Raw genomic sequence first — 55,496 nt, forward strand, 5'->3', positions numbered from 1 at the left:
CGCCCCCGAGCATCACGAGCCGGAGCCCCACCAGGCGGTGCCCGGGGCTCCCCCCGATCGTCGGGATGAAGAGGATCTGCATCACGGCGAAGACCGTGAGCGGCGCGAACTGCGACAGCCCCGCCTCCTGCGGGAGGTCGAACTGCCGGAAGCCGAAGAAGGCCATGGCGATGATGGTCGCCGCGGCGTAGTCGATCGCGAGTGCGGCGATCCGCCGCCCGATCCGGCCGACGCTCCCGGTGCCCGATGCGGGGAGACCGAGTCGTTCACCCGGGTAGGTCTGCACAGGATCGGCCATTCCTCCAGCCTAGGCGACGGCGTGTAACACGCCCGAAACATGGCAGACACCCTCGGGAAATTCCGCCGCCGTAGCCTGCTCACAGGCCGCTCGGCCCCACCCGTTCCCTCAGGAGTTGATGCATGTTCACCGATCCGGCAGACGTCCTTGCGTACATCCGCGAGAACGACGTCAAGTTCCTCGACATCCGTTTCACCGACCTGCCCGGCGTGCAGCAGCACTTCAACATCCCGGCTTCGACCGTCGACGAGGACTTCTTCGTCAACGGCCAGCTCTTCGACGGTTCTTCCATCCGCGGGTTCGCGAGCATCCACGAGTCGGATATGCAGCTGATCCCCGACGTCACCACCGCGTACATCGACCCGTTCCGCGAGGCGAGCACCCTCGTCATGGTGTTCGACATCTACAACCCGCGCACCGGCGAGATCTACAGCAAGGACCCGCGCCAGGTCGCCAAGAAGGCCGAGCAGTACCTGGCGTCGACCGGCATCGCCGACACCGCCTACTTCGCGCCCGAGGCGGAGTTCTACATCTTCGACGAGGTGCGGTACTCGGTCACGGCCGGGGAGAGCTTCTACAAGGTCGACTCCGAGGAGGCCGCCTGGAACTCCGGCCGTGAGGAGGAAGGCGGCAACCTCGGCAACAAGACGCCGTTCAAGGGCGGGTACTTCCCCGTCTCCCCCGTCGACAAGACCGCCGACCTGCGCGACGACATCACGCTGCGTCTCATCGACGCCGGATTCGCGCTCGAGCGTTCGCACCACGAGGTCGGCACGGCCGGGCAGCAGGAGATCAACTACCGCTTCGACACGATGGTGCATGCGGCCGACGACATCCTGAAGTTCAAGTACATCGTCAAGAACACCGCGCAGGAGTGGAACAAGACGGTGACCTTCATGCCGAAGCCGCTCTTCGGCGACAACGGCTCGGGCATGCACACGCACCAGTCGCTGTGGCTCGACGGGAAGCCGCTGTTCTTCGACGAGAACGGCTACGGCCAGCTCAGCGACACCGCGCGCTGGTACATCGGCGGCCTCCTCGCGCACGCGCACGCGGTCCTCGCATTCACCAACCCCACGCTGAACAGCTACCACCGTCTCGTGAAGCACTTCGAGGCCCCCGTGAACCTCGCGTACTCGGCGGGCAACCGCTCGGCGGCGATCCGCATCCCGCTGACGGGATCGAACCCCAAGGCCAAGCGCATCGAGTTCCGGGTGCCGGACGCCTCGGGCAACCCCTACCTCGCGTTCGCGGCGCAGCTCATGGCCGGCCTGGACGGAATCCGCAACCGCATCGAACCGCTCGAACCGATCGACAAGGACCTGTACGAGCTCCCGCCGGAGGAGGCCAAGAACATCCCGCAGGTGCCGAACTCGCTGCTGGACTCGCTCGAGGCCCTCCGCAACGACCACGACTTCCTCCTCGAGGGCGGCGTGTTCACGGAGGAGCTCATCCAGACCTGGATCGACTACAAGTACAACAACGAGATCCTGCCGATGGCCCAGCGCCCGCACCCGTACGAGTTCGAGCTCTACTTCGGAGTCTGACGTCTGCTGACGACACTGTGAGCGCTCGGCTCCCGCGAGAAATCAAGGGAGCCGAGCGCTTTGTCGTACCCGACGTGTCGACCTGTCCACCCACCGGCGTCCATCTATGTCCACCTTCTCCGACGTCTGCTGCGTCCCCCTGCACGTGCTGCGCAGGGGAACGCACTCGCACGCATCGAGGCCGCATGGCGCCGCACGCACGGGGAAGATCCCGCTGTACATTCGGCTCGGCCACCGGGTCGGCTACCCCGGAAGGGGCGCTGACGAAAGAGATCGAAACGCGCAGCTCGCCGTCCCCCTCAGCCGCGGCGGGCTCCGGATCGGTGAGTCCGTTGCCTTCCGGTCGGCAGGCGCATCATCGGCGCGCCGGACCGTGCCCCTCGACCGCGAGCCGCCGGCCTCCGTCGGCGACCGACGCGCCGAGTGCGGCTGTGCCGTCGTCCGCACGGACGTCTCGGCGTCGTCTCGGGACCTCCGGTGGCAGGACGAAGCCGGGCTTCGGCGCGGGGCGCCTCACGCCGGGGGCTCCGGAGCGTCGATCGCCCAGCTCTCGGTCGCGATGAGATTCGCCCGTGCGCTCTCGCGGGCCGCCTGCGCGTCGCGGCGCTGGATCGCGGCCAGCACGTCGTCGTGTCCGCGCGGCTCCCTACGGCGGAAGCCCTCCCGGTTCAGCGCGCGGTGCATTGACTCCTCGAGGTGCGGTAGGAGTGCCTGATACACCTCTCCGAGCACGGGGCTGTGCGCGGCGTCGGCGACGGCCGCATGGAACGCCGCATCGGCTCGTGCCCACTCACCGTCATCGGCCGCGTGCTTCGCCTCCAATGCGGCACGGATCCGAGCGATGTCGGCGTCGTCGGCGCGCAGCGCCGCGAGGCCGGCGAGCTCGGGCTCGATGACGGCACGCGCCTCGAGGACCTGTTCCAGCGGCGGCTGTGCGTGAGCCAACGCGGTGCCGATCTCGCTGCGTGACCGGACGTACGTGCCGTCGCCTCGGCGGATCTCGAGCAGGCCCGCGTACTGCAGCGACCGCAGCGCCTCGCGGAGCGTGCCGCGCGACACTCCGAGCTGCGACATCAGTTCCGGTTCGGCCGGGATCCGCATGCCCACGGCCCATCGGCCCGAAAGGATCTCCGCACGGATCATCGAGGCCGCCTCGTCGCCGAGGCTCGTGCGGCGGATTGCGGGGAGTGTCATCCGTCGATAATATCAACGGCGCAAACATTAAACGTCTAACGTCTGATTGGTGAGTCATGTCGTCCCGTCACGGGCCCATCGCCCCGTTCCTCCTCGTGCTCTGCCTGGGGCTCAATCTCCGCCTCGGCATCACCGGTGCCAGCCCGCTTCTCGGGGAGCTGCGCGCGACCGGGGCGCTGTCCGACCTGTCAGCGCCGCTCGTCGCGAGCATGCCCGTCTTCTTGTTCGCTTTTGCCGGTATCGGTGTGGTTCCGCTGCTGCAGCGGCGGGGAGTGCGCGCGACCGTCGGGATCGCGCTCACACTGCTCACCGGAGGTCTGGCCGTGCGAGCGATTCCGCACGGCACGGTCATTCTGATCGGGACTATCTGCGCCGCGGCCGGAATCGCCGCGATCAATATCGTGCTGCCCGCGATCATCCGTGACTGGTTCGCCGACCGCGGGCGTGGCCCGACCACGGGGTACACCAGCGCGATGGCGCTTGGTGCGGCGATCGCTGCGGCCGTGGCGCTGCCCCTGGCCGAGGGACTCGGCGCACCGACGGCGAGCCTCGCTTTCTGGGCGCTGCCGGCGCTCGCCACCGGCGTGCTCTGGGTGCTGCTGGCCCCGCGTCGCGTCGGCGATCCGGCCGTGACCGCCTCGGGAGGAGCTGCCGAGACGACGACGCGCGGCTGGCCCCGCGGCACTGTCCCGCTGCTGGCGTTCTTCGCCCTGCAGACGATGCTCAGCTACATCATCATCAGCTGGCTGCCGCAGATCGCGGCTGCGGGAGGCATCGACGAACGACGAGCCGGGCTGATGCTCGGCCTCGTGATGGCGGTGGGCGTGCCCGCCACCGCGCTCATCGTCCCCGCCGCCGGTCGCCACGCCTCGCGGGTCGTCGGCGTGATCGTCACCACCGCGTGCGCCGTGTCGGGTGCCGCCGGGCTCCTGCTCGCGCCGACCGCCGCGCCTGAGGCATGGGCCGTGCTGATCGGGATCGGGATGAGCGGGTTCCCGTTTGCCCTCGCGCTGCTGTCGTCGATCGGCGACGAGCCCGCGCAGGTCGCCCGGGTCTCCTCGCTTACCCAGGTGGTGGGATATCTGCTCGGCGGAGTCGGTCCGCTCGCCTCGGGCTGGGCGGCGGTCTCCGCGGGCAGCTGGCAGCCCGTGGTCACGTTCATGATCGCGGGCGCCGTGCTGCAGGGCGTGATCGGTATCAGGTTGTCGACCGCGCTGCGCCGGGGTGCCTCCCCGCTGCCGCCCGTCGCCGCCCGCGCCGATGTGTGACGTGCCGAGGGCAGATCACGCGGCCGCTCGGTCATCCACGGGCTCATCACCTTCTGCGTCGACCCGCGTGTCGGGCCTGCCGCGGACGAGGGCGCCGCGCTCGGAGGCTTCTGAGCATCACAGTCGGATACGAGCTGTACTTCGGGGTGTAGCCTCCGTACGGCCTGCTTCGAGAGCCTGACTTCCGTACGGTCGTGCGGAAGTCAGGCCCTCGTGGCGTCTCGGCACATCCGCCGGGATCGGCCTCGCCCGTTTGCTAGATTGAAACCCGTCGCGGCGGGGGCGGACCCCGCTGATACGGAGGGGGCCGCCGACGATGACCACACCTGCAGCGGGCTGGTACTCGGATCCGGGCGGCTCCGGTGGCCTGCGGTGGTGGGACGGACAGCAGTGGACGGATCACCTGCACCCGGCCGCCCCGGCGACGCCCCCTGCGGATGCCGCAACGGCCGCGATGTCGCAGGCCGCAGCCTCGGTCACGCCCGAGCCTGCCGGCGCGGGGTCCGGGCCTTCGCCCGCCGCGCAGGATCCCGCCCGCACAGAAGACGCGCCGTCGGCGCCCCGTCGGAGGCGGAAGAAGGTCGGACTCATCGTCGGGATCGCCTCCGTCGCCGTCGTCGCGCTGGTGGTCGCGGTCGCGGTCGTGATGGTGCGTGGCCTCGGTGCGCCGAGCAGCGCGCTGCCGACGCAGTCGACGAAGGCCGAGGACCGCGCCGTCGCGGTGACCGCTCCCCTGACCGGGCTCAATGGCGACGAGCCGCTCACCTTCCCCGCCTCGTACGACTTCGACGCGGAGACGATGATGAGGGGCTCCGGGCCGACCGACGTCGGCTGGGCGTTCGAAGTGTTCCTCGACCCGACGCTCACCAAGCGCGCTGACCTCATCGTCGGCCAGAGCAGGCCGGGTGATGACCTGCGGATCTGGCCGAGCGAGAGCCGTGAGCTTCGACGCGTGGATGACGAGACGGTGTCGGTCGATGTGATGTCCGACGACGCCGACCACGGGACCTGGGGGCTCGAGCCGGAGTACTACCTCGTGCGACACGTCGACGAGCACGGCGAGCCGCTCGAGACCCCCGTGGTCACGAAGTTCTCCGCCGCGCCGAGCCCGATCGACGCACCTCGCGTGCGGGTCGACTCGGAGGACACCACCGGCGACCTTCAGCTCTCCTGGTCGCCGGTGCCCGGGGCGACGGAGTACATCGTCGTCGGCAGCCACGAGCAGACCTCGAGCGACGATGGCACCGGATTCCGTCAGTACGAGGTGCTCGGCACGACCGACGAGCTCACCTGGTCCAGCGCCGAGCTGAAGCAGCTCGGCCGTGCCAGCAGACAGAACTCCTATCTGGAGCTGTTCGACGGGCAGTCCGCCGACTCGATCCTCGGACTCGGGGATCTGTCCACCCTGTCCTTCGTCCACTCCGGCTATCGCTGGGGCGTGATCGCCTCGAACGGCACCGACCGTTCGAGCATCGGCGACGCGGATGCGAACTCCCTCATGGAGACACTGCCGTACGAGACGGCGACGTTCTCGATGGGTCAGAACATCTTCCGGCCGGAGGAACTGCCGACGCTGACGACCCGCTTCGCGTTCACGAGCCTGGACGGACAGATCCGTGAGACCCAAGCGGTCATCCCCGAAGGCGGAGTCGTGCCCGCCCAGCACGTGCCCGGTGCGATCGACGTCCACATCCAGGGCATGGGCACCAAGCTCGACTGGACGGCGACACTGGTGACCCCTGATCCGTCCTTCGACGCCGAGGCGTTCCGGGCGGACTACAACGCCCGAGCGGCCGCCGCGGCGCCCGCCACGGGCGGCGCCGCACCGATCGTGAAGACGCTGGAGCAGGTCAAGGAGGACGTCAAGCCGAAGACGGAGCCGGCGGTGATCGACTATCCGGTCTACGGATCCGATGAGTTCGTCCGCTTCCTCGCAGGCCACTTGATCAACGGGACCGCAGACATCGACGTGACCGAGTACGCCAACGCCCCGGGGGCGCAGACGGTCGCCGATGCGTTCTTCGAGGCGGAGAGGCAGAACCCGTACGTTCTCGGGGTGCGCACCTACTCGTACGACACCCGCTGGAAGGGCGACAAGAGCGTGGTGCACGTGGAGTACAGCATGAAGAGCGCCGAGCGCGAGCGTCTGCAGCAGCTCACCAAGAACTGGGTCGAGCAGACGGTCGCGGCGGTAGCGCCCGAGGGGATGTCTCCGCGGGACAAGGCCATCGCGCTGAACGACTTCCTCGCGGCGAACACGGAGTACGACCGTGCGGCGCTGGCGGCGAGCGACGATGAGCGCGACATCACCTACTCCTACGCCTGGCGGGTCGACGGCGTCATCGAACACGGCGCGGTCGTCTGCGGCGGATACTCCACCGCCTACAGCGCCCTCATGAACGCCGCGGGGGTGCCCACCGTCTACGTCAGCGGAACCGTGCTCTCGGGCGGGCGGCATGCCTGGAACAAGGTGCAGATCGACGGGGCCTGGTATGCCGTGGACACCACCTGGAACGACTCCGCCGATCCGAATCGCTACCTGCTGATCCCGGACTCGGGCTTCACCGGCGACGCGCAGCGCACCGAGGACGCGTACTGGATCCGCGACGACCTGCAGTCCGTCTACCGGACGCCCTGAGCTCGGACGCTGACCGTCGGACTTCCCCCTCCACGCGACTCGCGGCCGCCGGGGCGTTCTCTGTTACGGCGATTGTTTCGGCGGGGAGGACGACATCGCCGGCGTCGGGATAGCATCTCCCCGTGGCCCTGACCTGTCGTTGTCGTTCCTGAGCGCGTTCCGCGCCTCTTCGACGACCTCAGACCACTTCGCGCAACCCCTGCGCCCCGTCCGTTCAGGAACCCACCGTGCGCTACGCCGCCCACGTCGCCGACCTCGTCGGCGCCACTCCCCTCGTCCGACTGTCCGCCGTGACCGCGGGACTGTCCGCCACCGTCCTCGCCAAGGCGGAGTACTTCAATCCCGGCGGGTCCGCCAAGGACCGCATCGCGCGATCGATCGTGGACGCCGCGGAACGCGAGGGGCTGCTCCGCCCGGGCGGGACGATCGTGGAGGCCACGAGCGGCAACACGGGCGTGGGACTCGCGCTGATCGCCGTCCAACGCGGCTACCGGATGGTGTTCGTCGTCCCGGACAAGTTCGACGGCGCCAAGGTCGCGACGCTGCGCGCCTACGGGGCCGACGTCGTGGTGACGCCCGCCTCGGTGCCGCCGGACCATCCCGAGTCCTACTACTCCGTCGCCGCTCGACTGGCCCGGGAGATCCCCGGGGCGTTCCACCCCAACCAGTTCGCGAACCCGAACGGCCCGCAGGCGCACTACGAGACAACCGGACCGGAGATCTGGTCCGACACCGACGGCCGGATCACGCATTTCGTCGCCGGCATCGGAACCGGGGGGACCATCAGCGGAACCGGCCGATACCTGAAGGAGGTCGGCGCCGGGCGGGTGCAAGTGATCGGCGCCGATCCCCACGGCTCCATCTACGCCGACGGTGGCCCGATCCACCCCTACCTTGTCGAGGGGGTGGGCGAGGACTTCCTCCCGGACACCTTCGACGCCTCGGTCGTCGACCGGTACGAACGGGTCTCCGATGCTGAGGCGTTCGCGATGACACGCCGCCTCGCCCGGGAAGAGGGCCTGCTGGTCGGAGGTTCCAGCGGCATGGCCGTGGTCGCCGCGCTGCGGGCGGCCGAGGGCCTGACCAGCGACGACGTCGTCGTCGTGCTGCTCCCCGATCACGGACGCGGCTACCTGGACAGGGTGTTCGACGACGACTGGATGACCGGGCACGGATTCGCCGTGCATCCCGCGCACACCGAAGGAGACCGCGCATGACGATCGATTCCCGCCACACCGCCACGGCCGCCGTCCACGCGGGCCAGGCCGCCGATCCGCAGACCGGGGCCGTGATCCCGCCCCTGCACCTGTCGACCACATTCGTCCAGGACGGGATCGGCGGGCTCCGCCAGGGATACGAGTACGGGCGCAGCGGCAACCCCACCAGGGACGCCCTCCAGGCCCAGCTCGCCGCGCTGGAGGACGGCACGCACGCCTTCTCCTTCGCGTCGGGGCTGGCCGCGGAGGACACCCTGCTCCGGGCGGTGCTGAAGCCGGGCGACCACGTGCTGCTCGGCGACGACGTGTACGGCGGCACCTTCCGGCTTCTGTCGCGGGTCCTCGGCGCCTGGGGCGTGACCGTGCAGGTCGTCGACATGAGCTCGCTCGACGCCGTGCGCGACGCGGTCGCCGCCCGGCCCCCGCGCGTGCTCTGGGTGGAGACGCCTTCGAACCCGCTGCTGCGGATCTCGGACATCGCGGCCCTCGCGGAGATCGGCCACGCCGCCGGATCGGTGGTCGTGGTCGACAACACGTTCGCGACCCCGGCCCTCCAGCGTCCGCTGACCCTCGGCGCCGACGTGGTCGTCCACTCCACGACCAAGTACCTCGGAGGACACTCCGATGTCGTGGGCGGGGCCGTGGTGCTGCGGGATGACGAACTCGCCGCGGAGATCGGCTTCCTGCAGTATGCCGTGGGCGCCGTGTCCGGCCCGTTCGACGCCTGGCTGACGACGCGCGGGATCAAGACGCTGCTTGTGCGGATGCGTCAGCACGGCGAGAACGCCCGGACCGTGGCCGAGTTCCTGGACGCCCACCCCGGCATCGCACGCGTCTACTACCCGGGCCTGCCGTCCCATCCCGGACACGACCTGGCGGCGCGTCAGATGAGCGGCTTCGGCGGGATCGTCTCCGTGGCGCTGCGGTCCGGAGCGGCAGCCCGGCGCTTCGCGGAGTCCACCCGTGTGTTCCAGCTGGCCGAGTCGCTGGGCGGGGTGGAATCGCTCGTCAACTACCCCGACGCGATGACGCACGCCTCTGTGCGCGGCACCGACGCCGCGGTCCCCGTGGAGGTCGTCCGGCTGTCGGTCGGACTGGAGGACATCGACGACCTTCTGGAGGACCTCGAGCGCGCTTTGCGCTGAGGCAGGCGCTGGATCAGCCGTAGAAGAGCTGCTCGAAGACGCGCCGCGCCCGGCGGGTCACCGCGAGGTACTCCTCCTCCACCAGGCCCGCCGAGCGCTCGGGATAGCCGAGGATACGCCCCACGCCGTCGAGCTCCCGGACGTCGACGGGGAGGACGTCGCGGGTCTGACCGGTCAGGAGCGTCATCGCCGAGCGCAGACGGCTCGACAGCAGCCACGCCTCACGCAGCCGCTCCCCCGCCTCGTGCGGGACGAGGCCCGTGTCCACGGCGGCGTCCAGTGCCTGCATCGTGGACGTGGTGCGCAGGCCCGGCACCTCGTGCGCGTGCTGGAGCTGAACGATCTGCACGAGCCACTCGACATCGCTGAGCGTGCCCGGCCCGAGCTTGAGGTGACGACGCGGGTCCACCCCCTGCGGCAGGCGCTCGCCCTCGACCCGTGCTTTGATCCGCTTGATCTCGCGGAGCGACGCGAGATCGAGCTGCGCGGGGTAGCGGACCGTGTCCGCGAGCTCCTCGAAGCGGCGGATGAGTTTGGCGCTCCCCGCGATCCCGCGCGCCCGCAGCAGCGCCTGCGACTCCCACGAGAGCGACCAGCGCCGGTAGTACTGCGCGTACGCGTCGAACGACCGGGCCACAGGACCGTTTCGTCCTTCGGGGCGGAGGTCCGCGTCGAGGTCGAGAGGCACCCGTTGGTCCGCCAGGTGCTCGCGGAGTCCGGCGACGATCTTCACCGCGTACCGCTGCGCACGCTCGGGGTCGATCCCGTTCGCGTCGTAGACGTACAGCACGTCCGCGTCCGAGCCGAATCCCAGCTCCGCACCGCCGAAACGCCCCATGGCGATCACCGAGAAGTCGAGCGCATCGTCCTCCGGGGAGACGACCTCGCGCCGCACCGCGCGCAGCGCCGCCTGGATCGTCGCCTCCGTGATGGCGGTGAGGGCAGCCGCCACCTCGTCGATGCGAAGGACGTCCAGCACCGCGCCCATAGCCGTGCGCAGCAGTTCCCGGCGCCGAAGCGAGCGGACGGCCCGCAGCGCCGGCGTGATGGACTCATGCCGCGTCTGGATGGCCCGCGCCTCCTCATCCAGCGCCGCCGCGCTGCGCGGCCGCAGGAGCTCGGTGCTGTCAAGCCACGCGACCGACTCGGGGATCCACTCCATCAGCTCGCCGACGTATCGTGAGGACGACAGCAGGCGGGTGAGGCTCTCGGCGGCACCCGAGGAGTCGCGCAGCATGCGCAGGAACCAGGGTGTGTCCCCGAGCCGCTCGCTGATCCGCCGGAACGCGATCAGGCCGTAGTCGGGGTCGCTCCCGTCGGCGAACCAGCGCACCATGACCGGCATGAGGTGGCGCTGGATGGTCGCCTTGCGGCTGATCCCCGTCGTCAGGGCGCCGATGTGCCGCAGGGCCCCCGCGGGGTCCCGGAAGCCGATCGCCGCCAGCCGATCATGGGCCTGCTCCGTCGACAGCGACCGTCCCTCCGCCGGGAGTCCGGCCACGGCGCTCAGCAGCGGCCGGTAGAAGAGCCGGGTGTGCAGGTCGCGCACTTCCCGGCGTACGTCCTCCCAGCGCGCCCATACCCCTTCCGCGGTGTCCGCGATCCCGGTCGCGCGCGCGAGGACGCGGAGCCCCGCCGGCGTGCGCGGCATGAGATGCGTCCGCTGCAGGTCGCACAGCTGCAGCCGGTGCTCCAGGAGCCGCAGCGTGCGGTAGTCCTGGGCGAACGTGACCGCCTCCGCCCGGCCGATGTATCCGCCCGCGACGAGGGCGTCGAGAGATTCGAGGGTGCCGCGGGTGCGCAGCGACGGGTCCGTGAGCCCGTGCACGAGCTGCAGGAGCTGGACCGTGAACTCGATGTCGCGCAGGCCACCGGGGCCGAGCTTGATCTGGTACGGCACATCGTCCGCAGCGATGTGCTCGGTCACGCGCTCGCGCATGCGCTGCACGCTGCCGACGAAGTCCTCACGCGCGGCACTCGACCAGATCTTGGGCTGCACGGCCGCGAGGTACTCCCGACCGAGCTGCGGGTCGCCGGCCGCAGGCCGCGCCTTCAGCAGCGCCTGGAACTCCCAGCTCTTCGCCCAGCGGTCGTAGTACGCGAGGTGGGAGCCGAGGGAGCGCACGAGGGCGCCCTGCTTGCCCTCCGGCCGCAGCGCCGCGTCCAGCTCCCAGAGCGGGGGCTCGGCCCCGATCCCGGAGACCGCGGCCGTCAACTCGCGGGCCAGGCGCGTCGCGACATCGATGGCCCGCGCCTCGGGGACGGCGTCCTCGTCCGCGGTGCCCGCGACGAAGATGACATCCACGTCGCTGATGTAGTTCAGCTCCTGCGCGCCGGTCTTCCCCATCCCGATCACGGCGAGCCTCGTCGCCGCGACCTCCTCGGACGACACGCGCACCCGTGCCGACGCGGACTCGGCGACGACGGCGGCACGGGCGATCGCCAGACCGGCTTCCAGCGCCGCGTCTGCGGCGTCGGCCAACGCCCGCGCCACGACCGGTATGAACGCGACGGGATCCGTCGACGCGAGGTCGACGGAGGCGATCTCCGCGAGCGCGCGCCGGTAGGCCACCCTCAGCGCGATCCGCGCCGCGGCGTCGCCGCTTCGCGCGACCCCGTCCGCGGCGCCGACCGCGGCGAGGAACCGGGAGCGCAGCGCATCCGCCGTCGGCACGGCGACGGGCGGGGACGCGAGGACGTCGAGCTCGGCGGGACGACGCTCGAAGAACCGGGCGAGGCCCGTGGATGCGCCGAAGAGCCGCCAGACCCCGGGCCGCGCGTGCGGGTCCCGCAGCAGGCGCGCGACGCCCTCCGGATCGCGACGCGCCACCCGGAGGATCCCGGCGACGGCCTCGTCGGGATCGGCCGCGGAGAACTCGTCGAGGAGGGTGACCCGGTCCACACCGGTCGTCGCCGACAGATCGCTCAGCGCCGCTGCGGCCGCGGACAGATCGTCGAACCCCAGCCGGGCGAGCGCCGACAGCGAGACGGAGGCATCCGGGCGGGGCATGCGGGGATCAGAGCAGCTCGAGGTTGCTCTTGAGCTCGAACGGCGTCACCTGACCCCGGTACGCCTCCCACTCCTTGCGCTTGTTCAGCAGGACGTAGGTGAACACCTGCTCTCCCAGGGTCTCCGCGACGAGCTCCGAGTCCTCCATGTACTCCAGCGCGTGGTCCAGGCTCGACGGCAGCGGCGCGTAGCCGAGGGCCCGGCGCTCCGCCTCGCTCAGCGACCAGACGTTGTCCTCGGCCTCGGGCGGGAGCTCGTAGCCCTCCTCGATCCCCTTCAGCCCCGCGGCCAGCATGAGCGCATAGGCGAGGTAGGGGTTCGCCGCGGAGTCCAGCGCCCGGTACTCCACGCGCGAGGACTGCCCCTTGTTCGGCTTGTACATCGGGACGCGCACGAGCGCGGAGCGGTTTGCGTGGCCCCACGTGATGAAGCTCGGCGCCTCGTCGCCGCCCCACAGGCGCTTGTACGAGTTGACAAACTGGTTCGTCACCGCCGCGATCTCGTTCGCGTGGCGCAGCAGTCCGGCGATGAACTGACGCCCCGTGCGCGAGAGCTGGTACTTGGCGCCCTCCTCGTAGAAGGCGTTGACGTCCCCCTCGAACAGGGACATGTGGGTGTGCATGCCGCTGCCCGGCTGATCGCTGAGCGGCTTCGGCATGAACGTCGCGTAGACGCCCTGCTCGATCGCCACCTCCTTGATCACGGTGCGGAAGGTCATGATGTTGTCGGCTGTGGTCAACGCGTCGGCATAGCGCAGGTCGATCTCGTTCTGCCCCGGCCCGCCCTCATGATGGCTGAACTCGACCGAGATCCCGAGATCCTCGAGCATCCGCACCGCGCTGCGGCGGAAGTCGTGCGCCGTGCCGCCGGGCACGTTGTCGAAGTAGCCTGCCGAGTCCACTGGGACGGGGCCGTCGGGTCCCGCCTCCTTCGACTTCAGCAGGTAGAACTCGATCTCCGGATGCGTGTAGAACGTGAACCCGGCGTCGGCGGCTTTGGCGAGCGTGCGCTTCAGCACGTGACGAGGATCCGCCACGGCCGGACGCCCGTCCGGCGTCGTGAGGTCGCAGAACATTCGCGCCGTGGGGTCGATCTCACCCCGCCAGGGCAGGATCTGGAAGGTCGTGGGATCGGGCTGCGCGAGCAGGTCGGACTCGAAGCTGCGCGTCAGTCCCTCGATGGCGGATCCATCGAACCCGATGCCCTCCGCGAACGCGCCCTCGACCTCCGCCGGCGCGATCGCCACGGACTTGAGAGTCCCGATCACGTCCGTGAACCACAGGCGGACGAACTTGACGCCGCGCTCCTCGATCGTGCGCAGGACGAAGTCGCGCTGCTTGTCCACGGATCAGGCCTTGGCGTCGTCGGGGCCGGAGCCGCCCCAGGAGTCGTCCGCCGCGTCCTCCTCCGCCCAGACCCGGGCGTTCTCCTCGAGCTTCTCGGGCGCGCGCCGGGCCTCCTCCTCGGTGTCGAACGGGCCGACCCGGTCGACGGCGGGCGAGATCATCCCGAACTCGACGTCACCGGTGCGGATGTTGTACCAGTACTTCTTGTCGGCGTCTTCCACAGGGTTCCCCTTCGTCAGCGGCTGTCACGATCCTACTGTCGTCCGCGCTCATCGCTAGGCTGTGACGCATGGCACAAGCGATCGGCGTGGACATCGGCGGAACCGGGATCAAGGCGGGCATCGTCGATCTCGAACACGGCACCCTCTCTTCGGACCGCGTGCGCGTCCCCACCCCGAAGGGCGCCTCCCCCGATGACGTGCTGACCGCGGTCAAGGAGGTCCTGGACACCCTCGGCGTGGCCGAGTCCACCCTCCCGCTGGGGGTGGCCTTTCCGGCGATCGTGAAGTACGGCAAAACGCTCTCGGCGGCCAACGTGTCGCCGGATTGGATCGGCTTCGAGGCCGAGGCCTTCTTCGAGAAGGGACTCGGCCGCGAGATCCACTTCGTCAACGACGCCGACGCGGCCGGCGTCGCCGAGGCCCGCCACGGCGCCGCCCGTGACGCCCGCGGTCTCACGATCGTCGCCACCCTCGGCACCGGCATCGGCTCCGCGTTCCTCTACAACGGCGTGCTGGTCCCGAACACGGAGCTCGGGCATCTGCTGTACGACGGCACGAGCGTGGAGGACGCCTCGATCGAGAAGTGGACCGCGTACTCCGCGATGGAGCGCGAGCAGCTCTCCTGGGAGGAGTGGTCGGCACGCCTCCAGGTCTTCTTCGCGCACGTGGAGTTCCTCTTCAGCCCCGATCTCTTCGTCGTCGGGGGCGGCGTCTCCAAGCATCCGGAGAAGTTCCTGCCGCTGCTCGATCTGAACACGCCCATCGTGGCGGCCGTCCACCGCAACTCCGCGGGCATCATCGGCGCCGCCTCGCTCGCCGCCGACTGACCTCCCGGGTCTCCCGGGCCCTGCGCGCTACTCCAGGTCCAGCCGCAGTAGCCCGGGATGCCGAGCGGTCTCGACCCGGAGCACTTCGAGCAGCTCCGCGATCCCGGGCGTCATGGTGACGCCCGGGCCGCTGAGCAGGTATGACGCCGTCCTCCCGGCCGCCGGCTCCAGCGCCAATCGGTGTCGACTGTACGACGGCGGCGTGAGCTGGATGCGGGTGAGCTGCGCGTACGGGTAGTCGACGTCGTCGATCCGCAGACCGAGGTGGGTCACGTTCAGCTGCGCCGGCACGGACCGCGCCTTCCTCGCCTGGTGTGCGGATCCGACGAGGACCCCCACGGCGCCGAGAACCGCGAAGGGAACGATCAGGATCAGCGCGGAGTAGTCGTTGAACTCCAGCCCGCCGGTCCCGAAGACGAGGGCGACGGTCGCCAGCGCGAGCAGGAGCAGGCCGACGCCCGCGAGCCCGAACCCACGGGCGGTCCGCCGCACCGGCCCGGCATCGGTGCGAAACTGCGTGGGCAGCGAGGCGCGTCTCCTCGCCGCCTCCACCGGGTCCACCGGCTCCGGCGGCGCCACCGGCGCGAGCAGGGACATCAGCTCGTTGAACTGTGCCCGCGTGTATCCGGGCAGGGAGACGGTCTCCGTCCCGGCGTCCGAGTGCACGGTCAGGGCACGGGTCGTCCCCGATCTCAGCCCGTTCGTGTAGTGCTCGGTCACCTTCGAGGCGAACTCCGTGTCCTCCCGCAGGTAGAGCCGGTTCTTCCCGGGCCGAAGGATCATGACGATGTCGGGACGAACGACGATCCGCACGTTCGCGAACACGAACACGCAGACCCCGATGATGATCGCCCCCGCCACGCAGAGCGCGAGGATGACCATCCCTCGCGTGCCGGTCGACATCTGACGGGGAAGATGACTCGGCACGATGAACAGCAGCGCCGTGGAGAGCAGGGCGGACCCCAGCAGGACGCCGATGATCGCCCGGAGCGGACTGCGTCGGAACACCCGTTCGTCGACCGGCACGGAGTCTTGAATCGTCATTCAATCATTCTGTTCCGGGGGCCATGCGCGCGCAAACGCGCGCCCGCAGGCCCCGGCAGGGTGGTGAACGGGCCGGCCTGTACGCCGGGTTCTGTTCCGGGAGCCCTCTCGGGCGATCCCTTCGACGGTCATCTCTCTCGGCGACACGTTGCCGTGCCGCTCCAGCGGCCTACCCGAGGACTCGGCGAGCCGCGTCAGTATCCTCTGTCTGGCCTTGCTCCGGGCGAGGTTTACCTGGCGGACCGTGTCACCACGATCCCCGGTGGTCTCTTACACCACCCTTTCACCCTTACCTCCACCCGCGCGCGGGAGAGGCGGTCTGCTCTCTGTGGCACTGTCTCGCGGATTGCTCCGGGTGGGTGTTACCCACCGCCCTGCCCTGTGGAGCCCGGACGTTCCTCGGTGCGGTCTCCCGCCACGCGACCGTCCGGCCGACCCGTTCCCGATCAGTCTACCGGCGCGACAGGTGCCGACCCTTTGCCCGCGTCCTCGGAGACGCGCAGGTCCAGCGGGATCTCGACCGGGAAGCCGGGGAACAGCCGCCGCGTCGCCGCGTCCGCCGACGCGCGCACCACGTCGGCCACCGTCTCGGCCTGCTCCTCGGGACAGTGCACGATCACCTCGTCGTGGAGGAAGAACGCCAGGTGCGCCTGCCGGGAGAAGACCGGCCCCGACCTCGGCGCGGGCCGTTCCCCGGGCGGCAGCGAGGCCAGGCGGTGCCGGATCTCGGCCAGCCACAGCAGCGACCATTCCGCCGCGGTCCCCTGCACGACGAAGTTGCGCGTGAAGCGCCCCCGATCCCGCGCACGACTGCGGGCGCGCCGCTCGTCCGCCGCGCCGGCGTCCGGGTCGCTGGCGCGCGACTGCGTCGTGCTCCAGGACGCGTCCGGCCGGGGCGAGCCACGACCGAGCAGCGTCGAGACGACGCCGCCCTCCTCCCCCTCGCGGGCCGCCGCGTCCACGAGCGCCATGGCGCGCGGGAAGACGCTGCGCAGCCGCGGCGCGAGTCGGCCGCTGTCTCCCGTGGTGGCCCCGTACATCGCCCCCAGTACGGCGTACTTCGCCTCCTCGCGGGTGGCGACCACCCCGGAGCGCACGATGCCCGCGTAGAGGTCGGCGCCCTGAGCCGCGTCGGCCATCGCCCGATCGCGGGACAGGGCGGCGAGAACACGCGGCTCCAGCTGGGCGACGTCCGCGCACACGAGCAACCACCCCGGATCCGCGCGCACGGCGGGGCGCAGGCTCCGCGGGATCTGCAGCGCCCCACCCCCGGCGGAGGCCCACCGGCCGGTGACGACGCCGCCGGTGATGTACACCGGACGGAACCTCCCCTCGTGCACCCATTCGGCGAGCCAGCTCCACCCGTTCGCCGTGAACAGACGAGCCATGCGCTTGTACGCGAGCAGAGGAGGGATCACCGGGTGGTCCACCTCGGCGAGCTCCCATCGGGAGGTCGAGTCGACCATGACGCCGGCGCGGCGGAGCGCGCGCAGCAGCCGCGGCGGGCTGTCCGGGTTCAGCTGCGGGTCTTCGAGGAGCTGCCCGATCTCCCGGACCAGCACTGCCATCCGTTCCGGGCGGCTCCCCCGTGGCGGACGGCGACCGAGGGCCTCGGTGAGGATCCGGTCATGGACGACCTCGTCCCACGGCAGTCCCGCCGCCGTCATCTCTTCGGCGACCAGCGCCCCCGCGGACTCCGCGAGGCACAGCAGCTCCAGGCGCGCGTCGGGAGCGGTGCCGAGGGCGGCGCGCTGCCGGCGGAGCTCGGCGAGCACGGACTCGGCCTCCTCCTCGGCGCCGGCCCCGTCGTCGCCCAGGGAGAACAGGGCGGGGCGCCCCTCCGGCGCCGTCGGGTCGCCGCGCCGCCAGGCCGGGGACGCGGCGACCGGGCGGGGCAGCATCGTGGTGTCCCGGAGGATCGCATGGCACAGCAGGAGATCCTGGGCGCGGCGCAGCCGGACTCCGCCGGAGAGCAGGCGGGGATAGACGTCACGGACGCTGCGCACGACCCACCTCGGTGCGCACCGGCGCTCGTGCGCACCGACCCAGGCCACGAGCCCGTCGTCCCCGATCTCCTCCGTGGCGAAGACCTCGCCGTCCGCGTCCAGCAGCAGCGCACGCCACGCACCGCGACCCGGCGCGCGCCCGAGCACGATCGACGTGGGCCCGGATACAGCCGGGGCAGCCGAGGTTGCCACGTTTCGAACCTAGGCCCTGCCGCCGACATCGACCGCCCGCGCCGCTCGCGATTGTTGCGTCCCGTCTCCCTGCACTCCCCTACACGCCTCCGAGCGCGTTAGCGTGGAAGCGACCGATCCGCCGTCGAGAGGACCGTCATGACCGACATCGATCCCTTCACCGCCCACAACGGGTTCCGCCTGCCCGTTCAAGGGCTGGGCACCTACGCGTTCCGCGGCGAGGCCGGCGCCGACGCCGTCCGTGCCGGGATCGAGACCGGCTACCGGCTGATCGACTCGGCGTTCAACTACGAGAACGAGGGCGCGGTCGGCTGGGGCGTCTCGGGCGCGGCCGTGGACCGCGGAGAGCTCATCGTCACCACGAAGCTCGCGGGGCGTCACCACGAGCGGAACAAGGCCCTCGTCTCGATCGAGGAGAGCCGGTTCCGGCTCGGTGTCGACGCCATCGACCTCCTCCTCATCCACTGGCCGAACCCCCGCGTGGACAAGTACGTCGAGGCGTGGGAGTCGCTGATCGAGGCACGGGATCGGGGCCTGGTGCGCCAGATCGGCGTCTCCAACTTCCTGCCGGAGCACCTCGAACGCATCGAGAACGCGACCGGAGTCCGTCCGGTCGTCAACCAGATCGAGCTGCACCCGTACTTCCCGCAGACGGACGCGCTGGCGTACCACCGGGAGCAGGGCATCATCACCGAGGCGTGGAGCCCGCTGGGGCGCGCCGGCGACCTGTTCTCCGAGCCGGTCGTCACGAGGATCGCCGAGGAGCGCGGACTCTCCCCCGCGCAGGTCGTCCTGGCATGGCACGCGACACGAGGGTCGGTCGCGATCCCGAAGGCCGCGGATCCGGCCCACCAGTCCGCGAACCTCGCCGCCGCCGATCTGCGCCTGTCCGCCGACGACGTCGACGCGGTGACGGCACTGGGGCGCGCGGACGGACGCCTCTTCGGCGCCGACCCGCGCACGCACGAGGAGCTCTGAGCGCCGAGCGCGCGATCCGCCCCCGTCGTCAGTCCGCGGCGGGGGTCGCCTGCAGACCCGACTCCTCCGTGCGGACGAGGATGCAGCCGCACTCCGGGCAGGACACGACCTCCTCCGGATCCGCCTGGCGGATCACGTTGAGGTCGGTCCCGGAGAGCACCATGCGGCACCCCTCGCACGTCTGTCGACGCAGCAGCGCGGCTCCGGCCGTGCGCTGCGCGCGGCGCTCGTACTCGCTGAGGAGCGACGGCGGGACCGAATCGGTGAGCGCGGCACGGTCCCGCGCGAGCTGCTCGCCCTCCGTCGTGGCGGCGGCCACCTGCGCCTTGGCCTCGGCCGTCAGGCGCGTCCCCTCCTCGACCGTGGCATCGATGAGGGCCTGCTGCGCGGCTCGCGCCGCCTCCGCCTCCTCCAGGCGCCCCATCACGTCGAGCTGCATGTCCTCCAGGTCGCTCTGGCGGCGCGCGAGGCTCGCGAGCTCCTGCTCCAGCGCGACGGCGTCCTTGGGGTTCGCCGTGGCGGCGAGGCGCTGCGCGTCGCGGTCGCGGCGCTGCTCGACCAGCGCGACGTCCGACTCCACCCGTGTGAGCTCCGCCTGCACGTCGTCGCGCCGCCCCGTCAGGACCGTGAGCTCGCGCAGCTGCTCCTGACGGAGCGCGGCGAGCTCGTTGATCCGCTCCCCCTGCGGCGGATGGGTCCGCGCGTGCTCGGCGCGGGCGATCCGTCGGTCGAGGTCGGCGATGTCCAGGAGCACGATCTGGTGCGCGGGGTTGGCTTTCACGTCTCAAACCTACGCCAGGAACCGTGGCGTGCGGGGTCAGGCCGTCGTGCCGTCAACATAGAGCCATCCACTCGCCTCCCGGACGAAGCGACTCCGCTCGCGCAGTGCGCCACGCCCGTCCGCATCGCGGTACCGCGCGACGAACTGCACGGTCCCCTCGCGGTCGAACGGACCGCCGCTCTCCGTCGCCTCGACGTCCAGGGAGAGCCAGTCCATGTCGGCGTCGAGATCCACGCGGGCGGGTCGGAAGTCCGGATGCCAGGTGCGGAGCAGGTGCTCCTCGTCGCCGACCGCGAAGGCGGTGAACCGCGATCTCATCAGACGCTCCGCGGTCGGGGCGGGGCGTCCGGCGAGGATCGGGCCGCAGCACGATCCATAGGCATCACCCGTCCCGCACGGGCAGCGCTGGTCCTCCCGTTTCCGCCGCATACGCCCTCCTCGTCACCACCATAGCGCCGTCCCTCAACCCCTTTCGGAATACCCCAATGGGGTATAGCGTTGGCCGGGATATGGACGACGAAGCGCACGAGACCCATCGACACGCCGCCCCACGACCCGCCGATCCGGGCGCGCCGCAGCGCACGGAGCACGCGGGCCACGCGCACGCAGCCCACGGAGCCCACCGGAGTCCTTCGGCACCTGCAGCACATGGCGCCCGTGACGGCGCCGCTCACGGAGGCCACGCCGGGCACACCGGCCACGGGGCCCCGAAAGGCCATGGCGGTCACGAGGGCCACGGCGGACATACCGGCCACGCCGATCACGTCGGCCAGTTCCGGCGGCTGTTCTGGATCATGCTCGTCCTCGCCGTCCCGGTGGTCGCGTTCTCCCCCATGTTCGCGATGCTGGTGGGCTATGTCGTCCCCGACGATCCGGTGATCCGCGCGATCCCGCCCGTGCTGGGCACCGTCGTCTTCCTCTGGGGCGGTCGGCCGTTCCTCACCGGCGCCATCGATGAGCTCCGCGCACGCCGACCGGGGATGATGTTGCTGATCGCCCTCGCCATCACGGTCGCCTTCCTCGCCTCCTGGGGAGCGACGCTCGGACTCCTCCACCACGAGCTCGACTTCTGGTGGGAGCTCGCGCTCCTGGTGGTGATCATGCTGCTCGGGCACTGGATCGAGATGCGCTCCCTGGCGCAGACCACCTCCGCGCTGGACTCGCTCGCCGCCCTGCTTCCCGACCAGGCCGAACGCATCGTCGGGGACGAGACCGAGTCCGTCTCCCCCGCACAGCTGCAGGTGGGCGACGTCGTCCTCGTGCGTCCGGGCGGACGGGTCCCGGCCGACGCTGTGATCGAGCAGGGGTCGGCGAGCGTGGACGAGTCGATGATCACCGGGGAGTCCCGCCCCGTGCAGCGCACCGTCGGCGACACGGTGGTGGCCGGAACCATCGCCACCGACTCGGGGATCCGCGCACGGGTGACCGCGGTGGGCGACGACACCGCCCTCGCGGGCATCGCCCGCCTGGTGGCGGACGCACAGAGCTCCAGCTCTCACGCCCAGCGCCTGGCGGATCGCGCCGCCGGGTGGCTGTTCTGGTTCGCACTCATCGCCGGGGTCGTGACCGCCGTCGTCTGGACGGCCGTCGGGCTCCCGGACGCCGCGGTCGTACGCGCCATCACGGTCCTCGTGATCGCCTGCCCGCATGCGCTCGGCCTTGCGATCCCGCTGGTCGTCTCGATCGCGACGGAGCGCGCGGCGCGGGGAGGCATCCTCGTCAAGGACCGCATGGCGCTCGAGCGGATGCGCACCGTCGACGCGGTGCTGTTCGACAAGACCGGAACGCTCACCGAGGGCGCGCCCGCCGTGACGGCGGTCGTCCCGGCGGACGGCTACGACCAGAACGAGGTCCTGGCGCTGGCGGCGGCCGCCGAATCCGACTCCGAGCATCCCCTCGCCCGCGCGATCGTGACCGCCGCGGACAGCCGGGAGCTGTCCCGGGCCACCGCGTCCGAGTTCCGCTCCGAGCCCGCCCTCGGCGTCCGCGCCCGGGTGGGCGACCGAACCGTCGAGGTCGGCGGACCGGCGCTCCTCGAGCAGGCCGGAGCCGACGAACTGCCGGCGTCCGAGGCATGGCGTGCCGACGGCGCGATCATCCTGCACGTCCTCGTCGACGGGCGGGTCGCCGGTGCCCTCCGCCTCGCGGATGCGATCCGCGCCGAGTCCCGTGACGCCGTCCGGGCCCTCACCGCTCGCGGCATCGAGGTGGTGATGATCACGGGCGACGCCGAAGCCGTCGCGGCGTCCGTGGCCCGCGAGCTCGGCATCTCCCGCTACTTCGCGGGGGTGCGCCCCGAGGACAAGTCGGCGCGCGTCGCCGAGCTGCAGTCCGAGGGCCGCGCCGTCGCGATGGTCGGGGACGGCGTCAACGACGCCCCCGCCCTCGCCAAGGCCGACGTCGGCATCGCGATCGGCGCGGGGACCGATGTCGCCATCGGCTCCGCCGGGGTCATCCTCGCCAGCGACGATCCGCGGTCGGTCGTCGCCACGATCGAGCTGTCGCGAGCGGCCTACCGGAAGATGACGCAGAACCTGTGGTGGGCCGCGGGCTACAACCTCGCCGCCGTCCCGCTCGCGGCCGGCGTGCTCGCCCCGATCGGATTCCTCCTGCCGATGTCGGTGGGGGCCGTCCTGATGTCGGTCTCCACCGTGGTCGTCGCTCTCAACGCGCAGCTCCTTCGTCGACTCGACCTGCGCCCGGAGCGGTTCACGCGTTGACCGCCACCGGCGACGGTCGGAGTCAGAGACCGACGCGGTCCAGAGCCGCCGCGAGACGTGCGACCGCCCCATCGACGTCGTCGAGCTTGTCCAGTCCGAACAGGCCGATCCGGAACGTCGAATAGGAGTCGGGTTCGCCGCAGTGCAACGGGACGCCGGCAGCGATCTGCACACCGGCCTCGCGGAAGCGGGCGCCGCTCTGCAGGGCGGGGTCGTCCGTGTGCACGACGACGACGCTGGCGGCCGCGAACTCCGGTGCGGCGACGGAGGGCAGGCCCCGTTCGGCGAGGAGCGCACGGACCCGTCGTCCGAGCTCGCCCTGGGCGCCCCGCAGCGCCGCGAACCCCCGATCCCGGGTCTGCGCCATCAGACGCGCATCATGAGCCAACGTGTCGGTCGGCATCGTGGCGTGGTACGGCGCGCGTCCCTCCCGATACTCCTCGGCGATCCACAGCCATCGGCCGAGATCGATCGCGAAGCTCGACGCCGTCCCCGCGCCGACCGCCGCGTGCCCGACGGGGCTGAGCATCACGTATCCCGCACCCGGGGAGCCGCTCCACCCCTTCTGCGGCGCGCTGAGGAGGACGTCGACGCCCAGGTCGCCCATGTCCACCCAGAGCGCCCCCGATGCGATGCAGTCCAGGACGAACACTCCGCCGACACCATGCACCGCATCCGCCACGGCACGGACGTAGTCGTCGGGGAGCACCATGCCCGATGCGGTCTCCACGTGCGGCGCGAAGACGACCTCGGGGCGCTGCGTCCGGATCGCCTCCACCACCTCCTCCAGCGGCGCGGGCTGCCAGGCCGCCTGAGGCGCACCGTCCACGGGGCGCGCCGTGAGAACGGTGACGTCGTCCGAGATCCGTCCGGTCTCGAGGATCTGCGACCACCGGTACGAGAACAGCCCGTTGCGCAGGACGAGACAGCGGCGGTCTGTCGCGAGCTGACGGGCCACGGCCTCCATCGCATAGGTCCCGCCTCCCGGGACCACCGCCGCGCTGTGGGCGCCGTAGGCGGCACGGAGGATGGCGAGGATCTCCTGCATCACGCCGACGAAGCGCGCGGACATGTGGTTCAGGGAGCGGTCGGTGAAGACCACCGAGTATTCGAGCAGGCCGCCCGGATCGACGTCATCGTGCGGAAGGATCATGGGGCCAGCCTGGCACACCGGCGCGCGCGACGCCGATCCGATGCCATCAGGGGATCGCGTACTGCACGAAGCCGGTGTCGCGCGCGACCCGGTCGTACAGCACCCGGGCCGCGGTGTTGCCGGACTGGGTCAGCCAGTACACCTTCGCGCACCCGTTCTCGCGCGCCCAGGTCGCGACGTGGCCGATGAGCGCGCGACCGGTCCCCGCCCCGCGCGCCGATGGGACGACGAACAGATCCTCGAGGTAGCAGTAGGGACCGCGCGTCCAGGTCGCCGGGTGCGCCAGCCAGTGCACGAGCCCCACCGCGGTGCCGTCGTCGTCCCGCGCGATCGTCGCGTGCATGTCGATTCCCGCCACCAGCCGCTCGAACGTGTGGGCGGTGACGTCGGGCGCGATCGTGGCCTCGTAGAAGTCGAGGTAACCGGTCCACAGCGTGAGCCAGTCGTCGTGGTCGGCCGCGGTCAGCGGGGCGAGGGTGGTCATCCGTCGATCCTAGGCCTCGCGACCGGCGTCGCCGCGTGGGGATCGTCCTTCGAGGCCAGAGGCCACGCCGTCAACGAATCACCTCCGCCGAGGCCCGGAACGCAAGTATGGTGGTATAGCTATGGCTCAACGACGCGACCGTCCCCCGGCTCCGGCATCGGCGGCGGACGAGGCCCAGTGGTGGGCGACTCCGCGGGTCGCGGAGGTCCTCGGCATCAGCCGCCAAGCCATCAACGTACGCGTGCGCAACCGGAAGCTCCTCGCTGCTCCGGGCCACGGCGTCACCCTGTTCCCGGCATGGCAGTTCGACGAGCAGACCGGCGCCGTCCGGCCCGAGGTCGCCGAGCTCCTGGACGCCGTGGACAGCGGGATCCCGGTGGAGGCGATCGCGCGATGGTCCGTCACCCCCGGGCCGGACGCCGCGCCCCCGGGAGACCTCCTCCGCAGCCCGGCGACGAAGGCCGAGGCGCTGCGCCGCGCGCGCTTTCTCGAGCCGGAGGCGCTTCCCGCGCCCGGGGCCGAGGACGCCGACGAGGTTCCCGACGACGTCGCCGGCTGGATGCCCGCCCGCGCCGAGTCCAGCGAGGCCCAGCGGGCGATCCTCCTGGCGGCGGCCGAGCTGTTCGCGCGGAAGGGACCGGCGAAGACCTCGCTCCGCGAGATCGCGACCGCCGCCGACGTGCCCTACGGACTGATCCACCGTCACTACCAGACGAAGGAGAACCTCCTCGTCGCGGTGATGCAGCTCCTCGTGGCCTACGGCGGTGAGCGTCTCTCCGGGGAGCAGGACATCTACGCCGCCATCGACAACTCCTTCGGCGCGGACCTCGACGCGGGGCAGTTCGGCCGGATGCTCACCTGGGCCGTGTTCGAGGGCACCCCGCCGGAACGCCTGCTCGGGGGCGCCCGGTCGCGCGGCTACCGCACGCAGATCGAAGCACTGTGGCAGGACCCCGCCCGGCCGACGACGCCCGGACGCTTCGACGCGGAGGTGCTGGCATCGTTGATCGCGCTCATCGGCTCGGTCTGGAACATGTACGAGCCCTACTTCAGCGCTCTCTCGGACCGCGCCGACGACCCCGCCAGCCGCGAGGGCCTGCGACGTGAGGTGGCTGACATGCTGAAGCTCCTCGTCTACGCGACGCGACCCGCGAACGGATCCTGACGGGATCAGGCGGGCATCCGCAGCACGCCGCGGTCGAGCACCCCCGCGCGAGCATCGTCGAAGAGCATCTCGAAGTCGTCGAGCTCGTAGGTCCGCGTCACCAGCTCGTCGAGCAGGAGGAGCCCACGGCGATAGAGCTCGAGATACATCGGGACATCCGCTCCCGGCCGGGATGAGCCATACCGGCAGCCGAGCACCGAACGATCCATGTACAACGCGCTCGCCGGCACCGACAGCCGCGTCTCCGGGCCGGCCACACCGAGCATGATCAGCTGACCGCCCCAGTCGAGCATCTCCATGGCCTGGCTGGTCACGGCCTCGCCGCCCACGCAGTCGAACGCATGGCCGACGCCTCCGCCGGAGAGCTCGCGGACGCGTGCCGCCGCGTCGCCATCCGTCGCGTCGACGAACGCGGTGGCCCCGAAGCGCTCCGCCTGGGACGCCTTGCCCGGATTGGTGTCGACGACGATGATCCGGGCGGCACCCGCCACCCGGGCCGCCTGGACCACGTTGAGTCCGATCCCGCCCGCGCCGATCACCGCCACCGAGTCGCCCGGTCGCACGCGCGCACGGTTGAAGACGGCTCCCGCGCCGGTGAGGACCGCGCACCCGATCAGGCACGCCGTCTCCAGAGGGACGTCCTTCGGGATCGAGATCGCCTGCTGCGCCTGGACCACGATCCGTTCACTGAAGGTCGACAGCGTCGCGAAGTTGTGGACGGCGGTGTCGCCGCGCCGGAATGGCGTGGCGGTCTTGCCGAACGACTCACGACACATCGTCGGGTGACCCGCCGCGCACGACGGGCATCGCCCGCACGTCGCCAACGTGGCCAGGACCACGTGATCGCCGACCTGCGGCGCCGCGACCCCCGGCCCCACCGCCTCCACGACGCCCGCGCCCTCGTGGCCGAGGATCACCGGCGAGGGGAACGGGATCTTGCCGCGCATCACGCTCAGGTCGCTCTGGCACAGCCCGCTCGCCACGATGCGGACGACCACCTCCCCGTGTCCCGGGTCGCGGAGCTCGACATCGTCGACGAGCGTGTTCTCCGTGCCGTCAAAGACGATCGCTCTCATGGTCTTCCGCCTTTCATGGCATGCGTGCGGTCAGGAGCTCCCGCGGCGACGCTGTCGACGCCGCGGTGAAGTGGTAGTCGGAGACCTGCAGCGCCTCGCACATCTCGAAGAACCGCTCGCCCGTCCAGGGCGCGTTCATCTGCAGCCGCCCGAACTCGTTCACGTAGTAGTTCCGTTTCATCGTGCTGTGCTCGGACAGATAGATGAGCTGCTGCGCCTCCGTGTGCAGATCCTCGTTGTATCTGTCGAAGACGTCCTGGCGCACCGCCATCGAAGCATGACCACCCTCGAGCATCGCGACGATCCCCTGTGCGATGTACCGGCTCCAGATCTCGAACCAGGTGGGCAGCCCCGCCCCTCCGGCGACCGGCTGCGAGTTCGGCCCGTACAGCAGGAACAGGTTCGGGAAGCGCGGGACCGTCATGCCCAGGTAGGCCTGTGCTCCCTGCGGACGCCAGACCTCCTCCAGGCTCACCCCGCCCTCGCCGTAGTACGCGGTCGGCCAGACGTACTTCTCCGTCTGGAAGCCCACCGCCGCGAGGATCACCTCCGTCTCGCGCGCGGTCCCGTCCGCGGTCACGACCGCGGTCTCCTCGATGCGATCGATCGCGGTCGACACGAGCTCGACGTTCGGTCGCGTCAGCGACGCATACCAGTTGTTATCGACCACGGGGCGCCGCGTCATCGGTGCGTAGTCGGGCACGAGCTGATCCACCAGGTCGCGCCGGCCACCGACCTGATGCTCGATGTAACGGGTCAGGAGCGCACGCAGGTCGTCATTGCGCTCGCTGACCGCGCCCCCGCCCTCGATCCATCGCGCGTCGGTCGTGAGGACGTTGCGCAACTCGATCGTGCCCATCGCGGCGACGTACTTGTTCCAGTTCCAGTAGAACGGCAGAGCGCCGATGAGCCACTGGAGCTCGTCCGAGATCGGGACCCCGTAGTTGGCGCGCGGCGAGATCCACTGCGGGGTGCGTTGGTACACCGTCACCGACTCGGCGGTCTCGGCGACCTTCGACAGGAGCTGCACCCCCGTCGATCCGTTGCCGATGACCGCCACCTTCTTGCCGGTGCAGTCCACTCCGTCGTGCCACCGCGCGGTGTGCACCACCTCGCCAGCGAACCCCTCCGCGCCCTCGATCGGCAGATCGCGCGGCGTCGCGAAGATCCCGCTCGCCGCGACGACGACATCGGCACGGACGTCCTGGTCGGGATGCCCCTCCCGGGAGACCGTCAGCGTCCAGTTCTGGCTCCGGTCGTCGAATCGTGCGACGCGGACGTCGCTGCCGAACGAGATCCGATCGAACACCCCGTGTCGCCGCGCCACGTGCTCGATGTACGCCCGGACGTCCGCCTGGCGGGCGAAGTACGCGGGCCAGGGGTACTTCTTCTCGAACCCGTACTCGTACGTGGCGCTGAGCGTGTCCACCCCGGCATCCGGATAGGTGTTGATGCTCCAGACGCCGCCGACCTCGGACCGGCGTTCGTAGACGGTGAACGGGATGCCGAGCTGCGCGAGCTGGACCCCCATCGCGATCCCGGCGATGCCCGCGCCCACGATCGCCACGTGGTACCCGTCCGGGACCGAGGGGTCCGCCGTCCAGTGCGCCTGGAACGGCATGTCGCCGAAGCTCGGGATCTGACGCCGCAGCGTCAGTTCGGGAGGTTCGAGCCGGCGCCCTTCGAGCATCTGGATCAGCTCGTCGATCTCGGAGGCGGTGGGCTCCGGCAGTTCCTCCTCTGCCGGGGCGCCGGTCAGCAGCAGATCGACGGCCTTGCGCCGGATCAGCTCCTCGTCCTCGACCGCGAACGAGACCGTGTCGGCGACGGCGCCGTACACCCGACGCGGCACGATCGAGGCGATCTCGGGGTCCCGGGTGATCTGGTACAGGGAGAGCCGCAAGGCGTTGACGTCGGCGTGCGCGACCGCGCGCTCGACGAAGCTCCGTTCAGGCATGTCTGGTTCCAATGCTCGATGGGCGGCCTGGGCCGCCGGGACTGCGTCAGCCGGCCGTCGGGACCGCGAGGGCCGCGTCCGACACGGACTCGCGGAGGACCTGCTTGCGGATCTTCATGGTCGGGGTCTTGGGCATCTCGTCCACGAGGACGACCTGCTCAGGGAACTTCGCCGGCGAGATGCCCGAGGCCCGACAGTGCTCGCGCACCGCGGCCAGATCCGGCGCCTCGCCTCCTGGTGCCGCGACGAGCACCGCGCAGATCCGCTCCCCGGTCCGTTCGTCCGGCATGCCGAGCACCGCGACGTCGGCGATGCCGGGGTGAGCCGCCAGGACCTCCTCGATCTCCGCCGGGCTGATCGTCTCCCCCTTCCGGATGATGAGGTCCTTCTCGCGCCCGACGAGGACGAGATGCCTGTCCGGGGCGAGACGCCCGATGTCGCCGGTGAACAGCCACCCCTCCGCGTCGAACGGCGCGACCGGCTGACCGTCCACGAGGTAGTGGAGAAAGCGCATCTCCCCGCGCAGCCAGACCCGGCCGGCCTCCCCGGCCGCCAGGGCGTCACCCTCCTCCGACCGGATCTCCACCTCGCACCCCTGCACCGGACGCCCGGAGGTCGTCGCGAGGTGTTCGACGCTGTCGCCCACGCGTGCGGAGGTGATCATCGGGCACTCGGTCATCCCGTATGCGTGCAGCACCGGCACTCCCATCTCGGCGAGCACGTCGCGGAACAGCCTCTCCGGCATCGGCGCGCCTCCGCCCGCCAGGATGCGCAGAGTGGGCACGAGCACAGTGCCGGGCGCCTTGCGCTGCTGTTCGAGCAGCAGCGCGTAGTGCGGCGTCGAGCCGCCCGTCACCGTCACGCCGGCGTCCCGCATCAGCGCGACTGCGGCCGCCGGCTCATAGACCTCCATGAGCACGAGCGACATGCCGCTCACGAGCGACGCCACGAGCATGTCCGGGCCGCCGATGTGCGCGTACGGGAACAGCACCGTCGCGACGTCGCTCGCCGTCGCCTCGATCGCCGCAGCCAGTGCGCTCCCGCCGGCGATCAGCGTGCCGTCCGCGTGGCAGACCCCCTTGGGCGCCGAGGTGGTGCCCGACGTCGTGTAGATCCACCGCACCTCGTCACGTCCTTCCGGCGCGGGCGGCAGCGACGCGGGGTCGCCGTCGGGCAGGGTCTCGCCGAGCACGATCACCTCGACCCGGTCACCGGTGGCGGCGCGGACGCCGTGCGCCATGGCGGCGTGGTCGAAACCGCGGAACTCGGGGATCGTGATCAGCCACTCGGTCCCGCACTGCGCGACCATCGCGGTGACCTCCCGCTCCCGGTACAGCGGGATGATCGGGTTCTGCACGGCGCCGAGCCTCGACAGGGCCAGGCTCAGCACGATCGTGTCGATCCTCGTGGGAAGCTGCCAGCTCACCACGGCTCCTGGCCCGATGCCGAGATCCTTCAGTCCGGCGGCGACCCGCTCGGCGCGGCCGGCCACGTCCGCGAACGTCTCCGTCCGGCCGTGCTCGTCGCGAAGCGCCACCGCGGCTCCGGTGGCGGCGGCCCGGAGACTCAGCAGGTGCCAGAGGGAGACGGCATCGGCCGTCGAGACGTCCCGGGGCGTGTCCGTCGGGCTCACGAGTCCTCCTTGGTGTCCGGCGCGGATCGCAGCGGATCCGGGGTGAGCAGGGGGTATCCGGTGCGCAGCAGCGCGTTGGCGTGTCCGTGCCAGTGGATGTCGAAGGCCGCTTGGATCGCGGCGCGCTGCCCCATCACGTCGAGCCCCTGGTTGATGGCACGTTTGGCCGTGGCCAGCCCCCAGGGGTCCATCTCCGAGATCTCGCGGGCGAGCGACATCGTCTGGGCGTCCAGCTCGTCCAGCGGCACGACGCGGTTGACCATCCCGGCGTCGTACGCCTCGGCCGCGCTGAAGGTGCGCGCCGTGAACAGCATCTCCTTGGCGCGGCGAGCGCCGAGCTCCCAGAGGTGCGCGTGGTACTCCACCCCGCCGACGCCGAACTTGACGACCGGATCGCTGAAGGATGCCGACTCGGCCGCGACGATGAGATCACACGGCCAGATCACGTTCAGCGCACCGGCGATGCAGGCGCCTTGCACCGCGGCGATGGACGGCTTGGGGATGTCGCGCCAGCGCTGGGAGAAGCCGAGATAGTGCTCGCTCTCCCATCCGTAGGCGCTCTCCATCACGGTCTTGCCGTCGCGGAAGTATCCCGGCGCGGGAGTGCGGAGATCGTGCCCGGCCGAGAAGTTGTCGCCGTTGGCCCGGACGACGATCACTTTCACCGCGTCGTCTGCGGCGGCCTGCTGCCATCGTGCGTCGAGATCGCGCAGCATCGACTCGTCCTGGGCGTTGTGCTTGTCCGGTCGGTCGAGGCTGATGACGGCCACGGCCTCATCCACGCGGTAGTCGACGTAGCTCACGCGGCCGACTCCGCCCACCGTCGGTCGAGGGCCGACACGACGTCGGCCTCGTTGCGGGCGTCCGATCCGAAGTCGAACTGCCAGCGCTTCGCGGCATTCGTGAACAGGTGGACGGAGGACTCGACCATGAAGCCGATCCCGGCGTGCACCTCGTGGGCGCCGTGCACCATCACCTGCGCCGTGCGCGCGGCCTGTCGGCGGAGAAGCCCCAGGTGCGGCTGCACGTCCTCCCCGGCATTGAGGGCCCGGGCCGTGGAGCGCACGTGCACCGAGGTCCGATGCACGGCGAGGGCCATGTCCGTGCAGAGGTACTGCACGGCCTGGAACCGTCCGATGGGACCGCCGAACTGATGCCGCTCCCGCGCATAGCGGACGGTGATCTCCAGCAGGCGCTGCCCGGCTCCGACCACCTGCGCCGCACGGAGGACCGCGGCGCGGGCGTCCGCCAGCTCCACGGCGGCATCCGCGCCCGCGCCCCGGGCCAGCACGTCCTCGGACGCGAGCGGCGTGTTCGAGAACGTCACGGCGAACAGCGGACGCTCCCCCAGGTTCGGCATCGCCTCGACCTCGGCGGAGTCCCCGGACGGCACCCGTGCGAGCACGTTCTCCGCACCTCGCGCGTGGACCAGAAAGGCATCCGCCCGGTCCGCGAAGCCGACGGCGAGCGCGGTGCCGCTCAGCGCGCCGTCCTGGACGGAGACGTGCTCTCCCCAGTCGGCGGAGGCGAACACCGGGACGACGATCGTCGCGCCATCGCCGATGCGATCCGCCAGCTCCCTGGCGTCTGCCGTGCCCGCTGCCAGCGAGGCGTCACGCGCCGTCATCAGGTCCAGGAGCGGTCCGTCCACCAGCGCGCGACCCATCTCCGCGAAGATCGCCGCGATCGTGCCCAGAGGGGCACGATCTTCATCCGCGCCCGTCGGGTCCCCCAGCTGCAACCAGCCCAGGTCGGCGAACTGCGCGACCTGCTCCTCGAAGGACAGCGTGCTCGCGCGATCCTCCAACGGCGAGTACCGCGAGAACGCGGCCCTGCCGACATCCGCGAGGACGTCGTAGTCCTCGCCCCATGCCACATCCATCTTGTCCTCCTATCGCGGCAGACCGAGTCCGCGCGTGGCCAGCACCATGCGTTTGAGTTGCGAGGTCCCTCCGGCGTGGTTGGCGAACGACTGCCGGTACCACGCCTCGGGCCTCCCGTCGAGCAGTGCTCCGGGCGCACCGGGACGGAGCTGACTCGCGGGTCCGAGCACGCGATCGTAGATCTGCGCGAACAGCGGTTCGGACTCCTTGGCGATCACCTGCTGCACGCCCCCGCCCCAGGGCGTCTGGCGTCCCGCCGCGTTGTCCCCGATGATCTCGTAGGCCATCAGACGCTGGGTCTGCACGATGTCGGCGAGCTCGGTGAGATCGGCCCGCACGTGGGCGTCGTCGAGCAGGCCCGGGATGGCCCGGCAATGTGCGATGAGCGCGCGGAGCCGTTCCTCCTGCATCGCGTAGATCGGCTCCACCGTTCCCGACGCGTAGAAGGCGCGCATGATGTAGCTCCACCCCATGCCCTCCTCGCCGATCAGCGCGTCGGCCGGCACCCGGACGTGATCGAGGTAGGTCGTGGACTGCACTCCGCCGCCGTAGTTGCGCATGGGGTGCAGCGTGACTCCGGGGCTCTTGAGATCCACGACGAAGATGCTGATCGCGTCGCGCGCCGCCTCATCGGTGGAGGTGCGCGCGGCGACGTAGAGCACGTCCGACATCGGCCCCCAGGAGGTGAACGCCTTCTGGCCGGTGATCACCCACTCCTCGCCGTCACGGACGGCCTTCGTCCGGAGTGACCCGAGGTCGGACCCGGCCTCGGGCTCGGTGAGTCCCTCCGCCCAGAGCACGCGCATGTTCGCGATCTCCGGCAGCAGTCGCTTCTTCTGTTCTTCCGTCCCGCCGACCAGGATGGTGCCCGCGGCCAGGAAGATGCCGACCGAGTTGATCATGGGCGCGTCGGCCGCGTACAGCTCTTCCAACAGGATCTGGTTCGCCACCGGCGGGAGTCCCTTGCCGCCGTACTCGACCGGCCAGGTGAGGCCGATCCATCCCTTCGCGGCGACCTTCCTGCTGAACTCCAGAGCGATGGCCCATTGCTCCGGAGCATCGTCGAACTCCGGATTGAAGGCGTGCTCCTTCGGCAGCTCCGCATCGAGAAAGGCCCGGATCTCGGCGCGCCAGCGTTCGAGGTCCTCCCCCAGTTTCCCGCGCATCAGGCGTTCTCCGCCACGAGCTCGTCGGTTCCCGCGCGCTGCTCCTCGGCGCCGCTGCCCTTGTGACCGGCAGGGTAGAAGCGACGCGCCCACTGGCGGATGTCCCGGAAACCGGCCGCCTCGGCCGTCGCCAGCCCGGGAGGCTCGGTGTACCGCTGGTGCTCCCAGATCGCGAGGTCGGCGCGCAGCTGCCCGATGGCGCTGCGCTGCCGCTTGGCGACGCGCTCCTCGCTCTCTCCGTCCTCCTTGCTGGCCCAGGCGGTGAACCGGAGGATCGAGGTCTCGTCGTCCACGGGGGTGACCGCGGTGATGCTGCAGATCGCACCGACGCCGTAGGCGTACGAGAAGCCGAGACCGAGGCCCAGCAGACCGGCGAACGTCCGGCCTTCGACGGTCTCGACTTCTCCGTCCGCCGTGCGGACGGAGAAGTCGAGCGCCAGCTCGGAACGGAAGTCGTGCTCGCCGAACTCACGGCTCACCACGGTCGGGATCTCCTCGGCGCGGTGCACGTACTTGAAGTGCGCGAAGTCGACGCCGTTCTCCGCGACGTACTGGGGGTGGATCGGCAGAGCCTCGGACTGGAACCGCCCGCCCTCGTCGGGGACGTGGTAGTCGTCCTCGGAGCCGCTGCCCGGGAAGAGATCGAACACGCTCGGCACCTCGTACAGGGGCGCACCGCCGTCATGGTTGTGCCAGAGGTACACGATCCCGTCCCGCTCGGCGGTGTGCCAAGCCCCGACCCGCCGTGCCCGGTTCACCGAGTCCTGATACGGGATCAGGGTGTTCTTGCCCGCGATGCTCCAGCGCCAGCCGTGGAACGGACACTGGATGTCCTCGCCGCACACCGTGCCGCCATACGCCATGTTCGCGCCCAGATGCTCGCAGTATGCGTTGAGCACCGCGAGCCTCCCGCTCTCGGTGCGAAACGCCACCAGCTCGCGATCGAAGTACCGGAGGGGTTTGACGTCACCGACCTCGAAATCGCTCGACCATCCGATCTGGAACCAGCCGGTCGGCTTCATGGAAAGGGCCATCGATGTCACAGTCGTCCTCCTTGAACCCTGGCGGCGGGCACTCGCGGATCGGTGCGACCCGCGATGCGTCCGATGGGGTCCGGTCCTTCGCCAGACCTCCTCCATGAGGCCTCGCGCGGTCACCCGCCGTGGTGACTGCAATCACTGTAGCCAGTGGCTACACTTGCGTCAACCTGAGGCGCCGCCGCCCCGGGTCACGATCGAGGAAGGCCACGATGACGCGCACAGATCCCCCCACGAAGACCTATCCGGAACGACTGCGGCTCGACGGGCGAGCGATCGTCGTCGTCGGCGCCGGCCAGGGCATGGGACGAGAGACCAGCCATGCCCTCGCCCAGAGCGGGGCCCGCGTCGTCTGCGCAGACATCGACGCAGATCGAGCCAGGCAGGTCGCCATGGAGGTCGAGGGGGTCCCCTGGTCCGGGGACGTCACGCAGGACGACGAGGTCGCCCGGCTCGTCCATGACGCCGTCGGACTCCTGGACGGCCCGCTCAGCGGCTTCGTCGACATCGTCGGCATGGCGGAATGGGCCGCGGTACTGGATATGGATCCGCAGACGTGGGACGCGCAGTTCTCGATCTGCCTCCGCCACGCGCATCTGCTCAGTCGGCACATCGGTCGGCACATGATCGAGACGGGAACGGCGGGGACGATGACCTTCATCTCGTCGCTGCACGGCCTGACCGCCTCCGTGCACCATGCCGCCTACGGGGCGGCGAAGGCGGGGCTGGTGTCGCTCGTGAAGACGCTCGCCAGCGAGCTCGGCCCTCGCGGCGTCCGCGCCAACGCGATCGCGCCGGGTTCCATCCTCACCCCGAGGATCCTCGCCGCCGGCACGGACGCCCTGCGCGAGCGCGCCGCCGCGGTCGCGCCCCTGAAGCGCAACGGCTCCCCCTCCGACGTCGCTTCCGCCGCGCTCTTCCTCACGAGCGACCTCTCCGCCTACGTCACCGGCCAGACGATCGCCGTCGACGGCGGCGTCAGCATCATCGACCCTTTCGAGAGCCTGCTGTCATGAGCGCCGCGATCCCCGCCGAGCGTCCCGGCACCCTCGCCACTCCGCAGAGCCTCCTGGAGAGACGTCAGCGGATCGCCTCCGCGCCGGAGGTCCCTCCGTTCCCCGGTGTCGAGACCGCCGAAGTCCGGATCGGCGGCGTGCGCTGCCTGAGCAGTTCCGCGCAGCGACGACCGGACGACGGCCCGCAGCCGACCACCGTCTACTTCCACGGCGGAGGCTACCGCCTCGGGTCCCCCGAGCTGTTCCGGGCCTTCGCGGAACAGCTCGCGCTCGCCAGCGGCGAGCGTGTGGTCGCGGTAGACTACCGCCTCGCCCCCGAGCACCCGTATCCCGCAGCCCTGCACGACGCGATCCACGTCTACCGCGCGCTCGCGAGATCGTCGCCGACGCCGCCCGCTCTCGTCGGCGACTCCGCCGGGGGCGGGCTGGCCGCCGCGCTCGCCGCCGCCGGGGCCGCGCTCGGGCTCCCCCGCCCCCGCGCGCTCGTCCTGCTCTCCGGATGGGTGGATCTCCGCTGCACCGCCGAGAGCTATCGCACCCGCGCCGACACCGATCCCCTGTTCGGGCACGCAGACGCCCGCACGGCGGCGGCGCAGTACCTGCAGGGCTGGCCGGACGACGATCCTTTGGCGTCGCCTGTCCTCGGCGATCTCCGCGGGTTCCCTCCGGCGCTCCTCCTCGCCAGTTCCTCGGAGTGCCTCCTCGACGACACGCTCGCGATGTCCGCAGAACTCGCCCGCGCGGGGGTGCCCGTGCGGGCGGAGGTCTTCGCGGACCTCCCGCACGCCTGGCCGACGGTCGATCCGGCCCGCGCGGAGTCCGCTCAGGCCGTCCGCATCGTCGCGGACGTCCTCGCGCGCACCACCATCGGGTGAGCGCGCGCTGTCCGCCGGGCCGTCCGCCCCGGCGGACAGCGCGCAGCGTCAGTCCGCCCACGCCTCCACGATCTCGGCGGCGGTCGGTTGGGCCCCGAGCGCCCGCAGCGAGTGCCGCAGCACGTCGTCGCCGTACTCGAGCGGGACTCCGACCACCCCGTCTCGGACCACGGCGACCCGGTATCCGAGGTTCACGGCTTCGATCGCCGTCCCGATCACGCCGACGTTGAGCGAGACGCCGCCGAGGAGCACCGTGCGCACGCCCAGCGAGCGCAGGGCGGTGTCGAGATCGGTTCCGGTGAACGCCGACATCCCGTGACGCCGCCAGGAGAGGACATCGTCGGGTCGCGGCATCAACTCGGGGAGGACATCGGTGTCCGCCGCCCCCTCGCGCAGCCGATCCGGATCGCTCCGCTGCAGCCGAGTCAGCGTCGGCGTGTTGATCGGAGTGCCGACGCCGTCCCCCCGGAAGCGGACCACGGCATGGACCACCGGCACGTCGACTTCTCGCGCCGCCCGGACGACCTCGCCGAGCGCGGCGACGATCCCTCGCCCGCGCGCGGCATCGACCAGCGGAGCGAGAAGCGGACCGGCGAGGTCGCCGACCACCCCGCGCTGCATCTCCATGAGCACGACGGCCGTGTGCTCCCGAGAAACGAGCTCTCTGAGGTCCATCGCCTTCTCCTTGCTCTTCGCCGATGCGCGGCCCGCCGCGCCCCGCGTCAGAAGGCGATCTCGACCTCGTCCGAGGCCGGTCGCGTCTGGCAGCCGAGGAGGTATCCCTCGTCGATGTCCTCCTGGTCCATCGCCTCGGTCGGAGCCATGGACACCTCCCCGGAGACGAGCCGGCATGCACAGGAACCGCACTCTCCCGAGCGGCACGAGTACGGCACGTCGATCCCGCGGGCCAGCAGCACGTCCACCAGCGTGCGATCGCGCGGCCAGGCGACCTCGTGGGTCTCTCCGTCGAGATGGACGACACCCTTCGCAGCGCCCGCGGGTCCGGCGTCCTGGTCGGCTGGCTCCTCCGGCACGGGCGCCACCTCGTCGAACGGGTTGCCGGAGAGCGAGGAGAACACCTCGCGGTGGATCCGTTCGGCGCCGAACCCGGCGTGACGGAGACCGTCTGCGACGGTGCGCATGAAAGGCGGCGGCCCGCACAGATACGCATCCGCGTCGGGATGGCCTGCCGCGGCGTCCGCGACCCGCGGGACGTCCGGATAGCCGTGCTCGTCGTCGTACCAGTGCAGCATGCTCAGCCGGTCGGGATGCTTCTCCACCAGAGCGTTCAACTCGGCACGGAAGATCACTGAGTCCCGATCCCGATTCGCGTACACGAGCCGAATGCGCCCCGTGCCGTCGCGAAGCGCCGCCTTCAGGATCGAGATCACCGGGGTGATGCCGCTGCCGCCGGCGAAGAGCAGGAGGTCCGCGTCGAGTCTCCTCAGCACGAAGGATCCCGACGGCGGAAGAACGGTGAGCAGGTCCCCGACCCTGATGCTGTCGCACAGCCAGTTCGATGCGTATCCGCCGTCGGTCCGTTTTACGGTGACCTTGAGATGCGGGTCGATGCCAGGCGTGCTGGAGAGCGAGTAGGAGCGGGCGACCGCCCCGGTGCGTTCGCTGGGGATGCGCAGCGTGAGGAACTGTCCCGGGCGGTAGTCAAACACGCTCGACAGTTCGGGAGGAACGCCGAAGACGAGCGAGCGCGCGTCCGCCGTCTCCTCGATGACGTCGACGATGCGCAGCTCCGCCGGTGCGATCCGTGCCGGCTCAGCCATGGGGTCCTCCTTCGGGCCTGCCCGTCGTGGAGCGCGGGCAGCAGTTACGCAGGCCAACGGGCGATCGCCTCGACTGTAGCCATTGGCCACAGTCGCGTCAACATGGAGGATCGCACGCCAGTCCGAACACGCCGCGCGGCGGGGTTGACGCTTGCGTGGCCACTGGCTACAGTCGGTGCGATCGTCATCGATCTTCGGGGCGGCGGCGCCGCTGCCACCGTCCCGGAACGGTCGACGTCATGCGATCGTCGTCGAGCACAGAGCTCGGCGGTCACGGATCGCACCCGTCTTCAACGAGGAGGATGATGTGAGCACACACAGGTCGAACTGGGGCCGCTGGGGCGCGTCGGATGAGCGCGGTGCCCTGAACCTCCTGACACCGGAGCGAGTCCTCGCGGCCCTGCAGTTACCCAGGACCGGGAAGACGTACGGCCTGAGCATCCCGATCCAACGGACGGGCGTCCCCAATCTCGAATACCGAGGCGCCCCGCAGCGGCTCACCCTGACCAACCACGACGACGAGGCGATGGCCCGGGCCAACGGCGGCGCGCCCGGGGTCGGTGCGAACGAGGATCAGTTGATCATTCCCTCCCACACCTCCACGCACATGGACGCGCTGTGTCATGTCTACGCGGACGGAAAGATCTACAACGGATTCCCCGCCGAGGGGATGACCCCCTATCTCGGCGCGGACAAGTGCGACATCACCCAGGTCGGCGGCATCGCCGGGCGCGGGGTACTCATCGACGTCGCCGCATCCAAGGGAGAAGATCCCCTCCCGGCCGGTTACGTCATCACCGCCGCCGATCTACAGGAGGCGCTGGACGCGCAGGGCGTCGAGCTTCAGACGGGCGACATGGTCCTGATCCGCACTGGCTGGCTGGAGGACTACCTGCAGAACCAGGGCGAGCAGATGCCGCAGCCGGGCATCGGGCGGGAGGCTGCCAGGTTCCTGGCGGAGAAGGACATCGCGCTGGTCGGCTCGGACAACGCGGCCATCGAACCGATCCCCTTCGACGAGAACGTGTATCTGGGCGGGCACATCATCCTGCTCGTGGAGCACGGGATCCACCTGGTCGAGAACATGAACCTCAGCGAGCTCGCGGCCGACCGCTGCTACGAGTTCCTGCTCTCGCTCGGCGCGCTGAAGGTCACCGGCGCCACGGCGAGCCCGGTCACCCCGGTCGCCATCGGCTGAGCGAACGCCCATCGGATCGAGACCACCGCGACGAAGGAGCCGCCGCATGTCCCCCGCACCCCTCTCGTACCGCACGTCGCATGTCGGCCTGTGCGTCCGCGACCTCGCCCGGAGTCTCCGCTTCTACGCGGACGGACTGGGATTCACGCAGGTCATGGCGTACGACATCGACGAGCAGATCCCCGAGGTCGACTCCCCCTGCAGTCTCACGTCGACGTTCCTGGAGAAGGACGGGCTTCGCCTGGAACTGCTGAGCTTTCGCGAGCCGGGGGTGTTCGGACACCCGCCGACCCGTCGCAATCACCTCGGGATGACCCATCTGTCGTTCTTCGCCGACGACATCGACGCCGCCGCGCAGCACCTGTACGGATTCGGTGGTTCCCCGGTGCCCGACACCCGTGTCGGACAGGACGACCCCACAGCGGCCCAGTACGTCTTCGTCGCCGACCCGGACGACAACCGCATCGAGATCATGCACATCCCCGACGGCGCCCCCTGGTAGTCGCCCTGCCCGGCCGAGCACCACACCTATGGACAAAGGACGATGATGACCCTCACCGACACGACCACGACCACGACGCGCGATCCTCACCTGTGGGTGCCGCAACGCAAGGTGGACGACCTGGAGTGGTTCCGCCGGAAGTATGCCGAGGAGCGCGACAAGCGGCTGCCGAACACCGGCGCCGACACCTATCAGGCGGTGGGCTTCGACGGAGACCTGGCCGTCTTCGATGCCGATCCGCACGCGACCGGAACCCGCACGGCGCCACCCGAGTCCATGGACCTGGACGTCCTCATCATCGGGGCGGGCTTCATGGGCATGAGTGCCGGCATCGAACTGACCAAGCTCGGCAGGACCGACTTCAAGATCCTGGACGTCGCCGCCGACTTCGGAGGCACCTGGTACTGGAACCGCTACCCGGGCGTGCGCTGCGACGTCGAGAGCTACGTCTACCTGCCTTACCTGGAGGAGACCGGGTACATGCCCACCGAGCGGTACGTGCGCGGCAGTGAGATCTTCGCCTATTGCCAGTCACTGGCCGAGAAGTTCGACCTGTACGAGCGAGCGCTCTTCCAGACCCAGGTCACGGGTATGGAATGGGAGGAGGACACGGCCCGCTGGACGGTACACACGGACGCCGGGGACGTCTTCCGCGCACGCTTCGTCTCGACGCAGAGCGGGACCTTCAGCCGCCCGCAGCTGCCCGGGATCCCCGGCATCGAGACCTTCGCCGGACACAGCTTCCACACGAGCCGGTGGGACTACGGATACACGGGCGGCGACATCACCGGGAATCTCGAGAAGCTTCGCGACAAGCGGGTCGCGATCATCGGCACCGGGGCCACCGGTGTGCAGGCGATCCCGCAGCTCGCCGAGTACGCGCAGTCGCTCGTCGTCTTCCAGCGCACCCCCACGCAGATCGCCCCGCGGGAGAACGCGCCGACCGACGTGGAGTGGTTCCGCTCGTTGCCTGAGGGATGGCACCGCGCCCGACGCGCCACGTTCGACAAATGCGCCATGGACCGTGCGACCACGGACTGCGAGGTGGACGACGGCTGGATCAAGTTCGCGAAGTACCAGCTCGGCGCGATCTTCGAAGCGGGTGGCGCGGATCCCACTCTCGAGCAGTTCATGGACGCGATGGAGCGCTCGGACTACGAGTGGAACGAGATGCTCCGTGACCGCGTCGACGCGATCGTCGAGGATCCGGAGAAGGCTGAGAAGCTCAAGAGCTACTACCGCACCATGTGCAAGCGGCCCGGGTTCAGCGACGATTTCCTCCCCGCCTTCAACCGGGACTCCGTCGACATCGTCGACACGTCGGAGACGCCGATCGACCGCATCACCGAGACCGGGATCGTCGTCGGAGACCGGGAGTACGAGGTCGATCTCATCGTCTACGCGACCGGGTTCCAGATCGGCCGCACCTGGACCGACCGCGCCGGCTACGACGTGATCGGTGCCGGGGGCACCCGCCTCTCGGAGAAGTTCGCAACCGGGGTCAGCACGTATCACGGGTTCCTCAGCGAGGGTTTCCCGAACCTGTTCTTCCTCGGGTTCATCCAGTCGACCGCGGTCTCGAACATCGCGAACCTCATCGACCACCAGGCCACCCACATGGTCTACATGATCGACAAGTGTCTGACCGAGGACATCCGCACGATCCAGCCGACCCCGGACGCGGAGGCCGGCTGGAACGAGGTCATCTCCCAGCACGCTGAGATGCGCCGGGACTGGAACATGACCTGCACCCCGGGCCAGTACAACAACGAGGGCCGGATCGACGACAAGCGAAGCTCGCTGGTGGCGGGACTGTACGGCCCCGGCTACGAGTACTTCGACATGCTGTGGCAGTGGCGCGACGACGACCGGCTCGACGGCCTCGCCGTGACCCGCTGAGAAGGAGGAAGACATGACGCTGACGCCCGTCCGACTCGGATACTCGCTGTTCACCCTGGTCGATCCCCACCGAGGTCACGAGGTCGCATACAACCGCTGGTACGAAAGGGATCACCGCTACTCGGGGTGCATGGTGGGTCCCGGGTGGTTCGCCGGCAGCCGCTGGGTGGCCACGAAGGAGCTCAAGGCCCTCCGCTTCCCCGCGACAGGACCAGTCGCGACCGCCGTCGAGGACGGGTCCTATCTGGCCACGTACTGGGTGCACGAGCCGGATGCCGAGGTCGCGGACGCATGGGCGCAGAAGCAGGTCGGCGAACTGTACGCGGCCGGACGAGGCTTCCCGGAACGCTCGCACGTCCACACCGCACAGTACCTGCCGGATTCGACCGTGTCGGCGGGAGAGGACTCCGTGCCGTTGGAGCTCGCGCACGATCACCGGTACGGGGGTCTCGTCGTCCTGATGATCGAGCCCGCAGCGGGCGTCTCGCGCACCGACGCGATCCAGGCGATCGAGAAGGGCCCCGCGTCCGTCCTGCTCGGCGGGGGCGCCGTCGACCTGATCAGCAGCTGGCGGATGAAGCCCTGGCCCGCCGACCATGACGTCCCGATGAAGATGGGCAATGACGGCGGCACCGCGGAGCGCATCCTGCAGATGCTCTTCCTGGAGGACGAACCCGTCCGGAGCTGGCCGCAGATCATCGACTATGCGGCGGACATCGAGCGGTCGGGCGCCGGCACCGTGACCTTCGCCTCGCCCTTCCTTCCCACCGTCGTCGGCACCGACATCTACACGGACGAGCTGTGGTGACCGTGCACGACGACCGGACGCCGACATGCTGAGCGGCGAGAAGATCCTGGTGACCGGGGTCGCGGGACAGATCGCCTTCCCGATCGCCCGCATGCTCGCCGCGGACAACGACGTCTGGGGGCTCGCGCGCTTCAGCGATCCGCAGGCGCGAGAGCGAGTCCGCGAGGCGGGGATCACCCCGGTCGCGTGCGATCTCGCAGCCGGGGACTTCACCGGAGTCCCGAGCGACGTCACCTACGTCGTCCACCTGGCCGCAAGCCAGGCGCCGGGCTGGGACTACGACGGCGCCATCCGCGCGAACGCGGAGGGCACCGGGCTGCTCCTCCAGCACTGCCGGACGGCCCGGGGCGCGCTCGTCATGTCGACGCACTCCGTGTACCGCCCGCAGGACGACCCGCGCTACGTGTTCACCGAGGAGTCGCCGCTCGGCGACTGCAACGCCACACACAGCCCGACGTACTCGATGTCGAAGATCAGCCAGGAGGCGACAGCACGACTGGCGGCCCGCGCCTTCGGCATTCCGGTCACGATCGCCCGGATGAACGCCTCGTACGGGCCGAACGGCGGTCTGCCCGCGCATCATGTCGACGCGATCGCCGAGGGCCGGCCCGTCACGACCCGCTGGGATCCGTGTCTGTACAGTCCGATCTACGAGGACGACATCAACGCCCAGACCTCCGCGCTCCTGGAGGCGGCGACGATTCCCGCGACCATCGTCAACTGGGGCGGCGACGAGGCAGTGAGCGTCCAGGAGTGGTGCACGTACGCCGCCGAACTCATGGGGACGACCGCCGAGGTCGTGGTCGCCCCGATCGACAACACGCTCCGGGGTTCGATCGCCGACAACGCCCGCCGGCTCGCGATCACCGGCCCGTGCACGGTCGACTGGCGTGAGGGCATCCGCAGGACCGTCGCCGCGCGGCACCCTCAGCGGCTCACCGCATCGACCCCCTGATCCCCGAAAGACGACAACAGTGAGGATCCCGCCATGACCGCGCAGAGTGCGACGACGCACACCACCTTCGACCCGTTCGCCGAGTACGACACCGCAACGCTCGTCTCCTCCGACCTCTTCGAGATCGCCGCTCCCGTCGAGCGAGTGTGGGAGGTGCTGGTGGACATGCCGCGCTACGGCGAATGGAACCCGTTCTGCGTCCGCGCCGAGTCCACCCTCGAGCTCGGCGCCCCGGTCCACATGAGCCTGGTCGACTACACCGGCGGCGGTGCCCTCTTCCCCGGCGTCGAGTTCGTCTGCGCAGTGGAACCGAACCATCTGCTGTCGTGGGAGCTGCCGTATACCGAGCAGTGGCCGTACGCAGCGCGGCGGGACCAGATCCTCGAGTCCGTCGGCCCCGAGCTCACCCGGTACCGCTCGACGGACGCATTCCTGGGTCCGAACGCCATCCATGTCATGCGGTTCTCGGGTCCGTGGGTGACCCGCGCCTTCAACGACACCGGTCGCGCGCTGAAGCTGCGTGCCGAGGCGCTCCACCGCGGCGAGATCGCCTGACGCTCTCGACCGGAAAGGACCGCGCATGTCTGACAAGAGCACTCCCCCTCCGGTACACATCAACAGGGAGGAGGTCGACCTCCTGGTGATCGGCTCGGGAACGGGACTCGCAACCGCCTTGGCCGCCACCGAACGAGGACTCGATGTCGCGATCGCCGAGAAGACCGCCTACGTCGGCGGTTCGACGGCACGCTCCGGCGGAGCCATCTGGATCCCCGCGAATCCGGTTCTTCAGGAGTCCGGCGCTGGGGACGACCTGGAGCGCGCCGCCGAGTACCTGTCCGGCCTCGTCGGCGATTCCGCGCGCTGGCGGAGCTTCCTGGAGTACGGCGGGGAAGCCGTGAGGATGCTGATGCGGATGACGGATCTGCGGTTCTTCTGGGTGAAGGGATACGCCGACTATCATCCCGAGACGCCCGGCGGAAGTGCCCGTGGGCGATCCGTCGAGTCGCGTCCGTTCGATCTCGCGTCGCTCGGCGATGCGCGTCGGCTGCTGCGGCCGGGGGTCATGGAAGCGCCGTTCCCGATGCCGGTGACCGGCGCGGACTACAAGTGGCTGAATCTCGTCGCCCGCACTCCCCTGCGCGCGCTGCCGCGCGCCCTTGGCCGGCTCGTCCAGGGACTCGGCGGCGCGGCGCTGCGTCGGGAGTACGCAGCCGGCGGCCAGGCCCTTGCCGGCGGGCTGTTCGCCGGAGCGCTGCGGGTCGGCATCCCGATCTGGACGCAGGCATCATTGGTCCGCCTCATCCGCGAAGACGAGCGCGTCACGGGAGCCGTCCTCTTGCAGAACGGCGCAGAGCACATCGTGCGTGCACGGCGCGGCGTCGTACTGGCGACGGGAGGCTTCGATCACGCGCTCGAGTTGCGCCGCGAAAGGCAGTTGGCCTCCCTCACCACAGATCTGAGTCTGGGCGCTGAAGGAAACACCGGGGACGGGATCCGAATCGGCCAGGAAGCCGGCGCCGCTGTCGCCCAGATGGATCAAGCGTGGTGGTTCCCAGCGGTGGCGCCGCTCGGCGACGGGAAGCAGCCCGCCGTCCTGCTCGCGGAGAGGTCGTTGCCGGGATCCTTCATCGTCGATGCGTCCGGGGAGCGATTCGTCAACGAGTCGACGGGCTACATGGTCTTCGGGCAGGAGGTGCAACGCCGCGAACGCGCCGGGGATCCCGTGGGTGACATGTGGCTGATCTTCGATCAGCGCTACCGTGACGGGTACCTGTTCGCGGGAGCGATCGCGCCCCGTGCGCCGCTACCCGAGTCCTGGTACCGTGCCGGGATCGCGCATCGAGCCGCGACGCCTCAAGGACTGGCGGAGGCGATCGGACTCCCCGTCCGAACCTTCCAGAACACCCTCAGTCGGTTCAATGCCGGAGCCCGGTCGGGAATCGACAGCGACTTCGGACGCGGCAACTCCGCTTACGACCGCTACTACGGCGATCCCACCCAGTCCCCGAACCCGAATCTTCGCGCCCTGGAAGGCAAGGCATACTACGCGGTCCGGTTAGTCCTGTCTGATCTCGGCACGTGCGGCGGCATTCAGACCGATGACCGCGGACGGGTCCTGACCCCGGACGGCGAAGTCGTTCCCGGTCTTTTTGCACAGGGGAACACCGCCGCCAACGTCTTCGGACAGGTCTATCCAGGGGCCGGAGCCACGATCGGCCAGGGGATCGTGTTCGGAACGATCATCGCAGAGACCGCCGCGCGGCCCGAAGCCGTCTGACAGCCGCCTCCTCACGGAAACGAGGAACACACAATGCCGAACATCCCCAGCACAATCGACCAGATCCTGCTCGAGCACGAGCTCAGCCAGATCCTGATCCGCTATGCCACCGCGGTCGACACCCGCGAACTCGCCCTGTTCGACGAGGTCTTCACGTCCGACTGCACCTCGACGTATGGCGGCGATTACGTGTGTCACGGAGTCGAGGAGCTCCGCCGCATGATCGATCTGCACATGGGCGGGTGCGGTCCGACCCAGCACCTCCTCGGCAACTTGGAGGTCGACGCCTCCGATCCGAGTCGTGTCCGCAGCAGGATCCACGTCCGCGCCGTGCACGCGGGCGCGGGTGATCGGGCGGATCTCCGCTACGACGCCGTCGGCTACTACGACGACGAGTGGGTTCTCCGGCCCGCGGGGTGGCGGATCCATCGCCGAAGAATGACGTTGCTGCTGGAGATCGGCGACCGCAGCGTCATGCAGCCCGCCCCGCAACCGGCAGATCGGGTACAGCGCACGTGATACGCAGAGAAGAGGAAGCCATGCTGTTGAAGGACAAGATCGTCATCGTCTCCGGCGTCGGCCCTGGGCTGGGCGTACGCCTCGCTCGACGAGCGGCGGACCTCGGGGCGGGCGCCGTCGTCCTCGGGGACGTCGTCGGGTCTCGAACGGATGACGCCGCGGCCCGGATCCGTGCCGACGGTCACGACTGTGAGATTCTCTCGGTCACGACCGACATCACCGACATCGACCAGTGCACGTCCCTCGCCGACATGACCGTCGAACGTTTCGGCCGGATCGACGCGCTCATCAATTCCGCCTACCTCCATGGCCCCTGGGAGCCCTCGGGCGCGGCGACGATGGCGGGGTGGCGACAGGCGATGGAAGTGACGCTGTACGGTTCGATGCAGATGACGCAGGCCGTGATCCCGCAGATGACCCGGCAGACGGACGGCAGCATCGTCATGATCAACACCGTGGCGACGCGCCGGGTGAATCAGCTCGAATCCGCGTACGCCGTCTCCAAGGGCGCGCTCGCCACCGCCGTGCAGTACCTCGCAGAGGACCTCGGACCCCTCGGCATCCGCGTCAACAGCACCTATATCGGCTGGATGGACGGCGAGCCGGTCCGTCAGTATCTGGAGGCCGAGTCGGAGCGTCAGGGGATCACCGCGGACGCGCTGGCCGACGAGATCGGGAAGCAGATCCCGCTGCGGAACGAGATCCCTCGCGAAGAGGACTGCGCGACGGCCTCACTGTTCCTCGCAAGCGACTATGCGCGCGCGATCACCGGGGCTCATCTCGACGTCAACGGCGGCTTCTTCCTCGGCCGCTGACCGCTCCCTCACTGCCCGCGGCGGTAGTGCACGGCGATCGCCCCGTTGCGCAGCGGCGTCGCGGACACCAGAGCGAGATTCCGCGTGTGCCGTAGTCCCCGCTCATAGAGGGTGGGGCCGTGGCCGGCGATCCGGGGGTGGATCAGGAAGCGGTACTCGTCGATGAGGTCCAGGCGGTCCAGCGAGACCGCCAGGGCGCCGCTGCCGAGGAGCACCCCGTCCGGGGTCGCGTCCTTGAGTCTCTGCACCGCACCGCGCAGGTCGTCACCGGCGAGGTGATGACTGTTCGTCCAGGGAAAGTCCGTCCTCGTCGAGGACACGACGTGTTTCGGCTTCGTCTCCAGCGCGACGGCCCAGTCGCGCATGGCCGGAGGCGCCGGCTCGTCCCCGCGCGCCACCGCCGGCCAGAAGGCCTCCATCATCTCGTACGTGACCCGACCCCAGAGCATCGCCCCCGCCTCGGACATGAGGCCGGTGAAGTAGGCGTGCGTCTCGTCGTCGGCGATCCCCTCCTCGTGGTCGACACACCCGTCGAGCGTCAGGTTGAGGGAGAACGTCAGAAGTCCCATGGCGCGAGCCTAGGCCTCGGATCGGGTCACCGCCACGGGTGGGGACCGAAGCCGGCATCGCCGAGCAGGGGTCGCATGGTGGACCTCCGTAGCAGCTTCTCAAACCCCCGGAAGCCGCTCGGATCGCCGGGTGCGCCGAGGGCGTGCCCGTGACGCGGTTCAACGTGCACCGCGGCACCGTGCGGGAGATAGCTCGGCAGGCGGGCTTGGGAGCGCGCCGACCGGAGTTGCTGGACGCGACCCGAGAGGACGCTGCCCAGCTCTATGCGGGTGGGCTGACGCTCGCTCGGGTCGCCGCCCGACTCGCAGTCAGCAACGACGCCGTGCGCTCGGCGGTGATCGCAAGCCGAGGAACGGTTGCGTACCCAGTCCCGTCCGTTGCGCAGGCCCCGGTCGTTGCGGCGGGTGATGACCGTGTCCCACGCCCCGGCCGTGGTGCCATCGGTCAGGGCGGCCTCGCGGCCCGGTGTGAGGGTGCCGTCGAGGATCAGGTCCGCGCGGGCGCGAGTGTTCAGGGCGGTGACGTCCTCGCGTGCCTCGGCGATCAGCACCGACACGAGACTGGCGCGACGGTCGGCGCGCCAGGCGGTGTAGGCGGGTCGGTCGTCGCCTCGGCCTCGCCCTCGTGGATGCGGTCGTGTTCGAGGTAGGTGTCGATCACCTCGGTGCGGCCGTGCCGCAGGCTGAGGGAGGCGGTCTTCCCCCACTCCTGGGTGAACCGGTGCACGAGCTGCCCCGCCTCGAACGTGATGCCGTGGGTGAGGTGGCTGGTCCACCACTTCGCCGTGCTCTCCGTGGCGATCCCGAGATCGTCCGCAAGAACCTGGGCGGCGACCGCGAACGGTGCCAGCCCGACCACAGAGCCCTCGCCGTGCTCGGCCTCCCAGGCACGTCGCAACCCGGACATCGCGGTGGTCTTCCCGGCCGGGCCGACCAGCACGTCGAGCACCCGCCCGGAGACCGCGATCCGTGTCAGCGCGTCCGCCTGGTCGAAACCGAGCATCCGTCCCTGGCGCTCGGGCTTGGTGGTGATCTTCTCAACGGTCACCACCGACACGGTGGGCACGGTCGGGGTGCGGGTGCGGCCGAGCAACCGGTCCTCGGCGGCGAGGAGTTCCTCGGAGGAGAACACGGTCGAGTGCTTCGGCCGGAACACCGAGGTGCCGTCCGCGCGGCGGAACACGGCCGGGCTGGTCGCCAGGTCCGGCGGCGTCAGTCGCAACGACACATCCTCGGCGGCGTCGGCCACCATCGTGACGATCGCTTCCCGATCCTGCATGGACGCGAAGCGCCACCCCGTCGTCTGCCGGGACCCCTCGGCCATCAGGTTCCCCCGCCGCCACGTCGAGCGCTTCTCGCCCATCACGCCAACCACGCTCTGGCCGAGATCCACGACCACGTCTGACGGCACGTCGTCAGCGCGCAACAGCAGCGGCTTGTCGTTGTCGGTCACCTCGCGCGCCCAGGCCGTCGCATCGGTTCCGAGTACCTCGGCGGCGCGGGTGCGCCACTCGGCGGTCAGGTCGGACAGCCACCGGACCTTCTTCTCCGGCCGGGCGGCGATGGTGGCTTGAGCGCGGAGCTTGATGATCGTCGCCGTCGAGGGCTGGCCGCCGTGCCGGTCGACGTGCTCGGCGATCAGTCGGTCCTTCTCCACCTCGATGTGCCGAGCACGGGTGGAGAATTCGGCCACCAGCTCCTCCGACACGGTGCTGATCGACCAGGCCGGGTTCCGGTCCCGGCCCATGTCGCGGGCCTCCCACTCGACGCCGAAGCTGCGGGTCATGTGGTCGGCGAACACCGCCTCGTGCAGCTCCGACAAGGCGACGACGGCGGAGTGCATCGGGCGCCCATCCAAGCTCCGCCACCTCCCGTCCAGCACGGTCTGCACCTTGTTGCTGATCACGACATGGGAGTGCAGATGGGGATCGCCCGCGCGGGAGTCAAAGTGATCGAACGCCGTCGCGACCAAGCCGGCGACACCGACCTGCGCAACCGCCCCGTTGCCCGCGGTTGCTCCGGTGCGGGTGGCCGCAACCTCGCGCTCCATGAACGCAACCACCTCCGCAACCCCCGCGTGATGCGCCTCCCCGATCAACTCCTGGGTGCCGGCGTCGGCCACCGCCCACAACGCCGAGGCCGACTTCGGGATCGAGAACGTGAAGTCGAACCCCGCCACCGCACGACGCTTCCCACACTCGGCCTCCTCAGCCTCAGTTCGCGCGACCGCCTCACCTTTCGCGCCCGGACTCAGCGATGGGTCGAGATCGGCGATCCGGCTTCGATCCGCTCCGGGACCAACTTGTGGACCGGGAACGCGAGGCCGAGCGGGTCGCCGGTGATCGGATCACGACCCATCCCCATCACGAGCTCGAGCTGGGCCTCCGACACCCGATCCCCGGCCGCGAGCTGACCTTTGCCGAGTGAGGCGACCCCGGAGCCGAGCCACTGCCCCGGTGGGGTGCCCGCTTCGGCGTAGTACCTCGTCAGCGGCGTCGACAGTGAACGGTCCCCATCAGCGGCGGCCACCGTGCGCAGCAGGTGCTTGTAGCCGTCGCCAGCGCTCATCACCCGCATCGAGACCGTCACGAGACCACCGCCTTTTCGGCAGTCAGGTGAGCAGCAGACGCCCGGGACCTCCGCCCCGGAAATGCCCGCTGGTGCGGCCGGCCGCGACATCCGGCATCCACTGCGTGGCTCCGTCAGTTCGCCTCGTCGACGCTGACGTGCATCTCCGGAATCGGGTGCTGGGAGACTGGTGGGGTGAATCTCGACGAGTTGCTACAGGTGATGGATCGCGCCGCGGCAAACCTTGCCAAGCTCCAAGCGATCTGGGACCGCGCGGAGCCGATGATCCCGTCGAGCCCTCAGCGGGGTACGAATCGGGAGTATGAGGATCTGCGTCGGGCGTGGACGCCGCTGCTCGCGGGGCTGCCCCCGATCGACGGGTTTACAGTCTCCGAGGAACTGCCCGACATTGACGAGGCGGGGCAGTCTTTCATCGATTACTTCGAGATCGGCGAGCCCGCTTTCGCTCTCATGAACGAGTTGGAGAAGCCGGGCCAACAGCTCGACGAGTACAGATTCAAACTTGCCCAAGCGCGTCGCCGGGCGATTCACGAGCGCCTCGAGTATCTCGTGTCGACGATCAACGCGACCCTTGGTCAGATCACTGATTCCGTTGCGCGGGACTCGTCCGATCGAGTGGACGATCTCAGAACGAAGGCGGTGGAGGAGTCGATCAGCGAGATCGAGCGGCTGCTCGGCGACACCACTGACCGAAAGGGACGATGGGGCGATCTTCACCGGCATCTCCGTTTCAGTCAGGGGCACGATTGGCACGACATCGCCGAGATGGATTGGCCGTCTGTCCGGGCTGACATTGAGGCCGCGAGTCTCTCCGAATCCGACCCTTTGCCGGTGCCAGCGGTCGACCTCGGCGTAGCTGCTTCCGCGAAACCCGCAGGTGGTGCAAGCATCGGGCTCGATTGGGGTTCCCTTGATGACGACGGCTTCGAGCGACTGCTGTTTGACCTTTTGCGCGGCTTCCCCAGTTACCAGAACGTCGAGTGGTTGATGAAGACGCGCGCGCCCGATCGGGGCCGCGATCTGTCCGCTGAACGCGTCATAAGGGACGACGGCGGGACGACGCGAACCGAGCGGGTCATCGTGCAGGCCAAGCACTGGACGTCGAAATCTGTCGCACCTGCCGACATCACGAATACCCTGGCCGCGCTGTCGCTCTGGGAGCCGCCGGTCGTTCGGACTTTGGTGATCGCGACCAGCGGTCGCTTCACCACCGACGCGGTGGCGATCGTCGAGAAGCACAACGTCGATGGGAAACTTCCGTTCATCGAGCTTTGGGCAGATAGCCGCCTCGAAACGCAGTTGTCGCAACGACCGGACCTGATCGCGAGCTACGGCCTCCGCTCGTAAGTCCGACGTGAGCGATTCGCGACCTTCTACCTCGACCCGCAAGGCGCGTGGCAGCTCCGATGGCGGGCCAAGCGAGAGGCGGAGGTGTCAGCGCGGCGGCCGGGAGTCGGCGTGCCTCGACGTGTCATCAGCGCGGCACCGACGGCGACTGAGCAGGGGTCGTGCACCTGGCTGGTGATCAGCCCGCCGATGGGCTCCGTGAGGGGCCCGAGTCCGCGGTCACCGAACTGCCGGAGCCCTCATGCACGACCACACCCCTCCCTCTGATGGGCGTCGTCTGCGGGCCGGGTCGCTGTTCTCCGGAGACGGCGGCCGTGGATCTGGTGATCCTCCGTTCCGCGTATGACCCGGCGATCGCCGCCACCCTCGAACGCCACGGCCAGCTCGGCCAGTCCCTCGCCACCGCCGGCCCGGGCGCGGTCAACGAGACCTGGACCCGCCTGCGCACCGACTGCGCCCACCACGGCGTGCTGTGGGTCTCGGAGTGGCCCCGCTCGCTGGTCTATCCCGGCTTCCTGTCCCCGGTGCTCCTCTCGACGGGGATACAGCGGTCGTTCTCGTTGCTGTGCACGCCGATGCGCTCCGACCAAGCGGCCCGCGACATCCGCATGAGGAAGGTCGAGCACATCTCCGACCAGGCCCAGCGGGCCAAGTTCGGACAGATCGAAGACGCCACCCAGACCGCGGAGTACCACGACGTGTTCCAACAGGAAGCCGACCTCACCGCTGGCCACGGCGTCCTCCGCTACACCGGCCTCATCGCCGTCTCCGCGGCCACCATCGAGGAGCTGGACGCCGGGGTGGCGGCGATCGAACAGGCCGCCATCCAAGCCTCCTGCGAATCCCGGCTCCTGGTTGGCCAGCAAGCTGCCGCGTTCACCGCTGCCGCGTTGCCTTTGTGCCGTCGGGTGTGAGTTGCTACGCGGCGCGGATCGGTACGACTACTGCTCCGGTGGGCTGCGGCGCACGTTCGGCGCGTTCCCGCTCTATCTCGTAGCGGGCTTTGCGGCTGTGGTCGGACTCCAGCCCGCTCATCCAACTGATGATCGACAGTGGCAGTGAGATGGCCGCGAGGGCGATCGCAAAGATCGTTGCGCAGACTCCGAAGCCAACGCGAAAGACCACGACTGCCACAGGCCAGAACAGGAACTTAACCAACTCACCGAATCCGTACCGGTTCGCGAGGAGGTACAGCACACCGGCCCCGAGCAGCCCGCCGATTGTCCATGCCGCCACCGACGCAGCCGTGTGTTCCCAGCGCTGGAGTGTCGAGGTGATGTCACCCTGCTGCGCTGCGATGAGCAGCAGGACCCAGGTCGTGGAGGCCGCCGGTGAGCCGAGAAGGCGGAGCGGCTCATAGCCGAACATCTGGTTGTCGTCGTGACGGGTACGCCAGAGCGGAACGATCACCATGCCAGCCACGAGCAACAGGACAACTGACAGTGCGATCGACTGCACGGTTGGGCTGCTCTCGGCCAGCACCGGCGGTGCGTTCGTGCTGAACCAGTTCGCGACCGGGGAGACCCCAAGTCCGTGGGCGACCGTCGCGAGGGCGTCTGATGGTCGCTTTCCGCCGACAAGCGCGGTTAGCACGAGTGCTGCGGAGATCCCCGTGACGAGCTGATACAGCAGGCCCCGGTTGTCTCGCCAGTTCTTGATCGTCTCTGGGATGGCCTTGATTGCTCCGAGCATGTCTTCCTCCGTCCGTTCCGGCGCGCCTCCACCATCGCATCCGGCACTGACATTCGCCGGCCCATCGCGCGCACCTTCCTGACACGCCGCGTCAGGAAGGAACCGTTATGCCCACGTTCCACGACCCGCTCGCCGATGCCGCCGAGGCATCGGCGGCGATGCGGGGTCTCGCCCACGCATCCCGTGTGTTCGCGGACCCGGCCGACACCTACACCGTGTCCTCGACGCCCAGATCAACGCCGGCGACATCGAGTACGGACAGGCCAAAGCCCATCTGGACGACTGCCTCGCCCTCGCAGGCGACACGCACGCCATCTACATGAGCATCGACGACTCGCTACGCCGGATCGCGAATCAAGCCTTCTTCGACAAGCTCATCGTCACCGACGACGACACCATCCACAGCGAACCCGGCGTTCCGTTCAACGTGTTCCTCAACCCGGACGTCCAGACCCTCGCCGTCCGGCAACAGGGGCGGACAGCGGAATCTGGAACTCAAACCGGTGATGTCGCTGGTTTGAACAACGACCTTCTGGTGGGCCCTGCCGGGATCGAACCGACGACATCCACGGTGGAGTCCGGGCGCTTGGCTCCGGTGACGCCGTTGTTCGGTCGTGCCGTCAGCTAGGTCCGCTACCGCATTCTGCCGCTGATGCCCGCGGCACGACCCGCACGAGAATCCAGCTGCGACTCTGGGCGTGGCGGTCCTCGAAGCCGATATCTCGGAGTCTCTAACGTCAGCATCATGCTCGACGACGAGCGGTCCCCTGAAGGAGTCCCCATGCACGTTCACGACCTGGAAGCGCTCGAGATGTTCCTGGACTACCAGCGCTCCAAGAACCTCTCCCCCACGACGATCCGCAACCGTCGAAGCATCCTGACGACCCTAGCCGGGCAGGTCGGGAACCTCGTCGAATGTGACGTGTTCTCGCTTCGTCGTTACGTCGGCCGAGAGAACGTGAAGGCTGGCACTCGTCGCACCGAGCGCGGAGCGATCGTCGCGTTCTACACGTTCCTCCACGAAGAGGGCATCCGCTCCGAAAACCCGTCGACGCGGCTGCCGATCATCCGCGTCCCGAAGGGCGAGCCTCGCCCGTTCAGCGCCGAGCAGATCGACGCCATGCTGAACTCCGGCGCGTACCGACGCACCCAGGCGATGATCCTCGTCGGCTACTACCAGGGCTTCCGGGTCTCCTCGATCGCCCGCGTGCACGGTCATGACATCGACCTGATGACAGACACCATCAGCACGCTCGGCAAGGGCGCGAAGCTCCGCCGGCTCCCCCTGCACCCGGTGATCCGTGAGCTCTCCCACACGATGCCGAAGGACTCGTGGTGGTTCCCGGCGCGCAAGGACCCGTCGAAGCCGATGCGGTCCGACTCGGTCACGAACCTGATCACGAAGGCGAAGATCCGGGCGGGCATCCTCGATCCCTTGCTCACTCCTCACTCTCTGCGCCACGCGTTCGGTACAGACCTCGTCGAGCAGGACGTCGACATCCGTGTGGTGCAGGAGCTCATGATGCACGAGACGCTCAGCACGACCCAGATCTACACGCGGGTCAGCGAACGGAGGAAGCGCGCTGGCATCGTCGCCCTCCCCGCGCGTCCGATCCCCACGCGCTCGGGGAGGAAGACTCCTCACGCGGCGTGAGCGTGCCGCTGACGCATGAAATCGCCCCGCACGGCCAGTCGGCTGTGCGGGGCGATTCTTTAGCGGCGGATCAAGGAATGCGGTCAGTGGGCCGCGTCGGTGGCCCGGCGTAGTCTCCGGCCACGATGGGAACGAACCGCCGCTACGCGCACGTGATCGACCGGGAGCGGGATGAGCAGATCCTGGCCCGGTGGGTCGCGACGGCGGGGCCGCTGCAGTCCCTGAGTCCGGATGAGCTGGACCTGGCGAACGAGCCGGTGACGATCGCGCCGAAGCCGCCGCATGCGCGGGCGTGGGTGCGGTTCGGGGCGCAGCCGGCGAAGGTCGACTGCGTCGTCGAGCGGTGGACGGAGAAGGCGTGCGGGGTGTCGTTCACGGTCCAGGGGAAGACGTTCCGCTGCTGGGTGTGGTCGAACGCCGTCATGGCGCCGGCACCTCGGGGCGGGCAGAGCGCGTGAGCAGCTGGTGAGCTCGTCAGTGTTCACCTCGCCCCGGTGCGGTCAGAGTTGCCAGGTGCGTCGCCCGTGTCCGTGCGGGTTGTCTCGGTGGTGCCGCTTCTTCGCTGTCCGGGCAACCGTCTCCTCGGAAGGGATGTACGTTTGCCAGTGTCTCGACAGCTCGTCCTGCCACGCGCTCGTGTGGGCCGGTGGTGGTTGCGCGCCGCCCTCGTTCTCCCATCGGGCTTCTGCGCTGCGATCGGCACGGGATGTTGTGGTGTTCATGTTCGGACGTTACGCCCCGAACATGTGGGCGTTCCCAGGTGGCTCCACTTGTCGGTTCCGCCGCCGCCCGGCCACGGTGCAGGGGTCCGGATGTCAGGTCCGGGCAGGGGCGATGCGTACGTTGAGGGCACGGGGCTGGATGTTGATGCGGGCGCGGCGGACATGGCCGAGGTCGTCGCCGTCCAGCTCGATCAGGTGTGGCGTGGTGAACTCAGCGTCGAACGCCTGGCCTTGCGCGTAAGCGAGCGCTCTGAATGTTGGGGCCTGCATGAGCATCCGTCTGCCGAAGCG

Annotated in this window: 46 protein-coding genes, 1 other RNA gene and 3 pseudogenes (1 of these 50 cut by a window edge); 25 read left to right on the top strand and 25 right to left on the bottom strand. The window is 69.7% G+C overall.

The window, feature by feature from the left end; genetic code table 11:
* Nucleotides 1-298, bottom strand: partial view of an RDD family protein gene (locus V6R91_RS18185; RefSeq protein ID WP_271061423.1) — the 5' portion only. Its footprint begins 131 nt before the window's first position; only the first 298 of its 429 coding nucleotides appear in the window; it begins with the start codon at nucleotides 296-298; its stop codon lies beyond the left edge, outside the window.
* A gap of 122 nt (nucleotides 299-420) precedes the next feature.
* Between V6R91_RS18185 and glnA the strand changes: the two genes are divergently transcribed.
* A complete protein-coding gene (glnA, locus tag V6R91_RS18190; RefSeq protein WP_067243198.1) occupies nucleotides 421-1,845 on the top strand; it encodes a type I glutamate--ammonia ligase in 1,425 nt (474 codons plus the stop codon).
* 513 nt (nucleotides 1,846-2,358) lie between these two features.
* On the opposite strand, the gene V6R91_RS18195 is transcribed toward glnA, so the two are convergent.
* Nucleotides 2,359-3,039, bottom strand: coding sequence for a FadR/GntR family transcriptional regulator (locus V6R91_RS18195; RefSeq protein ID WP_336396323.1), 681 nt, complete (start codon nucleotides 3,037-3,039; stop codon nucleotides 2,359-2,361).
* Between the two features lie 56 nt (nucleotides 3,040-3,095).
* Between V6R91_RS18195 and V6R91_RS18200 the strand changes: the two genes are divergently transcribed.
* The 4 genes from V6R91_RS18200 to V6R91_RS18215 all read left to right on the top strand — a co-directional run bounded on the left by V6R91_RS18200 (nucleotide 3,096) and on the right by V6R91_RS18215 (nucleotide 9,307).
* On the top strand, nucleotides 3,096-4,307 hold the full coding sequence (locus V6R91_RS18200) for an MFS transporter (protein WP_336396324.1): 1,212 nt from the start codon (nucleotides 3,096-3,098) through the stop codon (nucleotides 4,305-4,307).
* A gap of 316 nt (nucleotides 4,308-4,623) precedes the next feature.
* Nucleotides 4,624-6,945, top strand: coding sequence for a DUF2510 domain-containing protein (locus tag V6R91_RS18205; protein WP_336396325.1), 2,322 nt, complete (start codon nucleotides 4,624-4,626; stop codon nucleotides 6,943-6,945).
* Between the two features lie 227 nt (nucleotides 6,946-7,172).
* Nucleotides 7,173-8,162, top strand: a complete 990-nt coding sequence (locus V6R91_RS18210; protein WP_336396326.1) for a PLP-dependent cysteine synthase family protein — start codon at nucleotides 7,173-7,175, stop codon at nucleotides 8,160-8,162.
* A complete protein-coding gene (locus tag V6R91_RS18215; RefSeq protein ID WP_336396327.1) occupies nucleotides 8,159-9,307 on the top strand; it encodes a cystathionine gamma-synthase in 1,149 nt (382 codons plus the stop codon). Before V6R91_RS18210 ends, V6R91_RS18215 begins: the two co-directional genes overlap by 4 nt.
* 13 nt (nucleotides 9,308-9,320) lie before the next feature.
* Here the strand turns inward: V6R91_RS18215 and V6R91_RS18220 are convergent, their stop codons facing one another.
* The 3 genes from V6R91_RS18220 to V6R91_RS18230 are packed head-to-tail and all read right to left on the bottom strand — an operon-like array spanning nucleotide 9,321 to nucleotide 13,884.
* Nucleotides 9,321-12,317, bottom strand: coding sequence for a bifunctional [glutamine synthetase] adenylyltransferase/[glutamine synthetase]-adenylyl-L-tyrosine phosphorylase (locus V6R91_RS18220; protein ID WP_336396328.1), 2,997 nt, complete (start codon nucleotides 12,315-12,317; stop codon nucleotides 9,321-9,323).
* 7 nt (nucleotides 12,318-12,324) lie between these two features.
* On the bottom strand, nucleotides 12,325-13,662 hold the full coding sequence (locus V6R91_RS18225) for a glutamine synthetase family protein (RefSeq protein WP_067243178.1): 1,338 nt from the start codon (nucleotides 13,660-13,662) through the stop codon (nucleotides 12,325-12,327).
* Between the two features lie 3 nt (nucleotides 13,663-13,665).
* Nucleotides 13,666-13,884: an SPOR domain-containing protein gene (locus V6R91_RS18230; RefSeq protein WP_336396329.1), complete on the bottom strand. Its 219-nt coding sequence runs from the start codon at nucleotides 13,882-13,884 to the stop codon at nucleotides 13,666-13,668.
* A gap of 68 nt (nucleotides 13,885-13,952) precedes the next feature.
* On the opposite strand from V6R91_RS18230, the gene ppgK reads away from it, so the two are divergent.
* Entirely contained in the window at nucleotides 13,953-14,711 is a 759-nt protein-coding gene (ppgK, locus tag V6R91_RS18235) for a polyphosphate--glucose phosphotransferase (RefSeq protein ID WP_067243176.1), read from the top strand.
* A gap of 27 nt (nucleotides 14,712-14,738) precedes the next feature.
* Here ppgK and V6R91_RS18240 read toward each other — a convergent pair whose 3' ends face one another.
* The 3 genes from V6R91_RS18240 to V6R91_RS18250 all read right to left on the bottom strand — a co-directional run bounded on the left by V6R91_RS18240 (nucleotide 14,739) and on the right by V6R91_RS18250 (nucleotide 17,953).
* Entirely contained in the window at nucleotides 14,739-15,755 is a 1,017-nt protein-coding gene (locus tag V6R91_RS18240; protein ID WP_336396330.1) for a hypothetical protein, read from the bottom strand.
* Nucleotides 15,756-15,819: 64 nt separating this feature from the next.
* An RNA gene (rnpB, locus tag V6R91_RS18245) (RNase P RNA component class A) lies at nucleotides 15,820-16,194 on the bottom strand.
* Nucleotides 16,195-16,201: 7 nt separating this feature from the next.
* Nucleotides 16,202-17,953: a bifunctional 3'-5' exonuclease/DNA polymerase gene (locus tag V6R91_RS18250; protein ID WP_336396331.1), complete on the bottom strand. Its 1,752-nt coding sequence runs from the start codon at nucleotides 17,951-17,953 to the stop codon at nucleotides 16,202-16,204.
* Between the two features lie 138 nt (nucleotides 17,954-18,091).
* On the opposite strand from V6R91_RS18250, the gene V6R91_RS18255 reads away from it, so the two are divergent.
* Nucleotides 18,092-18,931, top strand: coding sequence for an aldo/keto reductase (locus V6R91_RS18255; protein ID WP_336396332.1), 840 nt, complete (start codon nucleotides 18,092-18,094; stop codon nucleotides 18,929-18,931).
* 28 nt (nucleotides 18,932-18,959) lie between these two features.
* On the opposite strand, the gene V6R91_RS18260 is transcribed toward V6R91_RS18255, so the two are convergent.
* Both V6R91_RS18260 and V6R91_RS18265 read right to left on the bottom strand, forming a co-directional pair.
* A complete protein-coding gene (locus V6R91_RS18260; RefSeq protein WP_067243172.1) occupies nucleotides 18,960-19,712 on the bottom strand; it encodes a zinc ribbon domain-containing protein in 753 nt (250 codons plus the stop codon).
* A 36-nt stretch (nucleotides 19,713-19,748) separates the two neighbouring features.
* Nucleotides 19,749-20,141, bottom strand: coding sequence for a YchJ family protein (locus tag V6R91_RS18265; protein ID WP_336396333.1), 393 nt, complete (start codon nucleotides 20,139-20,141; stop codon nucleotides 19,749-19,751).
* Between the two features lie 80 nt (nucleotides 20,142-20,221).
* On the opposite strand from V6R91_RS18265, the gene V6R91_RS18270 reads away from it, so the two are divergent.
* Nucleotides 20,222-22,432, top strand: coding sequence for a heavy metal translocating P-type ATPase (locus V6R91_RS18270; protein ID WP_442928151.1), 2,211 nt, complete (start codon nucleotides 20,222-20,224; stop codon nucleotides 22,430-22,432).
* A 22-nt stretch (nucleotides 22,433-22,454) separates the two neighbouring features.
* On the opposite strand, the gene V6R91_RS18275 is transcribed toward V6R91_RS18270, so the two are convergent.
* A complete protein-coding gene (locus tag V6R91_RS18275) occupies nucleotides 22,455-23,585 on the bottom strand; it encodes an aminotransferase class V-fold PLP-dependent enzyme (RefSeq protein WP_336396335.1) in 1,131 nt (376 codons plus the stop codon).
* Between the two features lie 46 nt (nucleotides 23,586-23,631).
* A complete protein-coding gene (locus V6R91_RS18280) occupies nucleotides 23,632-24,069 on the bottom strand; it encodes a GNAT family N-acetyltransferase (protein WP_336396336.1) in 438 nt (145 codons plus the stop codon).
* A gap of 121 nt (nucleotides 24,070-24,190) precedes the next feature.
* On the opposite strand from V6R91_RS18280, the gene V6R91_RS18285 reads away from it, so the two are divergent.
* Complete coding sequence (locus V6R91_RS18285; RefSeq protein WP_336396337.1) at nucleotides 24,191-25,234, top strand: TetR/AcrR family transcriptional regulator; 1,044 nt, start codon at nucleotides 24,191-24,193, stop codon at nucleotides 25,232-25,234.
* A gap of 5 nt (nucleotides 25,235-25,239) precedes the next feature.
* Here the strand turns inward: V6R91_RS18285 and V6R91_RS18290 are convergent, their stop codons facing one another.
* Genes V6R91_RS18290 through V6R91_RS18320 form a run of 7 tightly spaced genes read right to left on the bottom strand, consistent with a single transcriptional unit; the run spans nucleotide 25,240 to nucleotide 33,983 of the window.
* The gene (locus V6R91_RS18290; protein WP_336396338.1) at nucleotides 25,240-26,310 is read right to left on the bottom strand and encodes a Zn-dependent alcohol dehydrogenase; all 1,071 of its coding nucleotides are present in this window, start codon (nucleotides 26,308-26,310) and stop codon (nucleotides 25,240-25,242) included.
* A 13-nt stretch (nucleotides 26,311-26,323) separates the two neighbouring features.
* Nucleotides 26,324-28,267 (bottom strand): flavin-containing monooxygenase, encoded by a 1,944-nt coding sequence (locus tag V6R91_RS18295; RefSeq protein ID WP_336396339.1) that lies wholly within the window; start codon nucleotides 28,265-28,267, stop codon nucleotides 26,324-26,326.
* A 46-nt stretch (nucleotides 28,268-28,313) separates the two neighbouring features.
* On the bottom strand, nucleotides 28,314-29,900 hold the full coding sequence (locus tag V6R91_RS18300) for an AMP-binding protein (protein ID WP_336396340.1): 1,587 nt from the start codon (nucleotides 29,898-29,900) through the stop codon (nucleotides 28,314-28,316).
* Entirely contained in the window at nucleotides 29,897-30,703 is an 807-nt protein-coding gene (locus V6R91_RS18305; RefSeq protein WP_336396341.1) for an enoyl-CoA hydratase, read from the bottom strand. Before V6R91_RS18305 ends, V6R91_RS18300 begins: the two co-directional genes overlap by 4 nt.
* Nucleotides 30,700-31,782: an acyl-CoA dehydrogenase family protein gene (locus V6R91_RS18310; protein ID WP_336396342.1), complete on the bottom strand. Its 1,083-nt coding sequence runs from the start codon at nucleotides 31,780-31,782 to the stop codon at nucleotides 30,700-30,702. The genes V6R91_RS18305 and V6R91_RS18310 overlap by 4 nt, the downstream gene beginning before the upstream one ends.
* 9 nt (nucleotides 31,783-31,791) lie before the next feature.
* A complete protein-coding gene (locus V6R91_RS18315; protein ID WP_336396343.1) occupies nucleotides 31,792-32,949 on the bottom strand; it encodes an acyl-CoA dehydrogenase family protein in 1,158 nt (385 codons plus the stop codon).
* Nucleotides 32,949-33,983 (bottom strand): Rieske 2Fe-2S domain-containing protein, encoded by a 1,035-nt coding sequence (locus V6R91_RS18320; protein WP_336396377.1) that lies wholly within the window; start codon nucleotides 33,981-33,983, stop codon nucleotides 32,949-32,951. The genes V6R91_RS18315 and V6R91_RS18320 overlap by 1 nt, the downstream gene beginning before the upstream one ends.
* A 215-nt stretch (nucleotides 33,984-34,198) precedes the next feature.
* Here V6R91_RS18320 and V6R91_RS18325 point away from each other — a divergent pair, with 215 nt between their 5' ends.
* Nucleotides 34,199-35,002, top strand: coding sequence for an SDR family NAD(P)-dependent oxidoreductase (locus tag V6R91_RS18325; RefSeq protein ID WP_336396344.1), 804 nt, complete (start codon nucleotides 34,199-34,201; stop codon nucleotides 35,000-35,002).
* Nucleotides 34,999-35,877, top strand: coding sequence for an alpha/beta hydrolase (locus V6R91_RS18330; RefSeq protein WP_336396345.1), 879 nt, complete (start codon nucleotides 34,999-35,001; stop codon nucleotides 35,875-35,877). Before V6R91_RS18325 ends, V6R91_RS18330 begins: the two co-directional genes overlap by 4 nt.
* Before the next feature lie 48 nt (nucleotides 35,878-35,925).
* Here V6R91_RS18330 and V6R91_RS18335 read toward each other — a convergent pair whose 3' ends face one another.
* Together V6R91_RS18335 and V6R91_RS18340 are read right to left on the bottom strand one after the other, a co-directional pair.
* Nucleotides 35,926-36,552, bottom strand: coding sequence for a cysteine hydrolase (locus V6R91_RS18335; protein WP_336396346.1), 627 nt, complete (start codon nucleotides 36,550-36,552; stop codon nucleotides 35,926-35,928).
* Between the two features lie 47 nt (nucleotides 36,553-36,599).
* The gene (locus V6R91_RS18340; RefSeq protein ID WP_336396347.1) at nucleotides 36,600-37,658 is read right to left on the bottom strand and encodes a ferredoxin--NADP reductase; all 1,059 of its coding nucleotides are present in this window, start codon (nucleotides 37,656-37,658) and stop codon (nucleotides 36,600-36,602) included.
* 307 nt (nucleotides 37,659-37,965) lie between these two features.
* Here V6R91_RS18340 and V6R91_RS18345 point away from each other — a divergent pair, with 307 nt between their 5' ends.
* Genes V6R91_RS18345 through V6R91_RS18385 form a run of 9 tightly spaced genes read left to right on the top strand, consistent with a single transcriptional unit; the run spans nucleotide 37,966 to nucleotide 46,632 of the window.
* Entirely contained in the window at nucleotides 37,966-38,856 is an 891-nt protein-coding gene (locus V6R91_RS18345) for a cyclase family protein (RefSeq protein ID WP_336396348.1), read from the top strand.
* Between the two features lie 46 nt (nucleotides 38,857-38,902).
* Nucleotides 38,903-39,358, top strand: coding sequence for a VOC family protein (locus V6R91_RS18350; protein WP_271060877.1), 456 nt, complete (start codon nucleotides 38,903-38,905; stop codon nucleotides 39,356-39,358).
* A 45-nt stretch (nucleotides 39,359-39,403) separates the two neighbouring features.
* A complete protein-coding gene (locus V6R91_RS18355) occupies nucleotides 39,404-41,257 on the top strand; it encodes a flavin-containing monooxygenase (RefSeq protein WP_336396349.1) in 1,854 nt (617 codons plus the stop codon).
* A 13-nt stretch (nucleotides 41,258-41,270) separates the two neighbouring features.
* Nucleotides 41,271-42,065 (top strand): hypothetical protein, encoded by a 795-nt coding sequence (locus V6R91_RS18360; protein WP_336396350.1) that lies wholly within the window; start codon nucleotides 41,271-41,273, stop codon nucleotides 42,063-42,065.
* 49 nt (nucleotides 42,066-42,114) lie between these two features.
* A complete protein-coding gene (locus tag V6R91_RS18365; protein WP_336396351.1) occupies nucleotides 42,115-43,020 on the top strand; it encodes an NAD-dependent epimerase/dehydratase family protein in 906 nt (301 codons plus the stop codon).
* 33 nt (nucleotides 43,021-43,053) lie between these two features.
* Nucleotides 43,054-43,575, top strand: a complete 522-nt coding sequence (locus V6R91_RS18370) for an SRPBCC domain-containing protein (RefSeq protein WP_336396352.1) — start codon at nucleotides 43,054-43,056, stop codon at nucleotides 43,573-43,575.
* A 25-nt stretch (nucleotides 43,576-43,600) separates the two neighbouring features.
* On the top strand, nucleotides 43,601-45,298 hold the full coding sequence (locus V6R91_RS18375) for a 3-ketosteroid-delta-1-dehydrogenase (protein ID WP_271060882.1): 1,698 nt from the start codon (nucleotides 43,601-43,603) through the stop codon (nucleotides 45,296-45,298).
* Nucleotides 45,299-45,331: 33 nt separating this feature from the next.
* Nucleotides 45,332-45,817: a nuclear transport factor 2 family protein gene (locus V6R91_RS18380; RefSeq protein ID WP_271060883.1), complete on the top strand. Its 486-nt coding sequence runs from the start codon at nucleotides 45,332-45,334 to the stop codon at nucleotides 45,815-45,817.
* Between the two features lie 20 nt (nucleotides 45,818-45,837).
* Nucleotides 45,838-46,632 carry an SDR family oxidoreductase gene (locus V6R91_RS18385; RefSeq protein ID WP_336396353.1) on the top strand — a complete coding sequence of 265 codons (795 nt, stop codon included), beginning with the start codon at nucleotides 45,838-45,840 and terminating at the stop codon, nucleotides 46,630-46,632.
* A gap of 8 nt (nucleotides 46,633-46,640) precedes the next feature.
* On the opposite strand, the gene V6R91_RS18390 is transcribed toward V6R91_RS18385, so the two are convergent.
* Nucleotides 46,641-47,201, bottom strand: a complete 561-nt coding sequence (locus tag V6R91_RS18390; protein ID WP_336396354.1) for a dihydrofolate reductase family protein — start codon at nucleotides 47,199-47,201, stop codon at nucleotides 46,641-46,643.
* Nucleotides 47,202-47,557: 356 nt separating this feature from the next.
* Nucleotides 47,558-49,778: pseudogene (mobF, locus tag V6R91_RS18395) on the bottom strand (MobF family relaxase); the annotation flags it as partial.
* Nucleotides 49,779-49,964: 186 nt separating this feature from the next.
* Here mobF and V6R91_RS18400 point away from each other — a divergent pair.
* Together V6R91_RS18400 and V6R91_RS18405 are read left to right on the top strand one after the other, a co-directional pair.
* Complete coding sequence (locus V6R91_RS18400) at nucleotides 49,965-51,137, top strand: restriction endonuclease (protein WP_336396355.1); 1,173 nt, start codon at nucleotides 49,965-49,967, stop codon at nucleotides 51,135-51,137.
* A 305-nt stretch (nucleotides 51,138-51,442) separates the two neighbouring features.
* A pseudogene (locus V6R91_RS18405) lies at nucleotides 51,443-52,051 on the top strand (SCO6880 family protein); the annotation flags it as partial.
* A gap of 4 nt (nucleotides 52,052-52,055) precedes the next feature.
* Here the strand turns inward: V6R91_RS18405 and V6R91_RS18410 are convergent.
* Nucleotides 52,056-52,829, bottom strand: a complete 774-nt coding sequence (locus V6R91_RS18410; protein WP_336396357.1) for a hypothetical protein — start codon at nucleotides 52,827-52,829, stop codon at nucleotides 52,056-52,058.
* A gap of 319 nt (nucleotides 52,830-53,148) precedes the next feature.
* On the opposite strand from V6R91_RS18410, the gene V6R91_RS18415 reads away from it, so the two are divergent.
* From V6R91_RS18415 to V6R91_RS18425, 3 genes are all read left to right on the top strand, one after another.
* Nucleotides 53,149-53,457, top strand: a complete 309-nt coding sequence (locus tag V6R91_RS18415) for a hypothetical protein (RefSeq protein ID WP_336396358.1) — start codon at nucleotides 53,149-53,151, stop codon at nucleotides 53,455-53,457.
* A gap of 153 nt (nucleotides 53,458-53,610) precedes the next feature.
* Entirely contained in the window at nucleotides 53,611-54,483 is an 873-nt protein-coding gene (locus V6R91_RS18420; protein WP_336396359.1) for a tyrosine-type recombinase/integrase, read from the top strand.
* A 125-nt stretch (nucleotides 54,484-54,608) separates the two neighbouring features.
* Nucleotides 54,609-54,941 (top strand): hypothetical protein, encoded by a 333-nt coding sequence (locus V6R91_RS18425; protein ID WP_336396360.1) that lies wholly within the window; start codon nucleotides 54,609-54,611, stop codon nucleotides 54,939-54,941.
* Between the two features lie 357 nt (nucleotides 54,942-55,298).
* Here the strand turns inward: V6R91_RS18425 and V6R91_RS18430 are convergent.
* Nucleotides 55,299-55,496, bottom strand: a pseudogene (locus tag V6R91_RS18430) (transcriptional regulator); the annotation flags it as partial.

The sequence above is a fragment of the Microbacterium sp. CCNWLW41 genome (assembly GCF_037083505.1).

Coding starts and splice junctions, on each gene's coding strand:
- V6R91_RS18380 (WP_271060883.1), top strand. CDS start 45,332: ATGCCGAACATCCCCAGCACAATCGACCAGATCCTGCTCGAGCACGAG.
- V6R91_RS18360 (WP_336396350.1), top strand. CDS start 41,271: ATGACGCTGACGCCCGTCCGACTCGGATACTCGCTGTTCACCCTGGTC.
- V6R91_RS18220 (WP_336396328.1), bottom strand. CDS start 12,317: ATGCCCCGCCCGGATGCCTCCGTCTCGCTGTCGGCGCTCGCCCGGCTG.
- V6R91_RS18310 (WP_336396342.1), bottom strand. CDS start 31,782: ATGGATGTGGCATGGGGCGAGGACTACGACGTCCTCGCGGATGTCGGC.
- V6R91_RS18330 (WP_336396345.1), top strand. CDS start 34,999: ATGAGCGCCGCGATCCCCGCCGAGCGTCCCGGCACCCTCGCCACTCCG.
- V6R91_RS18290 (WP_336396338.1), bottom strand. CDS start 26,310: ATGAGAGCGATCGTCTTTGACGGCACGGAGAACACGCTCGTCGACGAT.
- V6R91_RS18240 (WP_336396330.1), bottom strand. CDS start 15,755: ATGACGATTCAAGACTCCGTGCCGGTCGACGAACGGGTGTTCCGACGC.
- V6R91_RS18270 (WP_442928151.1), top strand. CDS start 20,222: ATGGACGACGAAGCGCACGAGACCCATCGACACGCCGCCCCACGACCC.
- ppgK (WP_067243176.1), top strand. CDS start 13,953: ATGGCACAAGCGATCGGCGTGGACATCGGCGGAACCGGGATCAAGGCG.
- V6R91_RS18200 (WP_336396324.1), top strand. CDS start 3,096: ATGTCGTCCCGTCACGGGCCCATCGCCCCGTTCCTCCTCGTGCTCTGC.
- V6R91_RS18315 (WP_336396343.1), bottom strand. CDS start 32,949: ATGCGCGGGAAACTGGGGGAGGACCTCGAACGCTGGCGCGCCGAGATC.
- V6R91_RS18340 (WP_336396347.1), bottom strand. CDS start 37,658: ATGGCTGAGCCGGCACGGATCGCACCGGCGGAGCTGCGCATCGTCGAC.
- V6R91_RS18370 (WP_336396352.1), top strand. CDS start 43,054: ATGACCGCGCAGAGTGCGACGACGCACACCACCTTCGACCCGTTCGCC.
- V6R91_RS18265 (WP_336396333.1), bottom strand. CDS start 20,141: ATGCGGCGGAAACGGGAGGACCAGCGCTGCCCGTGCGGGACGGGTGAT.
- V6R91_RS18255 (WP_336396332.1), top strand. CDS start 18,092: ATGACCGACATCGATCCCTTCACCGCCCACAACGGGTTCCGCCTGCCC.
- V6R91_RS18325 (WP_336396344.1), top strand. CDS start 34,199: ATGACGCGCACAGATCCCCCCACGAAGACCTATCCGGAACGACTGCGG.
- V6R91_RS18335 (WP_336396346.1), bottom strand. CDS start 36,552: ATGGACCTCAGAGAGCTCGTTTCTCGGGAGCACACGGCCGTCGTGCTC.
- V6R91_RS18350 (WP_271060877.1), top strand. CDS start 38,903: ATGTCCCCCGCACCCCTCTCGTACCGCACGTCGCATGTCGGCCTGTGC.
- V6R91_RS18195 (WP_336396323.1), bottom strand. CDS start 3,039: ATGACACTCCCCGCAATCCGCCGCACGAGCCTCGGCGACGAGGCGGCC.
- V6R91_RS18215 (WP_336396327.1), top strand. CDS start 8,159: ATGACGATCGATTCCCGCCACACCGCCACGGCCGCCGTCCACGCGGGC.
- V6R91_RS18275 (WP_336396335.1), bottom strand. CDS start 23,585: ATGATCCTTCCGCACGATGACGTCGATCCGGGCGGCCTGCTCGAATAC.
- V6R91_RS18320 (WP_336396377.1), bottom strand. CDS start 33,983: ATGGCCCTTTCCATGAAGCCGACCGGCTGGTTCCAGATCGGATGGTCG.
- V6R91_RS18390 (WP_336396354.1), bottom strand. CDS start 47,201: ATGGGACTTCTGACGTTCTCCCTCAACCTGACGCTCGACGGGTGTGTC.
- V6R91_RS18295 (WP_336396339.1), bottom strand. CDS start 28,267: ATGCCTGAACGGAGCTTCGTCGAGCGCGCGGTCGCGCACGCCGACGTC.
- V6R91_RS18415 (WP_336396358.1), top strand. CDS start 53,149: ATGAGCATCGACGACTCGCTACGCCGGATCGCGAATCAAGCCTTCTTC.
- V6R91_RS18205 (WP_336396325.1), top strand. CDS start 4,624: ATGACCACACCTGCAGCGGGCTGGTACTCGGATCCGGGCGGCTCCGGT.
- V6R91_RS18425 (WP_336396360.1), top strand. CDS start 54,609: ATGGGAACGAACCGCCGCTACGCGCACGTGATCGACCGGGAGCGGGAT.
- V6R91_RS18280 (WP_336396336.1), bottom strand. CDS start 24,069: ATGACCACCCTCGCCCCGCTGACCGCGGCCGACCACGACGACTGGCTC.
- V6R91_RS18355 (WP_336396349.1), top strand. CDS start 39,404: ATGACCCTCACCGACACGACCACGACCACGACGCGCGATCCTCACCTG.
- V6R91_RS18410 (WP_336396357.1), bottom strand. CDS start 52,829: ATGCTCGGAGCAATCAAGGCCATCCCAGAGACGATCAAGAACTGGCGA.
- glnA (WP_067243198.1), top strand. CDS start 421: ATGTTCACCGATCCGGCAGACGTCCTTGCGTACATCCGCGAGAACGAC.
- V6R91_RS18285 (WP_336396337.1), top strand. CDS start 24,191: ATGGCTCAACGACGCGACCGTCCCCCGGCTCCGGCATCGGCGGCGGAC.
- V6R91_RS18420 (WP_336396359.1), top strand. CDS start 53,611: ATGCACGTTCACGACCTGGAAGCGCTCGAGATGTTCCTGGACTACCAG.
- V6R91_RS18385 (WP_336396353.1), top strand. CDS start 45,838: ATGCTGTTGAAGGACAAGATCGTCATCGTCTCCGGCGTCGGCCCTGGG.
- V6R91_RS18375 (WP_271060882.1), top strand. CDS start 43,601: ATGTCTGACAAGAGCACTCCCCCTCCGGTACACATCAACAGGGAGGAG.